Below are 54,237 nucleotides of genomic sequence, written 5' to 3' on the forward strand. Positions count from 1 at the left end.
GCCACGGCCCCGGCCTGGCGCCGGGCGGCGTCCTCGGCCTGGCCGCGGGCGCTCGCGTAGGCGAAGACCGCGCACCCCGCGACGACGACGGCGACCAGCAGCACCTGCATGGCGAAGAGCTGTCCGGCGAGGCTGCGGGGTGGTCGGGGGAGGCGGAACATGCCGTTCAGTGTGCACCCCGCCGTGAACTCAATGAACGCAACGGTGACCGGGGTCACAGGGTGGGCGATGGTCTCCCGGAACGCATTCACCACCAGGAGGCATCGTGGCCGCCAGGCGCGACAAGACCCACTATCTCTACATCGCGGTGATCGCCGCGGTGCTGCTCGGCATCGCCGTCGGCTTCGCCGCCCCCGGCGTGGCCGTCGAACTGAAGCCGTTGGGCACCGGCTTCGTGAACCTCATCAAGATGATGATCTCGCCCGTGATCTTCTGCACGATCGTGCTGGGCATCGGCTCGGTGCGCAAGGCCGCGAAGGTGGGCGCGGTCGGCGGTCTGGCCCTCGGCTACTTCATGGTGATGTCCACGGTGGCCCTGGCCATCGGATTGCTGGTGGGGAACCTGCTGGAGCCGGGCAGCGGACTGCACCTGACCGAGGCGGCGCGGCACGCCGGTGAGGCACAGGCGAAGGCGGGCGGGGCGCAGAGCACCCCGGAGTTCCTGCTGGGCATCGTCCCGACGACGCTGGTGTCCGCCTTCACCGGGGGCCAGGTGCTGCAGACCCTGCTGGTGGCGCTGCTCTGCGGGTTCGCGCTCCAGGCCATGGGAACGGCCGGGGAACCGCTGCTGCGCGGGATCGGGCACCTGCAGAAGTTGGTGTTCCGGGTGCTCGCCATGATCATGTGGGCGGCGCCGGTGGGCGCCTTCGGCGCCATCGCCGCGGTGGTCGGGGCGACGGGCGTCGACGCGCTGAAATCACTGGCCGTCATCATGATCGGCTTCTATGTCACCTGCCTGCTGTTCGTCTTCGTGGTCCTCGGGACGCTGCTGCGGCTGTGTACGGGGATCAGCGTGTTCGCCCTGCTGCGCTACCTCGGCCGGGAGTTCCTGCTGATCCTGTCCACCTCCTCGTCGGAGTCGGCGCTGCCGCGGCTGATCGCGAAGATGGAACACGTCGGCGTCTCCCGTCCGGTGGTCGGCATCACGGTGCCGACGGGCTACTCCTTCAACCTGGACGGGACCGCGATCTACCTGACGATGTCCTCGCTGTACGTCGCCGAGGCGATGGACAAACCCCTCGCGCTGGGTGAGCAGATCTCACTGCTGCTGTTCATGATCGTGGCCTCGAAGGGCGCGGCCGGGGTGACCGGCGCGGGCCTCGCCACGTTGGCCGGCGGCCTCCAGTCCCACCGGCCGGAACTGGTCGACGGAGTGGGCCTGATTGTGGGCATCGACCGCTTCATGAGCGAGGCGCGGGCGATGACGAACTTCGCGGGCAACGCGATCGCCACGGTGCTCATCGGGACGTGGACCAAGGAGTTCGACCACACCCGCGCGGCCGAAGTGCTTTCCGGACGGCTGCCGTTCGACGAGAACGCGCCGACCGAGGACGGGCACGCGCCGCTGCCGGGCGAGCCGCCCGCGCCCGTCCCAGTCCAGAGCGGGCTCGGCAAGGACGGCGTGCCTGCCTGAAACCGGGACCGGCCGGACGGGGTTCGCCCCCACGGTGCCCGGCCCGGCCGGCTCCCCTCCCTCCTCCGTAACCGTCGATTTTCAGCCATGCCCCTCGGAACGGTCGCGCGCCGAAAGGTACTTCCGCACAGGGGCACGTGTCTGACATCTTGCGTCCACCACTCGTTTCGTACGGCCCGGCCGGTGCCACCAGCACCGCCGGGCCGTCTTCGGAGGACGCATTGATACCCCACATATCCGGCCGACCTCGACGCACGCTGGTGCTGGCCGCCGCCCTCGGCGCCGCCCTCGCGTTCGGCGCTCCCGGCGCGCTCGCGGGCACGCTCCCCGTCGGCCCCTCCCCCACGCCGGCCGCCAAGGCCCACGCCCCGGCCGCCGCGCCGGCTTCCCAGAGTGCGACCTGGGTTGCCGGCACGCGCGCCTACCTCGTCATCACCGCTCCCGGTGACAGCTCGGCGGTCCGCTCGGCCATCACGGCCAACGGCGGCACCGTCTTCTCCGCCTTCGACTCCATCGGCGTGATCGTCGCCCACTCGGCGTCCGGCGGCTTCGCCGCCACGATGCGCGGCGTCGCGGGCGTGCAGCAGGTCGGCGCCACCCGTACCTCCGACGTCCCGGCCGACGCCTACAACCCGGCGCTGCCCGCCAACCCGACCCAGGTCTCGACCCCGGCCGGCGAGCCGGTCCGGGCCGACATGAGCCAGATCAAGGCCGACCAGGCGTGGGCCGTGAACCCGGGCTCCGCCTCCGTCAAGGTCGGCATCCTGGACACCGGCGTGGACGACCAGCACCAGGACCTCGCGCCCAACTTCAACGCCGCCGACTCGGTCTCCTGCGCCTACGGCAAGCCCGACACCCGTTCGGGCGCCTGGCGGGACGTGGACACCCACGGCACGCACGTCGCGGGCACCATCGCGGCGGCCAAGAACGGCAAGGGCGTCGTCGGCGTGGCCCCCGGTGTGAAGATCTCCGCGGTCCGGGTCGCCGAGCCGGGCAACTCGTTCTTCTTCGCCGAGAACACCATCTGCGGCTTCGTGTGGGCCGGTGACCACGGCTTCAAGGTCACCAACAACAGCTACTACACGGACCCGTGGCAGTTCAACTGCCCGGACAACATCGACCAGGCCGCCATCATCGAGGGCGTCAAGCGCGCACAGGAGTACGCCGAGGGCAAGGGCTCGCTCCAGATCGCCGCCGCGGGCAACGAGGACTACGACCTCGCCCACAAGACGACCGACTCCGCGAGCCCGAACGACTCGACGCCGGTCACCCGCACCATCACCAACGCCTGTCTGGACATCCCGACCGAGCTGCCGGGCGTGGTCACGGTCGCGGCCAACGGCACCGGCGTCACCAAGGCGTCGTTCTCCAACTACGGTCAGGGCGTCATCGACGTCGCGGCGCCGGGCAGCAACGTGTACTCCACGGTCCCGGGCGGGGGCTACGGCACCAAGAGCGGCACCTCGATGGCCACCCCGCACGTGGTCGGTGTGGCGGCGCTCATCGCCAGCGCCAACCCGGGCATCACCCCGGCGCAGATCCGCGCCAAGCTGGCCGCCCAGGCCAACGACACCGCCTGCCCCTCGGACAGCCGCTGCACGGGCACCACGGCCAACAACTCGTTCTTCGGCGAGGGACAGGTCGACGCTCTGAAGGCGGTCGGGACCACCCCGCCGCCCGGCAAGTACTTCGAGAACCTCGGGGACTTCGCCATCAACGACAACGCGACCGTGGAGAGCCCGATCACCGTCTCGGGCGTGACCGGCAACGCCCCGGCCACCCTCAAGGTGGGCGTGGACATCAAGCACACCTACATCGGTGACCTGAAGGTCGACCTGGTGGCGCCCGACGGCACGGTCTACACCCTGCACAACCACGCCGGCGGCAGCACCGACAACATCGCCCAGACCTACACCGTGGACGCCTCCTCGGAGGTCGCGAACGGCACCTGGAAGCTGCGCGTCAACGACAACGCCGCTTCCGACACGGGCAAGATCGACGCCTGGAACCTGACCTTCTAGGTCTCCCGGCCCCGGTAGCTCGGGGGTGCGGCGCCGCCGCACCCCCGAGCTCGCCACGTCATCTCGTCCGCAGGACGCAGTCCCCGCAGAGGCCGCCGCCGGGGACGCGGTAGTAGAGGCAGCAGCTACGGCGGACGAAGGCCACCCCGAGGCCCTCCTCGTGGACGAAGGTCCCCGTCCCGCCGAGCGGGCCGGCGTCGGCGAGCAGGGCCTCGGCGAGCCGTACCGCCGCGCCTCCCGGTACCCGGTCCATCAGTACGCGAAGGGCCCCCACCAGCGCCGACGCCGAGTTCCCGCGCAGCACCCGGGGCGATACCCCGAATCCCTCGCGCAGCCGCGCGTCCAGGACTTCGAGGTGGCCGGGCACGCTCTCGCCGAGGGCCTCGGCGGGCCGGGCGCCGGGGTCGGGACACGGCAGCCACAGCTCCAGGGAGCCCGCTTGGGGCAGCCGCCACCACACGCGGTCCGGGCCCAGGTCCGGCACGCGCCCCGACAGCGCCGCGCACCCCAGCCCGAGCGACCACAGCCGTGAGGCGATGCCGAACTGCGCGGTCGAGGCGGCCACCCGGCCCGGCCCGCCGCCGAGCCGCCTGCCGATCTCGGCGACGTAGGGCCCGAGCGGCTCGCCGTACAGCTCGGCCATCGGCCGGAAGCCCGGCCCGGGCGGCTCCTCGCCGTGCGGCACGCGGAAGAACGGCCCGACGGCGCCCAGCCGATCCAGCACGTCCTCCATACCGGCAGCGCCCGCGGTCTTCTCCATCCGGCGATGATCTCAGGCGGCCGTCTCCCGGAGGACCTCACCCCGGTACGACGGCCTCCCGGGGCCCGCTCCCCCGGCGGACCGTCCCGGCCCGGCGCACCGCGGGGCCCATGGCGTACGACGCGCCCAGCAGTACCGCGCCGAGCAGCAGCCAACCGGGTATCCCCCACAGCAGGAGCAGCGAGGTCAGCAACAGCGGTCCCAGGGTGCGGGCGACGGGCACCCCCGTACCGAAGAACCCCTGGTACTGGCCGATCCGCTCGGCGGGGGCCAGCGAGAAGCCGATCTGCCAGGACCCGGCGGACTGGCGCATCTCGGCGTCGACCTGGAGCACGGCGCCCGCCACGAGCAGCAGCGCCGCGGCCCACCCCGCCCCCGGCAGCGCGGAGAGGGCGAACACCGCGCACGAGGCGGCCGTCACCAGCCCGGAGCGGCGTACGGCCCGGCCCGCGCTGTCCAACCCCGTCACCGGACGGGCCACGCGCACCTGGAACAGCATCACCGCCGCGGTGTTGAGGACGAACAGTGCCGACACCAGCCAGCCGGGTGCGCTGGTGCGCTCCACGATCCACAGCGGGATCGCCAGGCTCAGCAGCGGCATCCGCAGCAGCAGTACCGCGTTCAGCAGGGTGACCAGGGCGTACGGCCGGTCGCGGAGCACCGCGAGCCGCGGTTCGCCCGCCGCCCGCCCCGGTACGGGTGCCACCGCGGGCAGCCGCAGCAGGAAGGCGGCGCACAACAGGAAACTCGCCGCGTCCAGCGTGAACACCGCGAGGTAGGCCCGCTCCGTGCCGGCGCCCAGCGCGAGACCGCCCAGGGCGGCGCCGACGGCGAGCCCGCCGTTGAGCACGGCCTGGAGGTGGGCCAGTACCCCGGTCCGCTCGCCGGGCGCGACCACTCCGGCGAGCAGCGCCTGACGGGCGGCGGCGAGCCCGCACTGGGCGGTGGCGTAGCAGACCACCGCGAGCAGGAACGCCCAGAAGGACCGGATGACCAGGAAGGAGGCGACCGAGGCGGCGGTGGCCAGGGCGAGGAGCACCGAGGTGCCGCGCGGACCCCGCCGGTCGGCGAAGGCCCCGAGCGGCACGCCGGCGACGGAGCCGACGGCCCAGGCCACGGTGAGACCGAGGCCGATCTGGGCGGGCGAGAGGCCCACGATCCGGGTGAAGTAGAGCGCCGAGCACACGTAGTAGGCGCCGTCTCCGACGGAATTGCCCAGCTGCGCGGCGGCCAGTCGGCGCGGCACTCCGGGCGGGGGCAGGAAGCGTAGGGTCACCTGATCATTGGACCAGCCCACTGGTCCGTTCCGGTGGGCCAGTCGAGCGGCGTTTCAGCGGGCCACTTGCCGTCCGTTCCGGCCGTCCGCGAGGAAGTCCAGCACCGCCCGGTTGAAAGCCTCCGGGCGCTCCACACCCGGCAGGTGTCCGGCGCGGTCGATCACCACGAGCCGGGAGTGCGGGACGAGGGCGTGCAGGGCCTCGGCGTCCGCCACAGGGGTGTAGACGTCGTCCGCGCCGACCAGGACCAGGCACGGCACGGAAGCGGGCAGTGCGGCGAGCGCGGGACGGTAGTCGGGCCGCTCGGCCCGGCCGCGCAGGGCGGCTGCCGCGCCCTCGGGGTCGGTGGCGCACATCATCGCCAGGACGGAGCCGGCCGTCTCGGGCATCGCGGTGACGTTGTAGGGCGCGAGCATCTTGTCGATGACCTCGTCGGCGTACGGCTTCATGCCCTCGGTGAGAAGCCGCTCGGCGAGCTCGCGTCGGAACCTCTTGCCGTCCTCCGTCTCCGGAACCGGGGAGGTGTCGGAGAGGACGAGGCCCCGCACCCGACCCGGGTGGCGCAACCGGAGTTCCATCGCGATCTGACCGCCCATGCTCACACCGCCGACGACCGCCTGTTCGATGTCCAGGTGGTCGAGGAGGGCGACGAGGTCGTCCGCGAACGCGGCGAACGGCGTGGTGCCCGGGCGTGCCGGATTTTCCCCGTATCCCCGCAGGTCAGGGGTGATCACCCGGTAGCCGGCGGCGGCCAGCGCGGTGGCCTGGGGAGCCCACATCGTGCGGTTGAAGGGGTGTCCGTGGACCAGGAGCACGACCTCCGCGCCCCGGGGACCGAAGTCGTCGAAAAACATCGTCGCGGCGTTGCCATTTTGGGGGTTCATGGGAGCACATTAAGGGGCTACATTGAGCCACTCGCGTTCACCTGACAGCCCGTTGCCTTTCACCCGCGTTTTGCGCGGGGGGTGACGTCAGGAGCGCAGACTGTGCAACCACCCCACCGCCCAGAAGGACCGAAGGCTCCGTGCCCGTACCCGTACTCCTCGCCGGCCGCTCCGTGCGGCTGGAGCCCCTCGCCCCCCACCACACCGAGGCCCTGGCCGTGGCCGGTGCCGAGGATCGTACGACGTACGCCTTCACTCCCGTGCCGCACGGGGTGCAGGCGTCCCACGAGTACATCGACCGCGCGCTCGCCGATCAGGCGGCCGGGCGATCCCTCCCGTTCGCGGTGGTCAGAGCCACCGACGGGCGGGTCGTCGGTTCGACCCGGTTCCTGGAACTCGATTACTGGCAGGGGCCGCTCGTGTGGCCGGCCGTGCCGGGGGTCCCGTTCGGCGATCCGGCGACGGCCGTCCCCGACGCCACCGAGATCGGCAATACCTGGCTGTCTCCGCAGGCCCAGGGCACCGGCATCAACACCGAGGCGAAGCTGCTCATGCTCCGCCACGCCTTCGAGACCTGGGGCGTGCGTCGTGTCTCGTTGCGTGCGGACGCCCGCAACGGACGCTCGCGGGCCGCGATGGAACGTCTCGGCTTCACCTGTGAAGGGGTGCGCCGCGCCCATTCCAGGGGGCTGGACGGCGCGGTGCGCAGCACGGCCTTCTACTCGATCCTCGACGAGGAGTGGCCGACGGTCCGCTCGATCATCGAGCTGCGGCTGGCGCCGGCGGCGCCGCGCAGGCGCCGGCGCAAGACGCTGGTCCCGGCGTAACGGTCCTGCGTTCGACGCGGCGCTCCCGTTCCGTCGGCCCTCGCCCCCGACCCTCCCGGCTATCCGCCGAGGAAGGCCGGTGCGAGGGCCGACGTCATCAGCGGGGCCGGGGCGCCCGTGCCGTCGGCGGGCAGGGCGTAGAGGTCGGCGCCGAAGTCGCCGGGCAGTGAGTAGACGACGGTCCGGTCGTCCTTCCACACCACCTGGTCGTCCACGCTGCGCTGCTCGGCGAGCGGGGTCTCCTTCATCGAGGCCAGGTCCAAGGCGTAGAGCCGCCACGGCGCGTCGGCGGACAGGCCCGGCACCCGCTTCTTGAACACCAGCCTCGTCCCGTCGGGTGACAGGGAGGGGCATTCGAGGTTCTCGCGGAGCGTGGTGACCGTGCGCGCGGTGAGGTCACCGCGGACCAGGTAGGTCCGGCCGCCGGTCGCGAGCGTCGCGTAGAAGGTCCGCTCGTCGGCGGCGAAGGTGACCCCCCAGAAATTGACGTCGGCGTTCCGGTAGGGCGCGCCGTCCTTGACGAGGGTGAAGTCCTCCAGCGAGGCGTCGTAGCGGCCGGTGCGCAGGTCGAGCAGCGAGGTCCGGGTGGAGAAGTTCGTACCGGCGTACGAGTCCCCGCCGACGAACACGGTCCAAGCGACGAGGTGCCCGCCGGGCGAGACGCGGGCCCGGGTGGGTATCCCGGCGAGCGGGCGCGCCGTGACCTCCTTCAGGTGGGCGTCCAGCACGACCGCTCGGTACTGCTCCTGGACCCCGCCCTTCTCGGCCTGGAGGCAGATCCCGGTGCCCGCCGCGGAGTGGAAGCGCAGGCAACTCACGCCGGAGGCGGCACGGGGGCCGCCGGGTGCGCCGTCCGGGACGGTGACGAGTTCGTCGCGGTGCGGGCCCCACGCCATGTTCCGGAAGACGATCCGCGGCCCGCCGTCCGCAGGGTTCAAAGAGACCTCGCCCCGGGTGACTTCGGGGCCTCCCGGCCGGGCCTGGTTCTTCTCATCCGCCCGCGAAGAGGCCCGTGCGAAGGCGAGCACCCCCACGGCGGCGAGCAGCACGACGGCGGTGACGAGGATCAGGATCCGGCGTTGGAGGGTCATGGGGGCCTTTCGGGCACACGGGGGGATTCGAGGCGGCGGGGTTCAGTCGGCGTCGGCGGCTGCTTCGGCTTCCGTTCCGGCGTCTGTTCCGGCGGGGTAGAGCCGCGCGCACCCGGCGAGCGCGACGGCCAGCAGGACGGCGGCCACGGCCAGCGCGGGGCGGGCGCCCCACACGGTCCAGGCGGCGCCGAACCCCAGGGAGGCGGCGAACCGGGCGAGTGCCTGCCCGGTCTGGACGAGGGCGAGACCGCCCCCGCGGTGCTCGCCCGGGACGACGGCGGCCGCCGCGGCCATCAGCACCCCGTCGGTGGCCGCGTAGAACGCGCCGTGCAGCAGGAGCACCGCGTACGGCAGCGCGGGGTGCGAGCCGCCGGTCAGCAGCAGGCCGTAGGCGACGAGCAGCGCGAGGTGACCGCCGAGGAAGACGCGGCGGCGCCCGACACGGTCGGCGAGCCGGCCCAAGGGCAGGGCGAGGAGGAAGAACGCGGCAGCGGTGCCCAGCGGCAGCAGCGCGAACCAGCGGTCGGGGATCTGCCCGGCCCGCTGGAGCAGCAGGAAGACGAAGGCGTCGCTGACGGTGCACAGGCCGAGGAGCAGCGCGGCGAGGGTGATGCGGCGCAGGCCGGGGCCGCGCAGCAGCCCGACGGACGCCGCCAGGGAGACGGGGGCCGCGTCGGCGGCCGGCGGAATCCTGCGGCCGGGTACGAAGAGCACCAGGACCAGCACGCCGAGGGCGGCCACGCAGGCGCTCACGGTGAAGACGGCGTCGTAGCCGTCGGCGGCGCCGCGCAGGATGAGGAACGCCAACAGGGGCCCGATGAGCGCGCCCGCCGTGTCCATGGCCCGGTGCACGCCGAAGGCCCGGCCGCGTTCGGCGGGAGCGGCGGCCAGCGAGATGAGGGCGTCGCGGGGCGCGGTGCGCAGCCCCTTGCCGGTGCGGTCGAGGGCGAGCACCGCCCCGATGGCGGGCAGGGTGTGTGCGAGCAGCAGCAGCGGCTTGCACAGGGCGGACAGCCCGTAGCCGATGCCCGCGAGGGCCTTGTGCCGGCCGAGGCGGTCGCCGAGATGGCCGCCGGCGAGCCGGACCAGGGCGCTGACGCCGTTGTAGAGGCCGTCGAGGAGCCCGAAGCCGAGGGGGGTGAGCCCCAGTCCGGCGACGAGGTAGAGCGGCAGCACGGCCGTGACCATCTCGGAGGAGACGTCGGTGATCAGGCTGACCGTGCCGAGGGCGAGGACCGTGGGCCCGAGCGCGGCGCGTCGCCCCGGGCTGATGCCCGGGGCGACGGCCTGCGGCTCGGGGGTCACGGCGGGCGCGGGGGTGCCGCGACTGTCCGCGACGTACATGGTCAGGAGGCCCAGATGCCCGTGATGTCCTTGGCGGTGGCGGCGTTCCCGGCGTGGGAGGTCAGCCCGGCCAGGCCCTCCAGGGTCCGCAGCATGTCGTAGTGGTTGTAGGTGGTGGCGGAGGTGCTGCCCGGGGTGACGGGCTGGCCGTAGAGCACGGTCGGGATCTTGTTGCCGGCGAGTCGGTTGTCCTCGTCGAAGGTGACGACGAGCAGGCTGTTGTGGGTCTTGGCCCAGTCCGCGTACGCCTTGAGGTTGTTCTTCAGCCAGGTGTCGCCGGTGCCCACGGAGCAGTCGTGCATGTCGTTGCAGAGGTTCGGGACGACGAAGGACACCTTGGGCAGGGCGGTGAAGTCCGTCGGGAACTGCGTCATCGTCTTGGCCGTGCTGGTGGGCACGTTGGAGAAGGCGAACCAGGGGTTGTGCTTGCGGGCGTAGTCGCCGCTGCTGCAGGTGGTCGAGCCCTGGCCGGGGAGGGTCTCGTTGTAGCTGGTCCAGCTCTTGCCGGCGGCTATCAGCTCGGAGGCCAGGTTGGGCGCGGAGCTGAACGCGGGGGTGTAACAGCTGTCGTCCGTGACGCCCTGGTTGGAGCCGGAGAAGAGCTGGAGGTAGTTGGGCTGGCTGGGGTGGGTGACGCCGAAGGAGTTGGTGAGGTTGGCGCCGCCGGTCTTGAGGGAGTTGATGTACGGGGCGCCGGCGCTGCCGATGACCTGGTTGTAGGCGTGGTTCTCGAAGACCGCGACGACGATGTGGTCGGGGGCCGGCAGGCCCGCGGCGTGGGCGGGCTGGGCGGTCGCTCCGACGCCGGCCCAGAGGGCGGCGCCGGCGGCGGTGACGCCGAAGGCGGTGGCGAGGGCCGTCTTACGGCGAGGGCGTGAAAGGGTCATGCCAAACACGGGATCTACCTCCGGGCGCGGGGGGTCTGAGGGCGGCGCGGAGGCAACATACCCAGGGGCATGTGCATGGGCCAGGGATAGTGGGCGAACAGAACGGGAACTCCGCCCTCCTTCTTGACTATGGGCAATCTCGCTCCCTGGGGAATGTCAAGAGACGGTAAAATGAGGAACCGACAGGTAGTTTCGTTCATCATTCGAACGGAAGCAGTCCCACCCGGCCCCGACGGGGCAGCACCAGCCGGAGAAGCCAGCGCACATGTCGTACTCACCCGACGGGCAGCCGTATCAGCCGCCGTACCGGCCGGAAGGACAGCAACCGCAGCCACCACAGCCGCCCTACGGGCAGCAGCAGGGCCGGCAGTACGGCAACCAGCAGGGCTACGACAGCCGGCAGGGTTACGGTCAGCCGGGCCCGCAGGGGTACGACCAGCAGAGCCAACAGGGGTACGACCAGCGCGGGTACGGGCAGCAGGGTTACGGCCGGCAGCCGCCCCCGCAGCGCGGGCCGTCCCCGTACGAGCAGCAGCCCCAGTACCGCCGCCCCGATCAGCACGGGCAGCAGTACGAGGAGCAGTACGAGCAGACCCGGGCGTACGAGACGTACGACGAGCCGCCGTACGACGAGCCGCCGCGCCGCAAGTCCCGGGTCAAGCGCTGGCTGATCGCCGGTGCCACCGTCCTGGCCCTCGCGGGTGTCGCCGCCCTGGTGATGAGCCACTTCGACATACCGCCTTTCAGCGACAAGGGCGCGGACGTCACCTTCGGCAAGCCCAAGGCGGGTGACCAGGGCGCCGTCGCCAAGCCGGCGCCGAACTCGAAGATGTCGATGCCGACGAACCCCACGGCCGTCTTCAAGAACGAGTCGACACTGTCCGACGGCACCCATGTCGCCGTCACCACGCTGGACGGCAAGAAGTCGGGCTTCAAGGGCAGGGTGTGGGTCTGGGCCCCGAAGGAGTACAACGACCCCAAGTTCGCCAAGAGCGGCTTCCCGGTCATGATCGCGCTGCCCGGTGGCTCCGGTTTCCCGGTCAACTACTGGATGGGCACCGACCTCAAGCTCGAGGCCAGCATCAGCAAGTGGTACAGCGAGGGCAAGAGCAAGCCCTTCATCCTGGCCATGCCGGTGCTCAACCCGGAGGGCGAGAAGTCGAACAAGTACTGGGACGCCTCGGACATCCCCGGCCAGCCCAAGATGGGCACCTGGCTGACCGACGACGTCCCGGACCTGATGCGGGAGAACTTCCGCACGATCAAGTCGCGCGACGGCTGGGCCTACATGGGCTCCTCCACCGGCGGCTTCGCGAGCCTCAAGGCCGTGCTCAAGTACCCGGAGAAGTTCAAGGCCGCCATCTGCTCCGGACCGGACATCGTGCCCGACTCCTTGCTGTGGACGGGCCACGAGAAGGAAAAGGCCGAGAACAACCCGGAGCTGCTCGCCAAGCAGCTCCTCGACAAGAAGGGCAGCCCGGACGTCTACCTCGCCTTCCAGGTCGGCGACAACGAGAGCAACAAGAGAACCCTCCCGGACGTGCAGAAGTTCATCGCCACCTACGGCAAGGGACCGATCCACACCAGCCTGAGGGTGATCCCGGGCGGCCAGCACAACGCCTTCACCTATGTACCGAACATGGGCGAGGGACCGATCCAGTTCATCAGCAAGGTCATGGAGGGTCCTGTCGAATGACCGGGCCGGGAGCCTGGCGGCCTACGGGGTGACCCCGACGGCCCGCTGAGCGTCCCGCTCCTCCCACGACGGGCCGCCGAACACCTTCGGCGGGCCGTCGCCGTCCCACGGCGCCCATCCCGGGTCCCCCTCGACGGCGAAGCGGACCCAGGCCGCGTGCATCTCGTCGGCCAGGGCCTGCGGCGCTTCCGGTCCCGCCAGCCACGCCGACTGCGGCTTGTGGAGGGTGTCGAAGACGAAGCCCAGCTCCAGCGCGTGACAGGCACCGAGGCCCGGCACACCGCTGGGCCAGCGGAACTCGTAGACGTGGCTCGGCGCGGCCCTGCGGGCTCCGGCGAGCCGGCGCAGCGGATCGCGCAGCAGCCGGTCGGTGAGCAGGTGCCCGGCGAGGTCGGCCGGACCGGCCCCGGGCAGGGCGGTGCGCAGCGCCCGTACGTCGGCGCGGTCCTTGCCGCTGCGGACGCGGGCCAGCTCCACCGCGAGCGGGCCGAGCCTGTCGAGCACTCGCATCGTCCCGGTGGGCGCGAGCCAGAGCCGGTGCTCCTCGGCGGTCCAGCCGAGCAGCAGCGGCACGCTGGAGGCCGCCGCGGCCGCCGTCGGGTCTCCCGGCAGCGAGTCCGGGTCGGCGATCAGGCCGAAGGCGGCGCCGCCGGTGACCGGGCCGGAGCGGCGCAGCACCGCCTCCTGGGCGGCGAGCAGTCCCGGCAGGGCGACGGCACCGAAGGCTTTCGCGGTGGCGGGCACCTTGAGCAGGGAGGCCATCCTTCGGACCAGCGGACGGGTCCGCTCGCGGGGCAGCACCTCGGGCGGGCCGCTCTGCATGACGGCCCCGGCGAACAGCCCGGCGGCGCCGGGCGCGGCGAGCAGGGCGCCGACGCTGATGGCCCCGGCCGACTCCCCGAAGACGGTCACCCGGTCGGGATCGCCGCCGAACGCCTCGATGTTGTCCCGGACCCAGGCGAGGGCGGCGATCTGGTCCAGCAGGCCGCGGTTGGCGGGCGCGTCGGGGAAGACGCCGTAGCCGAGGACGCCGAGCCGGTAGTTCAGCGAGACGAGGACCACCCCGTCGCGGGCGAAGGCGGCCCCGTCGTACACGGGCACCGCGGAGGACCCCCGGGTGAGGGCGCCCCCGTGGATCCACACCATGACCGGCAGCCGGGCCCGCCGTGAGGGCTCCGGGGTCCACACGTTGAGGTTCAGGCAGCCGTCGCCCGGGATCTCCGGGTCCGCGAGCAGCGCCGCGTAGGGGTCGCGGTAGGGCACCTTGGGCGCGGTGGGCCCGAACGCGCCCGCGTCACGCACCCCGTCCCAGGCGGCCGGCGGCCGGGGCGCGGCGAACCGGAGGGCTCCGACGGGCGGCGCGGCGTAGGGGATGCCGCGGAAGACGCTCACGCCGTCCTCCTCCACCCGACCTTCGACCACGCCGTACCGGGTGCCGGCCCGGGGCCGGGCGTCGCCCGCTGAACTCATCGTGTCCTCCTGGGGGCGTCTCCCCCGTCCGGGGGCCGCCGAATCCGGCGTTCCGGGCACGGTCGCACAGCCGCCCGAAGGGTGACAAGCCGTGACCCGGCCCGGTGGCGGCCGGGTTGGACCGGTCATGCGAGCCATGCGAGCCATGAGGATCGACCGCACCCTTCGAAGCGTCGCGCGGACCGGCGTGCTGCCCGTCCTGCTGGTGGCGGCCGCCGCGACCGCGGGCGGCACGGCGACGGCCGCGGGGCCCGACTTCCAGTACGTCGGCCAGGACGACAAGGTCCACGGCCTGAGCGCACCGCGGGGCTGTGTGGCGGTGGAGGGCGGTGGGGGCCGGGCCGTCACCAACCACGGCCGGGCCACCGCGACCCTGTATCGGGAGCCACACTGCGCCGGCGCCGCGGTGGCGGTGCTGCGGCCGGGGACGGTCACCCCGGTCAGGCCGTACTTCGCGTCCGTGCGTTTTTCCGTCACCGGGTAGGAGCAGCGGCCGTGACCCCTGGGCGGCCACGGCGTTGTATGCCATGTCAAATGCCGCAGCTCTGCGGCGATCCAATCTCACGAGGAGATCTTGATGTCGCGTATCGCGAAGGCATTCGCCATCACCGCTGTCGCCGGTACCGCCGTGGCGGCCGGTGCGGGTCTGGCCGTCGCCGATGCCGGAGCGCACGGTGCGGCGATCGGCTCCCCCGGTGTCCTGTCGGGCAACCTGGTCCAGGTCCCCGTGCACGTCCCGGTCAACGTCTGCGGCAACACCGTGAACGTGATCGCCCTGCTCAACCCGGCGTTCGGCAACACCTGCGTCAACGCGTCGGGTGAGAAGGACGAGCACCACACCGAGGGCTACGGCGAGTGATCACCCGTCGCCGGACCGTGTGACCGAGTGACGAGGGCCCCCGCCGCCGGCGGGGGCCCTCTCGGTGTGCGTGCGGTGCGTCATTCGTAGCGGTACAGGCCCTGGTGACCGAGCATCTCGCGCGGCGTGACGTTCCACGGGGGCATCGGCTCGTCGAGGGCGATCACCCGGCCGTGCTGGAGGTCGCCGACCGGCGGGGGCCGGTCGGGCTGGTAGCCGGAATCCGGGTGCTTCTGCTGCCAGCGGTCCCAGACCAGGTCCACGAAGGCGTGGTGCAGCCAGAACACCGGATCGTTGGGGGCCGTGCCGCCCGTCATGTGGCCGCCGATCCACTGGTGGACCTTGTTGTGGTTGCGCCAGCGCTCGCTCTTGGGCGCGGCCCAGCCCTCCAGCTTGTTGCGGAAGCCGCCGGCGCGCGCCGTGGAGTCCCAGGGGGCGGTGTCGTAGGCGGGGTCGTCGATCGCCCACTGGAGTTCGGCCTTGGTGGGCAGCTTGATCGGGTTCTGCGGGCGCCCCAGGTTGCGGGTGAGGTAGCGGGCCTCGGAGACGCCGACGGTCACCGTCCAGTTGCCCGTCGCGAAGGCGAAGGGGCCGGTCGTCACCTGGTGGTCGCCTTCGCGGCCGGTGCCGCCGAGGAAGTCCTCCGCCCACAGGGAGGAGGCGGGACTGTTGTCCGTGGTCCAGTCCCAGTACGGGATGGAGACGCCCCCGTCGACGGAACGCAGCTGCTTCTCGAACTCCAGCAGGTAGCGCCGGTGCCAGGGGAAGAAGGACGGGGACATGTGTCCGACGCGCAGCTTGCGGTCCCGGTCGGGGACGAAGTATTTGCCGTGGGTGCGGACGAACTCGTCGTAGGTGCCGTTGCGCTTGAGCTCCAGCACGGCCGCTGTGAACCGCTGCTTCTGGGCGCGGGTCAGGTCCTTCTGGTTCTGCCGGGTGTACAAGGCGGGGCTCCTGCCGTCAGCCGTGGTCGGGGGCGGCCATCGCCAGATTCGTGGTGCCCAGCTCGTCCACGGCGGCACGGGCCAGCTCCATCGGGGTCGCGAAGGACTCGAAGTGGTTGATCCCGCTCAGGTAACCGCCGTCGGCCCGGCGCATCAGGTGCAGCGGCCGCCCGTCGATGCGGACGGCGTCCGCGGCGAGGTCGACGCTGATGTGACGGCCGCGGTACGACTCCTCCACCAGGGGGGCCGGGGTCAGCGTCTGGCGCGGGCGCCGGGCCCGCAGTACGGGTCCCAGGGCCGCCGCCGTTCCGGCGAGCACCGCCGCGGTGAAGGCCGAACGGAGGACCGCGCGACGGGTGAGTGGCGCGGCGGATGCTGCGTACATGCGTTCTCCTCGCTCGATGGCCCGTGCTACGCGGTCTAACGCGGCCCGGCGGACGAGGTCACCCCCGGGGTACGACGACCCCGGGGGTGGGAGGCGGCTTACGGCGCCGGGAGTTCGGCGAAGTCGGCGACGAGGCCGCGGTGATGGCCCGCCGATCCGAGGGCGGCCGAGTCGGCCTTGGCCCGCTTGAGGTACAGGTGCGCGGGGTGCTCCCAGGTCATCCCGATCCCGCCGTGCAGTTGGACGCACTCCTCGGCGGCCCGCACCGCGACGCCGGAGCAGTACGCCTGGGCGACGGCGATCGTCAGCGGCGCGTCGGCGGTGCCCGTGGCGAGGGCGTCGGCGGCGGCGCGGGCGGCGGCCCGGGCGGAGGCGACGTCGAGCCAGAGCCGGGCCAGGCGGTGCTTGAGCGCCTGGAAGGACCCGATGGGCCGGTTGAACTGGTGACGGGTGCGGACGTGGGCCACCGTCTCGGTCAGGCACCACTCGGCGATGCCGACCTGCTCGGAGGCGAGCAGCCCGGCCCCCGCGAGCAGTGCCCCCGCGACGGCGGCGCGGGCGGTGGCGGGGTCGGCCAGCCGGGTCCCGGCGGCGCCGTCGAGGCGGACGTCGGCGAGCGGGCGGGTCAGGTCCAGCGGGACCAGCGGCGTGAGCGAGACCTCCGCCACCGGCACGGCGTACAGGCCGGTGTCGGCCAGGACGAGCAGCACGTCGGCGACGACCGCGTCGGCGACGAAGCCGACGGAGCCGCTGAGCAGCCCGCCTCCCGTGTCCCGTACGGGAGCGGGCAGCGGTGCGCCGGGGGCCAGGGTCAGCGGCACGGCGGGTACGCAGACCTGCCGGCCGGCGGCCACCTCGCGCAGCAGCGTGGTCACCTCGGCGCAGGCCGGGTCGCAGCCGAGCAGGACCTCCGTCGCCAGGACCCCGCTCGTGAGGTACGGGACGGGCGCCACGGCCCGGCCCAGCTCCTCCAGCACCACCGCCGCCTCGCGGTGGCTCGCGCCCTGCCCTCCGAGCTTCTCCGGGACGAGCAGCCCGGTGGCCCCGATCCCGGCGGCCAGGGTCTGCCACAGCTCGGGGTCGTGGGCCCGGCCGCCCTCGACCCGGGCGAGGATCGCCGCGGGCGGGCACCGGTCGGTGAGCAGGGCCCTTACGGCGGAGCGCAGTTCCTCCTCCGTCTCGGAGTAGAGCAGGTCGAAGGATGCGCTCATCGGGCCAGGTCCTTCCAGGCGAGGTCCTTGTCGTCGCGCGGCTCGGGGGGCAGGCCCAGGACGCGTTCGGCGACGATGTTGAGGAGGATTTCGCTGGTGCCGCCCTCGATGCTGTTGCCCTTGGCGCGCAGGTAGCGGTATCCGGCGTCCCGGCCGGTGAAGTCGACGATCTCGGGGCGGCGCATGGTCCAGTCCTCGTACAGGAGCCCCTCTTCCGCGAGGAGTTCCACCTCCAGGCCGCTGATCTCCTGGTTGAGACGGGCGAAGGTGAGTTTCATGCCGCTGCCCTCGGGGCCGGGCTGTCCCGCGGCGAGCTGCTGGCGCAGCCGTTCGCCGGTGAGCCGGGCCACCTCCGCCTCGACCCACAGTTCCAGCAGCCGCTGGTGCAGGGCGTGGGTGCGCAGTTCGGGACGCTCGCGCCAGGTCGCGGCGACGGGGGCGATCATGCCGCCTTCGCGGGGGATGCGCATGCCGCCGATGGAGACGCGTTCGTTCATGAGGGTGGTGCGGGCGACCGCCCACCCTTGGCCGACGGCCCCGAGCCGGTGGCTGTCGGGGACGCGGACGCCGGTGAGGAACACCTCGTTGAACTCGGCTTCGCCCGTGATCTGGCGCAGCGGGCGGACTTCCACGCCGGGGGCGTGCATGTCGCAGAGGAAGTAGGTGATGCCCTGGTGCTTGGGCAGCGTGGTGTCGGTGCGGGCGATGAGGATCGCCCACCGGGCGGTGTGGGCGCTGGAGGTCCACACCTTCTGGCCGTCGACGATCCACTCGTCGCTCGCCGCGTCGTGTACGGCGCGGGTGCCGAGGGCGGCGAGGTCCGAGCCGGCGCCGGGCTCGCTGAAGAGCTGGCACCAGACTTCCTCGCCGAGCCACAGGGGCCGCAGGAAGCGGAGCTTCTGTTCCTCGGTGCCGTAGGCGAGGATCGTGGGCGCGGCCATGCCGAGGCCGATGCCGATCCGCCGGGGGTCGTTGTCGGGGGCTCCGGCGGCTTCCAGTTCGGCGTCCACGACGGTTTGCAGGGAGCGGGGTGCGCCGAGGCCGCCGAGGCCCTCGGGGTAGTGCACCCAGGCGAGTCCGGCGTCGAAACGCGCGCGCAGGAAGGCGGCGCGGTCGCTGGTGGCGGGCGGGTGCGTGGCCAGCAGGTCGCGGACGCGGGTGAGCAGGTCGTCCCTGGTGATCACCGGGTGCCTCCGTCCAGGGAGGGTACGACGACCAGCCGTCCGGTGGTCGTGCCGTCGGCGACGCGCTGGACGGCGTCGGCGGCCGCGGCGAGCGGGACGCGTTCGCTGACGAGCGGTCTGACGGCGCCCTCGGAGGCGAGGCGGGTGAGTTCCCGGTGGCAGGCGAGGATCGCGGCCGGGTCCTTGGTGGCGTACAGGCCCCAGTGCAGGCCGAGGATGGCGTAGTTCTTGACCAGGGCGTGGTTGAGGGCGGGGGCGGGGACGGTCCCGCCGGCGAAGCCGACGATCACGATCCGGCCTTCGAAGGCCACGCACTTGGCGGAGGCGGTGTAGGCGTCGCCGCCGACCGGGTCGTAGATCACGTCGGCTCCGCGTCCGCCGGTGAACTCCTTGACGCGGGCGACGATGTCCTCGCCGGTGCGGTCGATGACGAGGTCGCAGCCGAGGTCCTCGGCGGTGCGGGCCTTGGCCTTGCCGCCGACGACGCCGATCACGGTGGCGCCGGCTGCCTTGCCGAGTTGGACGGCGGCGCTGCCGACCCCGCCTGCCGCGGCGTGCACGAGCAGCGTCTCGCCGGGCTGGATCCGGGCCCGGCGGTGCAGGCCGAACCATCCCGTCTGGTAGCCGATGTGGAGGGCGGCCGCCTCGGCGTCGTCGAGGGTGTCGGGGGCCGGCAGCAGGGCCCGCGCGGGCGCGGTGACGTACTCGGCGAAACCGCCGTGCGGCAGGCTGGGGTTGGCGATGACGCGGCGGCCGTCCTCGGTCTCGCCGCAGATCTCGACGCCGGGGGTGAAGGGCAGCGGCGGCCGGATCTGGTACTGGCCGCGCGCGAGCAGCGCGTCGGGGAAGTTGACGTTCGCCGCGAGTACCTTCAGCCGTACCTCGCCGTCACCCGGTACCGGTTCGGGAACCTCCTCCAGGCACATGGCCTCTCGGGGTTCGCCGGGGGTATGTACGCGCCATGCCTGCATCCGGGGCCTCCAGCCGCCGTCGAGGAACCACACTCCGAGCGCATACTAAGCGGTCGCTTGCCCGTATGGGAATGGTTACGTCTGCCGATCGACATGAGCCGCACGCGGCACGATTACGCGCACCGCCGTCCACCGGCACGCAGTCGTTCGACCGGGACGGCATCAACGGTCCGGTGCCGAAGGGGACATGACATGACACCGACCGCACATCACAGGGGGAGTTCAGCGATGGACAACGTTCGCATCAAGCGCGGTGCCGCCGCGGTCACAGCCGTCATGGCCGTGGCCGGGTTGATCAGCGTGGCCGGGCCGGACGCAACGGCGTCCGGCCCGGCCACGTGTACTCCGAAGATCCAGGTGCTCGCCTCGCTGGGGCCCGAGACGTACCGGCGCGACACCCAGCGCACCCAGGGCGTCATGGACCTCGGCGCGGGCAACCTCGCCGTCGGCGTCTCCGGCTACAAGCCCGTCTACTGGACCGGCACCACGATCCACCGGGTCCCGTTGAGCGACCCCGACAGCACCGGGCAGGTGCTCGCCGTCAACGCCCACGGCCTGATGGTGGGCGTCCTGCACACCTTCGCAGGCACCAGCCTGTTCACGTACCGGCACGGCGCCCCGGCGATCACCCTGCCGGACGACGGCGATGGGTCCGACGGGGAGGCGGACGTCAACGACGCGGGGTATGTCGTCTCCCGCTCCAGGGACTGGGCCGGGACGGTGTGGAAGGACGGCCGGAAGGTACGGGAGCTGCCCGTCCCGGCCCAGGCACCCGGATCAAGATGGTCACGGCCGTCAACCGCGCGGGGGATGTCCTCGGCCGGGCCGAGGAGGATTACAAGGTGCCGGAAACGGGTGAGCACCTGCAGGGGACCTACCCCGTGCTGTGGCCGGCGGACGGGACGGCCGCCCGGCTGCTGCCTGCCACCGGCGCCGGAAACCTGGAGGAGAGCTACGTCCAGGACCTGGACGAGCGCACCCGGATCGTCGGCTACGACTGGTCGGGGCCGTGGCACGAGTACACGCCGTGGGTCTGGACTCCCCCGCACACCGGCCCCGGCAGCTCCCCGGGCGTCCTGAGCAGCCACCCGTACGGCACGTTCGAGGCGATCAGCCCCACGACCGACGTGAGCGTCGGCACCGCCAAATTCCACCCCGAGCAGCTGACCCTGCCGGACCAGGCGCAACTGTGGCCGGGCTCCGGCCCGGTCAAGGCGCTCCCGCGGCTCTCGGCGGGCGGAGCGAGCATGGCCGACGCCGTGTCCGACGACGGCCGGGTGGGCGGCGCGGCCGTGAACGCGAGCGGAAAACTCAAGCCGGTCGTCTGGACCTGTGCGACCAAGCAGGCCTACAACCCAGGGAGTTGACCTTCGGATATCCGCCCCTGGACGTCGCGCCCCTGCGTGTTGACCCCTGCCCGGGGTGGCGATCTGGGGACCGACAGGCTATCGATGGGCGCATGGAGACCCCCACCCCCGCGTCCGGCCCGCACGAACTGGGCAAGGCCATCGCCCTGGAGTTCGCCCGGCCCGGCGCCGACGTGGTGATCGCGCGGCGCCGCCCCACCCCGCTGGAGGCGGCCTGCGCGGAGTTGGCGGCCGCCCCCGGAGCGGGTCGGGTGGTGGCCGCCCCTCCCGCAGCGACCGACGGGGCGTCAGTTCAGTGGTGCTCCGGTCACCGCGGGAAGAGTTCGAACGCGACCGCCGGACGTCCGCCGAACCGGGCCCCCGTCCGCCGGGCGCTGTCCGTGAGGAAGGAACGCACGTACTCCTCGGGGTCCTGGTCGGTCAGCACCTCGATGTAGGTCTTGTGCTTCAGCAACGACTCGACGGAACGTTCGAGTCCGGGGCCCGCGTCGGCGGCGTGTGTCGGCGTGGTGGTGCCCGACACGGCGACCCAGCGCACCCCGTCCCAGGGTTCCAGTCCCTGCTCCGTGATCAGTTCGGGGAAGATCCAGCGGTTCCCGGCGTCGCCCGCGGCGTCGAGCGCGGCCCGGCCGACGGCCTTGTGGTCGGGGGTGTTCCAGAAGCCGCCGCCGTCCGCCCCGCCCCAGGTGTCCCGGTGGTTGAGGGTGATGACGAGTTCGGGGCGGTGGCGGCGGATCGCCGCGGCGATGTCCCGGCGCAGGCCGAGCCCGTACTCGACGACGCCGTCCCGGTAGTCGAGGAACTCAACGTTCGCGACGCCGACGACCGCCGCGCTCGCCCGTTGCTCCGCCTCACGGACGGCGGCGCACTCGGCCGGTGCGAGGGTGTCGATGCCGGCCTCACCGCGCGTGGCCAGGAGGTAGGTGATCTCCCGTCCGCCGTCGGTCCAGTCGGCGATCGCGGCCGCGCATCCGTATTCCAGGTCGTCGGGGTGGGCGACGACCGCCAGGGCGCGTTGCCAGTCCGTGGGCATGGGCTGCAAGGGGGCCGCCTGCGGGTCCTGTTGTCCGGTCATGTCCCGCACCCTAGGCGACCGGCGCGCCCCGGCCCCACAGCCGGGCGACCGACCCGCGACCGCCGGTCGCGGGCCGGGTGATCCACCATTCGGTGTCAGAGCAGGACCACCGAGCGGAGCACCTCGCCCCGGTGCATCCGCTCGAAGGCCGCTTCGACCTCGTCCAGCGGGATCGTCTCGGAGACGAAGGCGTCCAGGTCGAGCCGGCCCTGGAGGTAGAGGTCGATGAGCATCGGGAAGTCGCGCTCCGGCAGGCAGTCCCCGTACCAGGAGGACTTGAGCGCCCCGCCGCGTCCGAAGACGTCGAGGAGGGGCAGTTCGAGTTGCATCTCCGGCGTCGGGACGCCGACCAGCACCACGGTTCCGGCGAGGTCGCGCGCGTAGAACGCCTGCCGGTACGTCTCGGGGCGGCCCACGGCCTCGATGACCACGTCCGCGCCGTTGCCGCCGGTCAGTCCCTGCACGGCCTTGACCACGTCCTCGGTGCGGCCGTTGACGGTGTGGGTGGCGCCCAGGCCCCGCGCCCACTCGAGCTTCCGGTCGTCGAGGTCGACGGCGATGATGCGGGACGCGCCGGCCAGCCGGGCGCCCGCCACCGCCGCGCTGCCCACTCCCCCGCAGCCGATGACGGCGACGGTGTCGCCCCTGCCGACGTTGCCGGTGTTCAGGGCGGCGCCCAGGCCCGCCATCACACCGCAGCCGAGCAGCCCCGCGGCGGCGGGTGAGGCGGCCGGGTCGACCTTGGTGCACTGCCCGGCCGCCACCAGCGTCTTCTCGGCGAAGGCGCCGATGCCGAGGGCCGGGGAGAGGGGCGTGCCGTCCTCCAGGGTCATGGGCTGCGTCGCGTTGTGCGTGGCGAAGCAGTACCAGGGGCGGCCGCGTCGGCACGCGCGGCAGTCGCCGCACACGGCGCGCCAGTTGAGGATGACGAAGTCGCCTGGTGCCACGGAGGTCACGTCCGGGCCGACCGCTTCCACGATTCCGGCCGCCTCGTGGCCCAGCAGGAACGGGAACTCGTCGTTGATGCCGCCCTCGCGGTAGTGCAGGTCGGTGTGGCAGACCCCGCACGCCCGCACGGCGACCAGTGCCTCGCCGGGACCCGGGTCCGGCACGAGGATCGTGGTCGTCTCCACCGGCGCGCCCTTGCTCCGCGCGATGACCCCTCGTACGCGATGAGTCACTTCGTACCCCGTTCTGGTCGGCTCTGTCCGGATCACCGAACGTACACGGACGGCGTCCGGTACGGGAGTTGTGTCACCCGGCGGCGCGGGATCCGGCCAGTTCCGGGGGTACGGCCTCCCGGAGGGCCGCCCCCAGCGCGGCGACGCCGGGGTGGCGGGCCGCTCCGCTGCGGAAGGCGAGCATGGTCCGGCGTTCCATGAGCAGGCGGGTGAGGACGACGCCGTCGTGGTCGGAGCCGGTGACGCCGAGCTGTGGGACGACGGCCACCCCCTGCCCGGCCGCGACGAGGGCGAGGACGGTGGCGAACTCGTCGACCTGGTGGCGGACCACCGGTTCGAAGCCCGCGGCCTGGCACGCCCGGACCGTCATGGTGTGGCAGAGGGTTCCGGAGACGGCGGTGATCCAGGGGGTTTCGGCGTGGCGGTGCAGGATGCCGCCCTGCCCGGCCCGGGTGTCCGCCGGGCCGTCGCCGGGTCCGGCGGAGGCGGGCGCGGCCAGGTACATGGCTTCCCCGAACAGCGGCTCGGTGTCCAGGCCCGGCTCCCGCGCCGCCGGGACGAAGTCGTACTCGTGGACCAGGGCCACGTCGAGGTCGCCGGCGCGCAGCGCGTGCGCGACCGCCGCCGGGTCGGTTTCGCGGACCATCGGCTCCAGCCCCGGATGACGGCGGGCCAGGACGGTCAGGGCGGCCGGGACGACGGCCCGCGTGGCGGTGGGGAACGATCCGATGCGCAGGGCTCCGGCCAGGCCGCGGCGTGCCTCCGCCAGTTCGGCGTCGGCCTGCTCCAGCCGCTCCAGGACGGCTTCGGCGTGCAGGACGAGGTTCTGACCGGCCGGGGTGAGCCGGACCCGGCGGCCGGTGCGCTCCAGCAGGGGCAGACCGGCTTCGCGTTCGAGGACACCGAGTTGCTGGGAGACCGCCGAAGGGCTGAAGGCGAGGGCTTCTGCCACGGCGGCGATGGTGCCCCGGCGGGCGAGTTCGCGCAGCAGGCGCAGGCGGCGTACATCGAGCATCGGCACAGCTTACGGTTCTGGTAAGAAATGCGAGCTGGATTTGGCGCTGGGGTGGGTCGAAGCTGCTCGGCATGACACAGGACACGGCAGGCCACACGGCGCGGGACATCACCCAGGGCGCCACTCGGGACACCACTCGGGACACGGCACACCAGCGACGGGGCCTTTCGCCGCGCGGGATCCACGTCCCCCTGATCACCCCCTTCACCTCGGGCGGGGACGTCGCCGCCGAGGCGCTGGAGATCCTCGCGCACGAGGTGCTCGACGCCGGCGCCGCCGGCATCGTGGCCCTCGGCACCACCGCGGAGGCCGCCGCCCTCGACGAGGCGGAACGGGATCTCGTCACCACCGTCTGCGCCCGGGTCTGCAGGGAGCGGGGCGCCCCGCTGACGGTGGGCACCGGGGCGAGCGGGACCCGGGCGGCCGAGGCCGCGCTCGCACGTCTGGGGCGGTGGCCGGAGGCGGGGGCGGCGCTGGTGACGGTGCCGCCGTTCGTGCGGCCCTCGGCGGCGGGGGTGGCGGCGCACTTCGCGCGACTGGCCGAGGTGAGTCCGGTACCGCTGGTCGTCTACCACGTCCCGTACCGGACGGGGCAGCCGCTGGGCGCCTCCGCGGTGCGGGCGCTCGGAGAGCTGCCCGGGGTGGTGGGGGTGAAGTACGCGGCCGGTGGGATCGACCAGGAGACTCTGGCGCTGCTCGGGGAGCTCCCCGCGGGTTTCGCGTTCCTCGCGGGTGACGACGTGTACCTGTCGCCGCTGCTGGCGCTCGGCGCGGCGGGCGGGATCCTCGCCTCGGCCCACGTGGCGACGGACCGGTACGTCGAGCTCGTTTCGGCCTGGCGGTCCGGCGACGTGCCATCGGCCCGGACCCTCGGCCACGCCCTTGCCCGACTGTCGGCGGCGTTGTTCGCCGAGCCCAACCCGGCCGTCGTCAAGGGGGTGTTGTACGCGCAGGGCCGGATCCCCTGCCCGGACGTACGCCTCCCGCTGCTGCCGGCGTCGCAGGCCGCGGTGACGGGAGCGCTGGCGGCGCTCTCGGCGGTCATGGAGCCGGGGTGCCACGGCCGCACCCTCGCCGAACCCGACGAACGGCATCGGTGATGAGCGGACCGGACAGCGAAGTGCCCGGAAAGAGTCCATGATGGGCGATTCGCCGGTAACGGGCGGGTCGCCCGAATCTGCTCCCGCGAAGGGCGAGTTGCCCGGTTTGGCGCACCGACCGTCCGCTCGTGATGTGAGTCACGCCGGGCGCACCAACATCAATTCCGACGAAGGCCCGATTCCCTTTCCCCGGAAAGAAAGTTGGCATTCCGCGGAACGCATTCCCAAGGTCATTTACCGGGCACTCTGCGGGAAGTCGATCACGCGGTGGAATTCACGCCTTGTTCCGGCCGCCCGGATTCGCCTACGGTCACGTCGTTCCCAGTGGCCGTCCCCTCGAAACCGGTCGCCGCCAGGACTCTCCCGTACCCCCACGTGAGGAATTGCGCCATGCCCCCAAAGGGTAAACACCGTCGGCCGAAGCAGAACCCCCTCGCCCGCAAGCTGGCCATCGCCGGCACGGGTGGAGCGGCCCTCGCCCTCCCGTTGGTCAGCGCGACCACGGCCGGTGCGGCGGAGACGACCGTCGCTCCGACCACGTACTCGGTGGTCGCCGGTGACACCCTTTCGAAGATCGCCGCCGAGCACTCGGTGGCCGGTGGCTGGCAGCAGCTCTACGCGGCGAACAAGAGTGTGGTCGGCGCGAATCCGTCGATCATCCAGCCCGGCATCAGGCTGACCCTGGGCAAGGCGCCCAAGGCGGCGGCGACCACGGCGACGGCGGTACAGGCCGTGGCGCGGCCCGTCACCTCCTACGCCAACAACCTCGACGGCTGGATCCGCCAGTCGCTGGACATCATGGCCCAGCACGGCATTCCCGGCAGCTACAACGGAATTCTGCGCAATGTGATGCGCGAGTCCTCGGGCAATCCGCTGGCGATCAACAACTGGGACTCCAACGCCGCGGCCGGTATCCCTTCCAAGGGGCTGCTCCAGGTCATCGACCCGACCTTCCGCGCCTATCACGTACCGGGAACTCCGCTGAACTCCTACGACCCGGTCGCGAACATCACCGCCGCGTGCAATTACGCGGCCGCCCGCTACGGCTCGATCGACAACGTCAACGGCCCGTACTAAAGAGGCCTTTCGACCGCCCGGGAACCCGATGTACGGGTACCCGGGCGGTTTTGTGTCAGCAGCGGCGGCGGTCCTGCGTGAGGACGCCCTGCGCGGTGGTGACCGTACGGTCGTAGCAGCCGGCCGCGGACCCGGACAGCCGGTAGCGCACGGTCGTGGTGCCCACGGCGTGCCGCTGCTCACGCGGCACGTTCGCGGTGTAACTCGCGTCGCCCGCGTACGTGTTCTCCAGCCGCGACCACCCGACCTGGCGGCCGCCGCGCAGGGTCGTGGTGTCGGCCCGGTCGCCGAGGGACAGGACGGTGCGCAGCCGGTCCCCCGTGCCGAGGGTGGTCTCGCCGTCCATCGTGTAGGTGCGGCGGGTGGTGGTGGCGCTCCCGCCATGGGACACGGTCTCCTCGTCGGTCCACCGCGCGGTGAGCCCGTCGAGGTTCTCGCCCTCGGTCCAACGGTGGACGGACGTGTTGCGCACGGCGCGGGTGACGGTGGTCGTGACCAGGCCGTGGGAGGTGTCGAGGTGGCCGGCGACGGTCAGGGTGTGGCCACCGTCGGTGTCCAGCCGGTGCTCGGTGCCGGGCGTCCAGTGTACCGAGTTGGCCGGATCGCTCTCCTCGTGCCGGGTGAGGGCGCCGGTGACCACCTCGCGTCCCGCGTCCTGCCACAGCAGCAGGTTGGCCGCGGTGCTCCAGCCGCCCTGTCCGGCCGGGACCCCGGAGACGGACACCTCGATCCGGTGCGGGCGACCGTCGTTGAGGAGAGCCGCGTACGGCGTGAGGTCATAGCGCAGCGGTTGGACGTCGAAGGCGCGCGGGGCGGGGGTGACGTACCAGAGGAACGGGTTGGACCAGCCGCCGGTCCAGACGGTGGGGAACGGCGCGGCCAGTCCGGCGAGCCGGCCGTCGACCAGTACGCGGACCTCACGGTAGGGGCCGTCCGTCGCCTTGCAGGAGTAGGGGGCGGCGTCGGGCGTGGTCAGGTACCAGAACTCCTCGCAGCCGCCGCCCGAGCCGGTGGCGTACACCTCGGCGAGGAGCCGCTCGGTGTTGCGCGGCGTGGTCACGGACGGGGTGGTGAGCGGGAGGACGCGGTCGGGGGCGTCGGCCGGCCGGGTGCGGCCTTCGGCGGCGTAGAAGGTGAGGGTGACCTTGACGTCGATGACGCCGGTGTAGGTGTCGTCGACGACGTTGCCGACCAGCATCTCGACGGGCTGCGGGCGGCTGAGGGTGTCCCGGTAGGGGGTGACGTCCTTCTCCACGGACCAGGTGATGCCGTCCGGGGAGGGCTCGGGGGTGGAGGTGCGCAGGATTTCGACGCCGCCGACGGTCAGGTTGCCGAGGCGGTCGTACTGGCGGCCCTTGACCTTGCCGTCGAGCCGGAGCACCACTTCGGCCCAGTCGCCCCGACCGCAGCCGGTGGGGGGCGCGTAACTGCCCCGGTACGGGGTGAAGTCTCGGAACTGCGCCTCGGCCAGGGTGACTTGGCAGGAGCGGGTGTCGGGTCGGGCCACGGGTGGGGCGGCGGTGAGCGGGTCGTGCCAGTCGGTCCCGAACTCGGCGGGCGGGTCGCCCCCGGGCCGGGCGTCGGAAGGTGCGGCGGCGATGGCCGCGATGGGGGCAGTGGACGCGCTCGCGGGTCCCGCGGCGGCCAGGGTGCCCGCGGCGAGCGCGAGCGCGCCGAGCAGGCCCATGATCCTGTGTCGTCTCATGGGCCCGCAGTGAAACCCGGCCGGAGCCGGGGACGCCAGGGTGCGCGGTGCGGTACTGGCCGGATACCGCCCCTCGGGGGGTGCCAGGTGGGTCAGGCAGTGGCCGAGCCCGCCGGGAGGACCGCCACCCCGTCGTCGTCGGCATACACGGTGTCACCGGGACGGAAGGTGACCTCGCCGAAGGTGACGGGCTCGTCGACGGTGCCGGCGCCCGTCTTGCCGCTCTTGCGCGGGATCGTGCCGAGGGCCTTGATGCCCAGGTCGAGTTCGCCGAGCGCGACACTGTCGCGGACCGAGCCGTTGATGATCAGTCCGACCCGGCCGTTGCGCCGCGCCGCGCCCGCGATGAGGTCGCCCACGAGGGCGGTGCGCGGGGAGCCGCCGCCGTCCACGACGAGCACGGCACCCTCGCCCGGCGTGTTGACGAGTTCCCGGAGCAGGGCGTTGTCCTCGTGGGAGGAGAGGGTGCGCACGGGTCCCGCGAACACCGCGCGGCCGCCGGTCCGGCGCAGCGGCGCCGTGCACAGGTCGAGGGCCTCTCGGTGCCGGTCGTACAGGTCGGCGGTGGGTATCGGCGTGACGGTTATCTCGTTCCGGCTCCTCGTAGTTCCGTGTCGCGCGCTGCCGGCGTAGACGGAGGCGTGGACGTGGGCCGGGGCGCGCCGTCAGCGCCGGGAGTTGCCGAACAGGAGACGGTAGCCGATCAGCAGGGCGAGCGAGCCGGCGATGGCCGAGCCCCAGGTGGCGGCGTCGAAGAACTGGTTCTGGATGGGGCGGTCGAGGAACTTCGCCGACAGCCATCCACCGATGAAGGCCCCGGCGATGCCGATGAGGGTGGTCCCGATCAGTCCGCCCGGGTCCCGGCCGGGCAGCAGCAGCTTGGCTATGCCGCCCGCCAACAGTCCCAGGATGATCCAACCGATGATGCCCATGCCGCTCACTCCGCTTCGTTCGCGCCCACTACTCAGGGAGGAGGACGCCGGCCGGGCGTGATCGGTTCTCCGGCGGAGGTCAGCCCCTTCGGGCGCGGACCGGCAGCGCGGCGGAGGCGGAGGCGGAGGCGGAGGCGGAGGCGGAGGCGGAGGCGGAGGACGACCGGTCAACCGCGCGGTCATGCCGACACCCGGCCCGCGGGTGCGGCGGCGGTCACGCGAACCGGCTCGGTCACCCGCTCGACCACCCGGTCGCCGGGGCTCGTCCGGGTCAGCAGGAGCACCCCGCGGGCCGCGGCGAGGGCGCCGGCGGCGGCCAGCAGGATGCCGACGGCGCCGCCCTGGAGCCGTTCTCCGAGCAGGACCATGCCGATGGCCGCGGCCGCGAGCGGGTTGGACAGGTTCACCACGGCGAGCGGGGCCCCCAGGCCGCCCCGGTAGGCCCGCTGCGACAGGAGCATGCCGCCGACGGCGAAGACCACGACGAGCAGGGCCACCGTGACCACCCGCCCGCTGAGCAGCGCCCCTCCCCTGCCGCCCGCCACCGCCACGGTCTGGGTCAGCGCGGAGGCCGCGGCGGAGGCCAGGCCGGACGCCGTGGCGTGCCGCAGGCCGGAACGGACATCGCCCCGCGTCAGCAGCGTGATCACGGCGGCGGTCGCGCCGGAGACGGCGAGGGCCTCGGCGAGGGTGAGGGTGTCGTCGGGGGCCGGCCCGGACGCCGGCAGGAGCAGCAGGCCGAGCCCGGCGACGGTGGCCAGGGTGCCCCGCCACTCGGTGGGAGCGACCCGGCGCCCCGCGCCGCGCGCCCCGAGGGGGACGGCTGCCACGAGGGTGAGTGCGCCCAGCGGCTGGACCAGGGTGAGCGGCCCGTAGCGCAGGGCGGCCGCGTGCAGCAGCGCCGCGGCGGCGTTCAACCCGGCCGACCACCACCAGGCACCGCTGCCGAGCAGCGCGGCGGCGCTGCGGGCGACGGCGCGGCGGGCGAGGCGCTCTTGGGCGACGGCGGCCGCCGCGTAGGCCACGGCGGAGGCGAGGCAGAGCGCGACCGCGAGGGCGGTGGCGTTCATCGCGGGCTCCCGGCGGCCGCGGCGGCGGGCTCGCTCCGGCGCGGCCCCGGCAGGGCCCCGCTGTCGGGGGATCCACCGTCGAGGGACCCGCCCTTGGAGGGCCCACCCACGGAAGGCCCACCGTCCGCGACGGCGGCCACGGGCGGCTCGACCTCCGGGTACCCGGCCCCGGCAGGCGCGGCCCCGGCAGGCCCGGCCCCGGCAGGCCCGGCGATGGCAGGCGCACCGGCCGGGGACCCGGCGGCGACCCGGGACACGCCCGCGACCGGCCGCGGGACGAGCAGCAGCGCCACCCCGAGCAGGACGGTGGCGACGATCGCGTCGAGCCAGTAGTGGTTGGCCGTGCCCACGACCACGAGCAGCGTCACCAGCGGGTGCAGCAGCCACAGGCACCGCCACCGGGACCGGGTGGCCGCGATCATGCCGAGGGCCAGCATCAGTGCCCACCCGAAGTGCAGCGAGGGCATCGCGGCGAACTGGTTGGCCAGGGTGTCGGTGGCCGGCGCGGCCCGGTACACGGTGGGCCCGTAGACCTGACCGGTGTCGACCAGCCCCGCCACGTCGAGCATGCGCGGCGGCGCCAACGGGAACGCCAGGTGGAGGGCGAGGGCGGCTCCGGTGAGGACCGCGAGCACGCGGCGGGTCCACAGGTAGTGGCCGGGGCGGCGGAGGTAGAGCCAGACGAGGAAAAGGACGGTCGCGGGGAAGTGGACGGCCGCGTAGTAGCCGTTCGCCGTCTGTATGAGGGTGTCGCCGTGCAGCAGCAGCCGCTGTACCGCCCCCTCGCCGGGCAGGCGGAGCGTGCGTTCGGCGTCCCAGATCCGGGCGGCGTTGCGGAACGCCTCGTCGGTGCGGCCGGTCGAGAGCATTCGGCCCGCCTTGTAGACGGTGAAAAGCCCCGCGACGAGCAGCAGCTCGCGCAGGAGCCGGCGCCGCTCCCGCCCGCGTCCGGGTGGACCGGTGGGGGGCTCCGCGGGGGTGGTCTCGGTGGTCATCCCACGGTCTCGCTTCCTCTACTCGGCGGGCGGTCGGCCGGAGCCCGTCCGGTCGGGCCGCCACACATCGACACGCCAGTGTATCGATACATTGGCGTATCGATACGCCGGTGTACCGATACGCTGACGTAGCCGTACACTCGATCCCAGGACCACGCCGCCGAGGAGGGCCGCACCCATGACGCAGACAGCGCCGGCCTCCGCGCGCCGCTCCAAGATCAGCCCGGAGCGGGTGCAGGAGTTCTACGACGCCGTCCTGGACCAGCTGCGCGAGCACGGCTACGAGGCCCTGACCATGGAGGGCATCGCCGCCCGCGCCTGTTGCGGCAAGTCCACGCTGTACCGGCAGTGGAAGACCAAGCCCCGGCTGGTGGCCGCCGCCCTACGGGCGAACCGGCAGGGGACCCTCGCCGCCGTGGACACCGGCACCCTCGCGGGGGACCTGCGCGAGGCGGCCCGGATCGCGGCGGGCACCTCGGGCCGCGACACCCGACTGAGCCAGGCCCTCGGGCATGCCGTGCTCGGCGACGAGGAGCTCCAGGCGGCGCTGCGCGAGGCGCTCGTCGAGCCCGAGCTGGCCGGGTTCGACGCGATGGTGGCGCGGGCCGTGGCGCGCGGCGAGATCACGGCGGACCACCCGGCGGTGGAGTTCCTGCCCGCGCAGCTGATGGGCGTCATGCGGATCAGGCCGGTTCTGGAGGGGCGGTACGCCGACTCCGACTACCTGGTGCGTTTCGTGGACGCGGCCCTGTTGCCCTCGCTCGGCATCACCCTGGACACCACCGCGGAGTCCACCCCCTAGACCGGCGGGCCACCGTCCCCGATGACCGGACGGAGACCTGCCCGCGCTGCCTCGTGGGGACGGCGGCAGCGCGCCACCCGGACCGGGCGGCGGTCACTCGCGCGACGAGTGGCCGCCGCCCGATCTGAGCGGATCCGGCCCCCACGCGTCAGGGTCGGGGCGCCGCCATCAGCCGGGTGTACTGCTCGGGATCGGCGTCGAAGCCGCGCGGCCGGGCGTCCAGGGACCAGCCGCCCGAGGGATCCCGGAGGAACTCGGCGACGGTGGCGGCACTGAACCCCCCGACCTCCGCGAGATCGGACGCGGCCAGGTCGTGGTACCCCTCCCGTACGCGGACTCCGGTACCGGCCACGCCGGCGAAGGTCTTCGTACGGGCGCCCTCGGGCCCGGGGTCCTGGATCACCACGCCCACGACCACCCGGCCCAGCTCGGGGGCCAGTCGGTTCAGTTCGAGCGTCATCACCTCGTCGAAGCCGAGCCCCTGCCCGGTCCCACTCTCCCGGTCGAGGGTGATCGTGCCGTCGGGGGCGCGGCTCCCGAAGTGCACGAGGTAGACGGGATCCCCGTAGAGGGCCGCCGAGCCGTACACGGCGGCCAGTATGTCCAGGTCGTGCGCCGGCGTGCCGGCCGGGCTGGGATCCCAGCGCAGGGCTATCTCCACCTTGGCCAGGCTCTTGCGTACTCCGCTCACAGAACTCCCCCTCCGCTCACCGGATGTGCCCCGGCCATGCTGTCACGTACCGGTGATCACGGCGGCGGAACGCACGATACCGGCCGAAGAGGCGGCAGACCTCCCCATCGCCCGGTCATGAGGCATTTGCCTAAATCCTGCCGGATCGTTCCGATATCGCCTGAAATGACCATCTGCCTTCGCGCGCCCCACCCCTGACGGACCGCAGGATCTTCGGCCGAGCCGGATCGTTATCCTCAAATTTCCCTCAGATCTAGTGACGCTGCGCCCGTCGCCTTCCTAGCTTCCTCATACACGTGCCCTCCGGACCGTGTGGTTCCGCACGTGCCCGGCACTGCGCACCGACCCCGTACCCGTGTCGCACCCGGCACCCGGTACGCCCCCGCTCCCCGCGTGATCCGCGGACCCCAGGAAAGAGTGCAGCATGAAGGTTCCCAAGGCCGGTGCGGTCCTCGCAGTGATCGCCCTCGCCGCCACCGCCTCGGGGTGCACGGGGGACAACCCCAAGGAGCCGCTGGCGATCGGCATCAAGTTCGACCAGCCCGGAGTCGGGATGCGCGAGGACGACGGCACCTTCACCGGGTTCGACGTCGACGTGGCCACGTATGTGGCGAAGGAACTGGGCTACAAGCCGAACGAGATCGAGTTCAAGCAGGTCTACAGCTCCGACCGGGAGCTGCTGATCCAGTACAACGAGGTCAAGTTCGTGGTCGCCAGCTACTCGATCAGCGACAAGCGCAAGGAGAAGGTCGACTTCGCCGGCCCCTACTTCGTCGCCCACCAGGACGTGCTCGTACGGTCCGACGACACGACGATCACCAAGGCCGAGGACCTCAACACCAAGAGGCTCTGCGCGGTGACCGGTTCCACCTCCGCCGACAACGTGCGCAAGACCCTGGCGCCCAAGGCCGGCATCCTGGAGCTCGGCAGCCACTCGGACTGCGTCGTCGCGCTACAGGACAACCAGGCGGACGCGATGACGACGGACAACTCGATCCTGGCCGGGTACGCGGCCATGAAGGGCAACGAGGGCAAGTTCAAGCTGCTCGGACTGAACCTGAGCAACGAGAACTACGGCATCGGCCTCAAGAAGGGCGACACCGCCCTCCAGCGGAAGATCAACACCGCGCTGACGAAGATGGTGTCGGACGGATCCTGGGCCGCGGCGGTCAAGAAGAACTTCGGTCCGGCCAACTACAAGTACGAGCCGGCGCCGCAGGTCACCTCGGGCAGCTGACGTTGGGGCCGTCCCGCGGCCGTCGACCCCGGCGCCGGGGTCGACGCCGGTCGAACGCCGCGGGCGGCCACTCCCTCCCGACACATGGTCTTCATCTGTTGGATACATGACAATGTGAGCCTCGCTCTGCCACCTGACACCCCGCCAACTGCACCGGCGGGGACGGTGCGTGTGGAGAGGTACCCCCACGTCATGAGATTGTCCCGCCTCACCCCCTGGGCGGCCGGCGTCGCAGCCGCCGCCCTCGCCCTCATACCGGCCACCGCCTCGGCCGGACAGCAGCGGACGGCGGCGGCTCCCCACGCCGTCGCGTCCGCCACCACCGCGGACTACTACGCCGCGGCCCAGGGCAAGACCGGCGCCGCGTTGAAGAGCGCGCTCCACGGGATCATCAAGAACCAGACCACGGTGACCTACGACGGCGTGTGGAACGCCCTGAAGGTCACCGACCAGGACCCGGCCAACCCGAACAACGTCATCCTGGTCTACTCGGGCCGCTCCCAGCCCAAGAACACCAACGGCGGTAACCCCGACGACTGGAACCGCGAGCACGTCTGGGCCAAGAGCCACGGCGACTTCGGCACCGCGACCGGTCCCGGCACCGACTTGCACCACCTGAAGCCCGAGGACGTCACGGTCAACAGCACCCGGGGCAACAAGGACTTCGACACGGGTGGCAGCCCGGTAGCCGAGGCCCCCGGCAGCTACACCGACTCCGACTCCTTCGAGCCGCGGGACGCGGTCAAGGGGGACGTGGCGCGGATGCTCCTCTACATGGCCGTCCGCTACGACGGCGGGGACGGCTTCCCCGACCTGGAGCCGAACGACAAGGTCAACAACGGCACGGCGCCCGCGATCGGCCGGATCAGCGTGCTCAAGCAGTGGAACCAGATGGATCCGCCCGACGCCTTCGAGCAGCGCCGCAACCAGGTCATCTTCGACACCTACCAGCACAACCGGAACCCCTTCATCGACCACCCGGAGTGGGTCGACTCCATTTGGTGACCGACGCCGGCAACCACGGCGCCCTCCTCGGGATTGCCCCGCGTCAGGCCGGGTATTCGCAGGTCAGAGACTGCGGCCGCGCCCGACGGCGGCAGCCCGCGGAGGTACGTCGTGATGGACGGAGCCGGACTTTCCGACCGCGAGAGGCGAGCCCTCTCGGCGATCGAGTCCCAACTCAAGGGTGACCGTTCCCTGGACCGCCGGCTGCGCTCCGTGCACCGCCGGCATCAGACCGTGGCGGCCTGCCTCCTCGGGGCGCTGACCATCGCCCTGCTGGTGGCCGCCTCGGTGACCGTGTCGCAACCGCTGATCTGGGCGTTCGCCGCCACCTGGATCGTGACGGTGTTCACGACCCTGCCGCTGCTGGGCCAGTGGATCAGGCGGCGCTGGCAGTTGCGGGACCGCACGGTCCGGCGCGATACCCCCTAGCGGTGTGTCTGAACGCGAAGTCGCGTGCCCGCGGCCGGCGGCTACGCGAGCTTGTCCGCGAGGGCCCGGAAGGCGGTCCAGGTGAGCTGCGGGGTCCGGGCGTCCCAGACCTTCTGGGCGAGGGCGGCCAGCGGCATCCGTATCCCGTCGGCCACCTGGGCCTGGGTCTGGGCGCCTGACAGGTCGCACCAGACGGCGAGCCGGGCCCCAAGGATCTGCGTGCCGTACCGCGCGGGCACCGCCGTGGTGCCGCGCAGGACGAGCGGGGTCCACTCCTCGTAGATACGGCGGCCGGTCGGGTACGTGAACTGGTTCGGTTCCCCGAGCACGTAGTACAGGTACTCGTCGTTGAGGTTGACCACCTTGCGGCCGGCCCCCAGGTAGTCGAGCGGCGGCCGGGCGCCGATTTCCTTGCCCGTCCAGTATTCGACCTGGAGGTCGGGGGCGGCCGCGACCACTCCGCCGGCGAAGAAGCCGTCGTTCCACGCCTTGAGCGCCTTGCCCGAGGGCCGCACGACCGCGGCCCGGTCGTTCAGCCAGCCCGTCGCCAGGTCCTGTACGCGGGCCGTGGGACCGTACCGCTGCCGCGCCGCACGGGCGAGCTGCGGGAAGGACGCCTGCGGGTCGCGGACGACCAGCGCCTGGTACTCGTCGGCGCCCAGGTGCCAGGCCCCGCCGGGGAACAGCGGCAGGTACTCGCGCAGCAGCTCGTCCACCAGTTTCGCCGAGGCGGGATTGGATATGTCGACGGCGCCCTTGACGGCCCGGCCCTGTACGTCGCGCAATTGCAGCGACGGGTGGGCGCGCAGCACCGCCCCGAGGTGGCCGGGCGAGTCGATCTCCGGGACCACGGTGATGTGCAGGCGGCCGGCGAGCGCCGTGATGTGGCGTACCTCGGCCTTGGTCAGGTGGGGGGTGGAGACGATCTCCGGGTGGGTGTCCGACTCGATCCGGAACGCCTGGTCGTCGGAGAAGTGCAGGCCGAGCTGGTTGAGCTTGAGGTCGCCCATCTCGCGGAGCCTGGCCTCGATCCAGTCGGGGGTGAAGTTCTTGCGGGCGATGTCGAGGTTGAGACCGCGCTGGGGCCGGTCGGGGGCGTCGCGAACGGTGCCCTCGGGGGCAGAACCGGCGGTGCGTATCTCCTGTTTGAGGGTGCGGGTCCCGTAGAACACGCCCGCCTCGTCGTGGCCGCTGATCCGGACCCGGCCGCCCTGGACCGTGAGGGTGTACGACTCCGGTTTCCCGGACGGGGTGGCGTCCAGGGCGAGTTGCACGTCGCCGGGGTGCGGATCGGTGGACTCCGCGAAGCCGAGGCCGAGTTCGCCGGCGATCAGGCGTGCCTCGTCGGTCAGGGCCGCCCGGTCGGTGGGGGCGATGGTCACGCGGGCGCCGGAGGCGGGTTTCCAGCCGGGTCCGCGGGCCGGTGCGTGCTCCCGTACGGCGGGAATGGTGTGCGGGGCCGTGGAGAGGGGGTACGAGGACGAGGGCGCCGTGGGTGAGGGGGCGGGCGCCGTCGTGGTCGTCCCGGAGGCGGTGGCGGCGGACGGGTAGGCGGCGCGGGCCTCGCCCCGGCCACCGCCCGCGCATCCGGGAACGGCGAGGGTGACCAGCGCGGCGACCGTTGCCGTCGCGATGGCGTGGACCCTCCTGTGCTGCCCGGTCTCTCGCATGATGCACCGTTTTTTCCCCGTACCAACGTGGCACGGGGAACGGTGTGGCGCGACCGGGCGCCCGGTCGCGGGGCGGGTCAGGCGAGCGCGGCGAGGGCGGCGGCGGCGAATTCGTGGTCCTGGGCGGGGGCGCCGCCGCCGACCCCGATGGCGCCGACGAGACGGCCCGCGCGGTGGACGGGCAGTCCGCCGGCGATGAACAGCAACGGCCGGTCCAGGGCGGTGGGCAGGGTGTGGAGGGGGAGGCCGGCCAGGACGGCGTCGGCCTCGGCCGTGGGCGCGTTCAGTTGGAGGGCGGTGAACGCCTTGCGGGTGCTGGTCTCTCCGGAGACCAGGACGGCCCGGTCGTCGCGGCGGAAGGCGAGGAGGTGGCCGCCCGCGTCGAGGACGGTGACGCTGACCGTGGTTCCGGCGGCTTCGGCGGCTCCACGGGCGGCGTCGAGGAGGGTTTCGGCGTCCTCGGTGGTCAGGGGGACGGTGGCGGCGGGGGCGGTGGGGGTGGCGGGGGTGGTGGGGGTGGCGGACACGGGGATCTCCCGGTGGACCGGTACGTCGGGGCGGTCGAGGACGGGCTCAGTGGTGTGCGGGGACGGCTTCGCCCCGGGAGGCGGCGCCCGTCACGACGCGGCTGGCGGCGGCGCGTGCGCCCGTACGCCGTTCCAGCGCGCCCGAGACCAGGGCGAGGACGAGCGCCGAGGCGGCCAGCGCGGCGCCGACCCGGTTCGGGGCGGTCAGGCCGAGTCCGGCGGCGATGACCAGGCCGCCGAGCCAGGCGGCCAGGGCGTTGCCGAGGTTGAAGGCGCCGATGTTGACGGCGGAGGCGAGGGTGGGGGCGCCCGCCGCCTGGTCCAGGACCCGCTTCTGCAGCGGCGGTACGGTCGCGAAACCGAGGGCGCCGATGAGGACGATGGTGACGGCGGCGCCGATCTTGCTGTGCGCGGTGAAGGTGAAGACCGCCAGGACCACGGCCAGCGCCCCCAGTGACACGTACAGCAGCGGCATCAGCGCGCGGTCGGCGAACCGGCCGCCGATGAGGTTGCCGCCGACCATGCCGAGCCCGAACAGGACCAGCAGCCAGGTGACGGACGTGTCGGCGAAGCCGGCGACGTCGGTCATCATCGGGGTGATGTAGGTGACGGCGGCGAAGACCCCGCCGAAGCCGAGGACGGTCATCGCCATGGCGAGCAGGACCTGTACGTCGCGGAACGCGGCCAGTTCGTGGCGGATGCGGACGCCTTCGGGCCGGGGCAGTTCGGGGACCAGCTTGGCGATGCCCAGCAGGCCGAGCACTCCGAGCGCTGCGACGGTCAGGAAGGTGACGCGCCAGCCGAGGGTCTGGCCGACGAGGGTGCCGAGGGGGACGCCCACCACGTTGGCCACGGTCAGGCCGGTGAACATCATGGCGATGGCGCCGGCCTTCTTGTGCGGGGCGACGAGTTCGGCCGCGACGACCGAGCCGATCCCGAAGAAGGCGCCGTGGGCCAGCGAGGCGACGACGCGCCCCGCGAGCATGACGCCGAAGGCGGGGGCGAGCGCCGAGAGCACGTTGCCCGCGATGAACAGGCCCATGAGCAGCATCAGCATCCGCTTGCGCGGGACCCGGGTGCCGAGGACGGTCATGAGCGGGGCGCCGAGGACGACCCCGAGGGCGTAGCCGGTGACGAGGAAACCGGCGGTGGGGATGGTGACTCCGTAGTCGGCGGCGACCTCGGGGAGGAGGCCCATGATCACGAATTCGGTGGTGCCGATCCCGAAGGCCCCGATGGCGAGGGCGAGGAGTGCGAGAGGCATGAGGGGTGCTTGCCTTCCGGGGAGGGGGTGGTGCGGTGGCGGCGCCCGACCGCCGGAGCGGGGCACGCGCTGCCGGCGCCGCTAACGTGCGCCCACATTAATTGCAGACGCGGGATATTTGCAAGCGCGGGCTATTGCGCTCGTCGCCTATCCTGGAGGGGCAGCCGGACGACGCACCCGAGGAGGGGCCCATGACGGCCACCGACAGCGCACTCACCGCCCTCGCCCAGGGATGGTGCGCCCTGTCCCTCCTGCACGGTCGGATCGAGACGCACATCGAGCGGACGCTCCAGGCGGCGCACGGACTCAGCGTGCGCGAGTACTCGCTGCTGGACGTGCTCAGCCGCCAGGACAGCGGACCGGGCGGGCACCTGCGCATGCACCAGGTGGCCGACTCGGTGGTGCTCAGCCAGAGCGCGACGACCCGGCTGGTCAGCAGGCTGGAGGACCGCGGGCTGCTGAACCGCTACATCTGCGACACCGACCGGCGGGGCATCTACACCGACGTCAGCGAGGCGGGTCTGGCCCTGCTGGCCGAGGCCCGTCCGACGAACGACGCCGCCCTGCGCGAGGCGCTGGACGCGGCGGCCGGGATTCCCGAGCTCGCCCCGCTGGTGGCGGCCGTGCGGAACACCCGCACGGCCGCCGTCGGCTGAGCGGGCGGGGTTACGGCTTCCCGCCGTCCCCCGTGGAGGGCTGTCCGACACCGGGCGTCGACGAAGGCTGTCCGATTCCCGTGGCCGGCGGGATCGAGGGCGAACCCGGTGTGGTGGGCGGCGCGGGCCGCGAGGGCGACGCCGAGGGGACGCCCTTGCCGGTCGGGGCGGGCCCGGCCGTGGTCGGTGTCGTCCCCCCGGTCGGCAGCCCCGTCCGGGTCGGCGTGGGAGCCGGCGAAGGCACCGCGCCGCGCTCCGGCGAGGGGGACTGCGCGCTCGGCGTCGGCGAGGAGATCTCGGCGGGCGCCGCGGGCGGCACCGGCCGGACCGGCCGTTGCTCGGGCCCCAGAGCGAGGTACCCGGCCAGCGCGGCCGCGGCGCCGGCCAGTCCGGCGGCCGACCACGTCAGGCGCCGCAGCCAGACCCCCGCCACCGGCCCGCGCCTCGAGGCCCCCGGCGGATCGGCCGGCCGCAGGTCGCGGACGGTCACCGCGGCCGCCCGTGCGCCCAGGGCCTGACGCAGCCGCTGTTCGACCGGGCGTTCGCCGTCGTGCGTCATATCCGTCCCTCCAGGATCCGTTCCAACGCGTCCAGCGCCCGGCTCGCGTTCGACTTGACCGCGCCCCGGCTGATCCCGAGGGTGGCGGCTATCTCCGCCTCGCTCAGCTCCGCCCAGTACCGCAGCACCAGCACCTGGCGGCGCCGTGGCGTCAGCCGGCCCAGCGCCGCGAGCACTTCCCGGTGTGCCTCGTCGAGCACGACGGACGCCTCCGCGGAGGGTACGTCGGCCGTCACGGGCGGGATCCAGGCGCGCGCCGTCCGCCTGCGGCGCAACACGGAGCGCGAGGTGTTCACCACCGCGGTGCGCAGGTAGCCGAGCGCGTTGTCGACGCCCTTGATCTGCTCCCCGTGGCGTCGGTAGAGCGCGGTGAAGGCGTCCTGGACCACGTCCTCCGCCGTGGCCGGGTCGTCCACGAGCAGCACCGCGAGCCGGACCATGCCGAGCCGGTGCGCGTGGTACAGGTCGGTGAGGGTGGGCGCGGGCGACGGGCCGCCGCCGGACCCCTGGCGTTCGTACGGCAACGGATACGGGTGCGGCTGCGCGGAGGTGGCCGGCGCGGGCACGTCGCGGCGCAGCAGGAACGACCACAAGCCCCTGCGCGCACGGCCGAAGCCGGGCGCGCAGGGGCTCACCGCCAGAGCGAGTGGGAACACGTACGTCCTCAGTTGCCGGTGCGGCGCCGCACCGCGTACAGGGCGCCCGCGCCGCCGGCTATCAGCGCGGCGGCCCCGGCGCCCAGGGCCACGGTGGTGGACGAGGAGCCGGTGTGCGCCAACTCCGAGCCGGCGGTCACCCCCGACGGCTGGGCGGACGGCGCGGCGCTCGGGGTCCCGCTCCCGACGGCCGGCGCGGCCGTCGGGGTCGCGGAGCCCGCGGGCGCGCTCGGGACCGCGGTGGGCCCGCCACCGGCCGGTGACGTCGGGATGCCACTGGCGCTCACGCTCGGGACCGCGGTGGGCTTGCCGCTGCCCGTCGGCGGGAGGCTGGTGGCGGGGGCCGGGGCGCTGCTCGGGGCGACCGTCGGGGAGGCGGACGGCGCCGCCTGGGCGAGGGCCGGGCCGCCGAGCGCGACGGCCACCCCGGCGGCGGCTGCGGTGACGAGCGCCGCCCGGCCGGCGGACAGGGTGGCGCGCTTCAAGTTCATCACGGTTGTTCTCCACGTCGTGCGGTCGGGACGAGGGCGCGGAACCACGCCCTACACCCCGCACGACGCGCGAGGGTCCGCGAGGTTGCCGATGTCGCGGAAAAACTTTTCACCCGGTGGCCGGGGGGATGCGGCGGACCACTGCACGGCGACGCCGTGATGGACGCCCTGGCGCGCGACGCACTGCTGCCGATCTCCGTCGCCGAGCACGCCGCGCGGCTCGGGATACCGCTGCCGGAGCTGCGCGGGGCGGTGCGGCGCAGCACGGGCGAGGGCGTCAAGGAGTACCTCCTCTGGATCAGACTGAGCCGGGCCAAGGAGCTGCCGGCCCGGACCGACCTGCCGGTCGCCGGGGTCGCCCGCCGGGTCGGGTACGACGATCCCGGTTACTTCAGCCGGCTGTTCAGCCGCCGGGTCGGCATGGCACCGGGCCGTTTCCGCGCCCAGCAGTCGGTCGGCGACGCGGGACGCTAATCGGTGGTGGGGGCGGGGCGTCGCGCGTAGCAGAAGAGGTGTTCCTCCGGGTCGGCGAGGCCGCCGTCGGGGTGGAACAGGGTCGTGCCGAGGTGCAGTAGCTCCAGGCCGGCCGACTCGATCCGGGTCGCGTACTCCTGCGCGGACAGGCTGCTGACGGTGACCTGGTGGCCCATCCACTCGATGGCGAGGCCGTCGATGTCACCGGGCACGGTGGCGAGGACGAGGTACCCGCCCGGGGCCACCCAGGAGGCCATCCGTTCCAACGAGGCCGCCACCTCCCGCTGTTCCATCATCAGCAGCGGGAAGAAGGCGCACACCGCGTCGAAGCCGTCCTCCCCGGGCGTGAACGTGCGCACGTCCGCCTGCTCGAAGCGGGCGTCCGGGACCCGCTCGCGCGCGAGGGTGACCATCGCGGCCGAGACGTCGATACCGGTCACCGCGCAGCCCGCCGCCGCGAGCCGCTCGGCGGTGGGTCGGCCCGTGCCGCTGCCCACGTCGAGGACGCGGGCCCCGGCGGGCAGCCGGCCGGTGAGCCAGTCGAGCGCCTCCAGTTGGGCGGGTACCCGGCCGAACGCCTCCTCGTAGCGCCCCGCGAGCGCGTCGAACACTTCTGCCGCCGACTCATGTGCACTCATCCCGATGCCCCGTCCTTCTCGTCCCTACGGCAGATAGCCGACGTTGAGTTCGGCCATCGAGGTCCACGGGTTGCCGTTCACCTCGCTCGTGGCCTTGAGTCTGACGTACCGGGCCGCGCGGGGCGAGAAGGCGACGTCCTGCTGTAGGGCGCTGTCCGCGAACCGCCCGGAGGCCGCCGCGGGGCCCCGGTCGACGCCGTCGGCGGAGAGGTCGTGCGGCATCGGGGCGGTGGCCGCGTACCACTGGGTGTGCCAGATGGTGGCGCCGCTGCCGTCCAGGACGTTGCCGGCGCTGCCGTTCTCGCCCGCCGTCTCCTGACTGTCGACGGCCTTGACGCTCATCGCACTCCGGGCGACGAGGAGTTCACCGCCTCCGCCGGTACCGAGGTCGTCCACGGCAAGGTCGTCGAGGACGAGGTCGGCCTCGTCGTGGGAGTCCTCACCGGTGACCTTCCGCACGCCGGTCCAGGCGTCCGCCCCGGCGGTGAACGTCTTGGTCGAGGTGGTGGGGGTGCGGGCCCGGCCGAGGGCCGTCGCCGTCTCCGTCAGGGGCCCGGCCGCCGGGGCCGCGGCCACGGGTCCGGGTACGGACACGACGAGGGTGGCGATGAGACCGGCGACCGCGGCTGCGGCCGGCCAGAGGGGGGTGCGCATCGGGCCTCCGGGAGTCGGCGCTTCCTTGCACGGAAGACCGCACGGCTCCGGAGCCCCGCGGTCCGCTCACTGACCTGACAGCTCGCGGACCGGGGACGGGGCGGCCCCATGGACAAAGCGGAGCGCCGTCATGGACTTACGGAGGAACGGAAAGGGGGCGGTGGACCCGGGCGCCTCGGGCGCGGGGCTCAGGCGCCCGTCTCGGGCGCGAGCACCACGGCCGTGCCGTACGCGCACACCTCGGTCCCGATGTCGGCGGCCTCGGTCACGTCGAACCGCATGGCCAGGACCGCGTTGGCGCCGCGTGCCCGGGCCTGTTCGATGAGCCGCTCCATGGCCTGGTTGCGGGTCTGCACGAGGGTCTTGGTCAACCCTCTGAGCTCTCCGCCGATCATGGACTTGAGGCCCGCGCCGATCTGACTGCCGAGGTGGCGCGAGCGCACGGTGAGCCCGAAGACCTCTCCGACGACCCGCTCGACCCGGTAGCCGGGAGCGTCGTTGGTCGTCACCACCATGACCCCGGTCTGTTCCGCCCCGGGACCTCCGCCGTAGTCGTCGATACCCATGGCACCCACTGTCGCGCCGGGGGCCGGTGTCCGCATCCCGAGGGGGCCCGCGACGGCGTGGCCGACCCCGGCGCGGGAGTGGCTGGCGCGCGCCCCCCGCGACTCTCTACGATGGGCCACCCCGACGCCGGGGGCCCTGGAGGGGCCATCAAGGAGGGCACATGGAGTTAGGGCCGAATCCGTCCCAACCGCCGTTCATCGACATGCACACCCCGAGCGTCGCACGGATGTACGACTGGCTCCTGGGCGGTGTCGAGAACTACGCCAGCGACCGCGAGGCATGCGCCCGGCTGCTGGAGATCGCACCCAGCACCCAACTGCTGGCCCGCAACAACCGGGCGTTCCTGAGCCGCGTGGTACGCATCCTCGTCGAGGACTACGGGATCCGGCAGTTCCTCGACCACGGTTCGGGCCTTCCCACGCAGGACAACGTCCACGAGGTGGCGCAGCGCATCGACAAGGACTGCAAGGTCGCCTACATCGACAACGACCCGATGGTCCTGGCGCACGCCCAGACCACGCTGCACGACAACTCCGGCACCGTGGTGCTGCCCATGGACATGCGGGACACCGAGCGCATCCACGAGGCGACCAGCGGGTTCCTCGACTGGGACCGGCCCATCGCGGCGCTGTTCGTGTCCGTCCTGCACTGCATCCCGGATTCGGACGACGACCGCTCCCCGTCCGCCGTCGTACGCAAGACGGCGGCCCTGCTGCCGCCGGGGAGCTTCATGGTGATCTGCCAACTCGTCAGCGACGACCCGGTGGTGCGGGACGACGTGACCCGACTGATGGACGTCACCACGCACGGGCACTGGGGGCGCGTGCGCGAGACCCACGAGGTGCGTCACTACTTCGACGGTCTGGAGATCCTCGAACCGGACCTCGTCGACGTGGTCGACTGGCGCCCCGACGCCTCCCCGCCACCGCGCGGACTCCGGCCCAAGGACTGGGTCGAGTGGGGCGGCGTGGGCCGCCTCCTCCCGCCGGGCCGATGACCGTCGTCGTCACCACGCCGACCGGGCACGTGGGGTCGCGGGTGGTGCGGCTGCTGCTCCAGGCCGGCGCCCGCCCCCGTGTCCTGGTGCGGGAACCGGCCCGTCTGGACGAGGAGACCCGCGCGCGGGTCGACGTGCGCCGGGGCGACCTGACGGACGCCGCCTTCGTCCGTGCGGCGGTGTCGGGGGCGCGGACCGTCTTCTGGGTGGATCCCACTCCCCACACCGCGCCGGATCCGATCGACGCCTCGCTGACGACCGCGGCGCCGTTGGTGGAGGCCGCCCGGGCCGGTGCTGTCGAGCGGGTGGTGCTGCTGAGCAGCATCGGGGCGGAGAAGCGGCACGGCGTCGGGCACATCGACGCCTTGGCCGGGATCGAGGAGCGGCTCGACGCCACCGGAGCGGACGTGCTGCACCTGCGGTGCGCGTACTTCTTCACCAACCTGCTACTCGACCTCGAAGGACTCGCCCGAAACGTCCTGACCACGGCGTTCGAACCCGACCGGCCGATGCCGTGGGTCGATCCGCGCGACGTCGGCGACATCGTCGCGGCCCGGTTGCTGGGCGACACCTGGCGGGGTCGGGTGGTGCAGGCCGTGCACGGGCCGGAGGACCTCACCTTCCACCAGGTCGCGCGGATCCTCTCCGAGGCGCTCGGGCGCACGATCCGGCTGGATCCCGTCGGTGTCGACGCGGCACGCGACGCGCTGCGCACGACCGGGCTGTCACCGTCGGCGGTGGAGGGCATCGTCGGGATGACCACCGGATCACGCGATCTGATGCCCGAGCAGCCCCGCGACCTGCTCACCACCACCCCTACCCGGCTGGGCGGGTGGGCTCACGCCGTGCTGCGTCCGCTGCTGGAAGGTGCCCGGCCTTTCCGACCCTGATCCGTCAGGCACCCCCTAGGCGTCCAGGTACTGCCGCAGCGCCTCTTCGATGAGTTCCCGGCTGCGCTCGCGGGACGCCGCCACCTTGCGCAGGTTGCTGAGGGCGTTGCGGTGGTCGTCCAGGGCGCGGGGGCGGGTCACGTAGTTGGCGCCGTTGATGTGCTCGACGTACGCCAGCTCGCCCGGTCCGCCGTCGGCGAACTTGAGGTGGGTGATGGGGTAGGGAGGGGCCGCGGAGTAGCCCCAGGACATTTCCAAGATCCGGATGTTGACCTTGGCGACGTCCCCGGCGCGGAGCAGGTGCCGCAGTTGTTCGCGCATCACCTCTGCGTTGCCGCAGCGGCGTTGGAGGACGCCTTGGTCGAGCAGGACCGTAAGGCGTGGGACCTCGCCTTCCATCAGGCGCAGTTGGCGCTGGGTGCGCAGTTGCACCACGCGTTCCATCTCCTCCTGGGAGGCGCTGGGCATCACGGCCCTGACCATGTGCCCGGCGTACGCCGGGGTCTGCAGGATACCGGGGACCACGAGGTTCTCGTAGACGCAGATCTCCTGGGCCTCGCCTTCCAGTTGGATCAGGCGCTTGAGGAAAGTGGGGGTCACGTCACTGTACTGCTCGTACCACTCGCAGTCCTGGGCATGTTCCAGGAGACGTTCGACCGTGCGCATCTCCGCGTCGTCCAGCCGGTAGTGGCGGGCCAGGTCGAGGACGTCACGCGCCTTCGGCGGGCTCTCGCCGCGCTCCAACCGGCTGACCTTCGAAACCGATCCGCGGATGACGGGGGCGACCTCCTTCAGGGTGAGCCCGCGGGCCTCGCGCCACCCTCTGAGTTCCTGTCCCAGCACCCGCGCGGCGGCCGCCCGCCCTTGCTCCCGTTCTAACGGCAGCACCGGGGCGAGCGGGTCGGGCAGGGCGTTGCCCGACGGATCGGACAGGGGGTCGGACATCTGATCGGGCAGGGGTTCGGGCAGCGCGGGCATGCGGAACTCCAATGTGACCGGGGCGGATCTCAGTCGTCAGAATGGGGCGTGGACGCCCGCCCGTCCAAGCTTTGGCCTACGGCTTGGACATCATCCGGTCAGTCGATCGAATTCGGCACGCTTGACACCGTCGAGGAACGCCTCGATCTCCCCCGCCGTGAAGATGAGGGCCGGACCGTCCGGGAAGCGCGAGTTGCGCATCGCCACGGCACCGTCGGCCAATGCCGCGACCTCGACGCAGTTGCCGTTGCCGACGCTGGCACTGCTCTTGACCCAGACCACACCGGGAATCTCGCTCGCCACGACACCATTGCGTAACTGCATGAGAGGACCTTTCCTCGCTGGGACGCGCATGATCGGGCAATCGCATATGCGATTGCCCGACAAGCAGTTGTGAGAATGCTAGCCGGCACGAGCGGCCGTGGAAGTCCCCCGAAAGGGTTCCTCCTGGAGTCCGCTCCCCCGCACATCACCCCATGAGACAACCATCCATACCAAACCGGCCTCATTGGGCAAATCGGGCTAAACGGCGGTGCGCCGCCGGGGTGTCGAGGCGTCTGCTCGCCATAGTCGTCCGTGGCGACCGCCTGGTTGCCGGCCCGAGCCGCGTGGCGCGGTCGGGCGATTGTCTTCGTAGAGGAGTCGGCTCATGCTGAAGCCCACCAGGACCGTCCTCGCACTTACCGCCGGAAGCCTGGTGCTCGGCCTCGTCAGCGCGGGCGCCGCCATCGCCGACGAGGACCCGATGGCCGAGGTCCCGGTACACCAGCCGCAGGCCAAAGTCAACCGGCACATCTGGGGCAAGGTCGTCTCGTCCGGTCGCCTCACGATCCGCAGCAAGCCGAGCACCCGCTCCTACTCCCTGGGCAAGATCGAGTCGGGCACGCGGATCGCGCTCGAATGCAAGCAGCGCGGGGAGACCGTCAACGGCAACGACCTCTGGTACTTCCTGGACAACCGCAAGGACCGGGACGAGTGGAACGACGGCGACAACAACGGAAGCGACACCTGGAACGGCGGTCGTGAAGACGGCCGTGAAGACGGCCGGAACGACTTCAACGACGGTCGCGACGGGGACGGCGCGTCCCTGAAGAAGAAGACCTCGAAGATGTCGAAGAAGGACCCGGACTACGGCTGGGTGGCCGCCCGCTACGTCAAGAACCTCGACACGGTGCCGTGGTGCCGCTGACCCGCACCCCGGGTCGTCGCTGATCGCCGAGCCGTTCGCCGGGAGGCCGGCTCCTCTCGGAGGAGCCGGCCTCCCGGCCGTCGTCAGTCGGCCGGGCGGACGGTGCGCGGCCCGACGCACCGCGCCCCGTAGGACCCCACCCGCTCGCGCAACGCACGGTCCGCCGTGACCACGACCACGCCGCCGCCCCCGCCGCGCTCGGCGTAGGCCGCCACCAGCTCCACGATCCGGTCGTCGCCGCTCCCGGGCGCCGCGTCCACCCGCACGCCGGGCACGGATTCGACGCCCTTGGCGGCGCCTTCCACCACGAGGACGATCTCCTCGCCCGTCCCGCGCGCCGCCAGCCGGTCGCGCAGCCGCTCGGCCGCGCCGCGCCGGTCGCGCCACCAGCCGTCCGGCACGGACCCGACGACGTTCGCGGCATCCACGATCAGTACGTCCACGCTGTGTTCGTCCACGGGTACGAGTGTCCCCGACCGGCTCAGAAGTCGCCGTAATCGACCTGCCAGGTCGGCAGGCCCATCCGGCGCCAGACGGCCACGACGCGGTCGCGGTCGTCGAGGGAGACGCGGACCGCGTAGCGGTGGCGCACGTGCGCGTCGAAGAGTTCGGCCTTCACCACGTCGTCGCGGCGCTGGTCGCCGGCCGCCCGCATCCACAGCTCGTCGTACGGGACCCCGTGCCGCTCCAGCCACTCCTCGGTCTGCGGCCGGTGTTCCTCGCTCCGCCCGGACAGGAGCACGATGGCGTCCCCGTCGGCGCGCCGGAAGGCGTCGAGGGCGCGCCGCACCGGCTCGTTCAACAGGTCCAGCCCGCAGCGGGAGAAGTCGTACGGGCCGCGGTCCCCGGTGAGCGCCAGCGTCCCGTCGATGTCGCACATCACGGCGGCGGGCAAGGCGGGGTCGGCGACGTACGGCTCGACCGGAGGCTGGTCGTTCAGCCACTCGGCGGTCAGCTTCCAGCCCCCCTTGCGGGACTTGGCGTGCTTGGCGGCCAGGATCCGGATGATCTCCTCGCCCACCTGACGCTCGCGGGCGGCGTCGCGGCGCACGCACTCCTCGACCGGCACGTCCGTGAAGTCGTGGACGACGAAGGTGGCGAGGCCGGCGACGGCGGCCTTGAGGCGCTTGGGGATGTTCGGGGTCAGGTGGGTGTTGTCGACGACCACGTCGAAGCCGCCCTCGACGGCCGCCCGCAACGCCGCGTCCTGGACGGCCAGCGCGGTCTGCTCGTGCGCGTACGAGAGGCCGCGTCCGTGGTCGGCGCCGTCCAGCATGACCCGGAGGTCATCCAGGTTCACCCGGCGCATCCGGCCGCCGGATTCCGCCTGGAGGGCGCGGGCGGCGGTGGTCTTGCCCGAGGCGGGCAGCCCCGTCATGACGTGCACGACGGGTCGGGTGGGGGCTGCGGGGGCCGTCGCGACCGGCGCCGGGACGGCGTCGGGGACAGCCGGGGCAGCGGGGACAGCCGGGCTCGCGGGGGCCGCCGGTTCTGCGGACACGGGCTCAGTTCTCCTCGTCGGTGGTGAAGGGGTCGGCCGATTCCGGCCGTACGGCCCGCCAGGTGACGAGCTCGGTCTGCTTGCCGTCCAGGCGCAGGAACAGCGCCGCGCGCAACCGGCTGTCGGGCAGCGCTTTCGCGGCCCTGGCGAAGGCCCCGCGGTCGGCGGCCAAGTGGGCCAGCGCCCCGAACGCCTCGTCGATGGCGTGTTCGCGCTGCGCGGCGGCGTCCTCCAGGCGGGCGATGACCGCGCGGACCCACGCGTCGAACTCGTCGGGCACTTGGTCCAGCAGCGCGTCGAGCGGTTTGCCGCCCCATGCCTCGATATCGGCGACGGCGCAGCCCAAGGCCTGCGCGAGCTGCTTGGCGGGCAGGCCGGCGAAGCGCTGGACGCCGTGGCCACGCCAGATGTCGCGCTCGGTGACGCCGGTGAGCACCTTGTGCAGACGTACGTATTCGGCGATCTTGGCCTTGGCGCGGAGGCCGGAGGCGAAGCGCAACACGAAGCCCTCGGCGTCGGTGCCGGTGGCCGGGGCGCCGCCGGGCAGGGTGTTGGAGTCGGTCAGCGTGAGGAGTTCGGCGAGCGGCATGGCCGGCCAGACGGTGACGACCGAGCCGATGTCCCCCCAGTGCCGGGCGGCTTCGGCGAGGGGCACCTCGGTGCCGTCCTGGTCGAACGCGGCCAAGAGGACCAGGTCGCGGCGGTCGCCGTAGTCCACGACGATCCGGTTCTGCGGGTAGAGGATCTCCGCGAGGTAGGTGACGCCGGCCACGAGGTGCGTGGTGTCGCGGCCGTCGAGCCGGCGCTGCGCCCAGGTCGCCTGCTCGCTGATGAAGGAGCCCTTGGAGGCGACCCGCCACGCGCCCGCGTAGTGGAACACCACACCGAGGCTGCCGTCGACCTTGTCGTAGACCTCGAACGGCTCGTCGGGCAGGGCCGGCGCGTAGGGCAGGTCCGACTCGTGCTCGCCCACGTTGAAGAACTTCGGCAGCGGCAGGGCGACGATCCGCCCGGTGGTGTCGTCGGCGACGAGACCCCGGCAGCGCGTGGTGACCCGGTTCCACACCCGCTCGTACTGGGCCGTGCGGGTGTAGGTGTAGATCGACAGCGGCAGTTCGGGGTGCGCCTTTCGGCTCACGTGGCCGGCGTCGATCGCCGCCTTGAGCTCCTGCGCGGGCAGCAGGTCATGCAGAGTCAGGAACGCCTGGCTCATGGGGTCCTCCCGGTTCGAGATGGTTCATTCTCGCGGGCGGGAGAGTGGCCCGGTACTCAATTATGACTGGTCGGACGGCATACCGTTGCCGATCGGGGTGGTCCGTCACGGCCCCCGGGTCGTCATGCGGCGGATGAACTCCTCGCCGGCGGGACCGACTTGCCGACCGGGGGCGTGGGCCAGGCAACCGGGCGTCCCCGCCACGTGGTTCGCGGGTCGCCGAGGCGGGCGCCGAGGAACGCCGCGAAGGTCAGGACCCAGGCCGCCACGGCGACCCACAGCAGGACCTCACCCACGGGCCCGAGCCAGCCGGCGCCGGTGGGCGCGGCGGCGGAGAGGCAGGCGGTGGCCGTCATGCCGAGGGGGAACACGGTGGACCAGCGGCGGATGTCGTAGCGCGGGCGGGGGCTGCGCAGCTCGGCCGCCAGGAGCACGACGTACCAGGCGAGCGAGGAGCAGAGCAGGACCAGGGTGAGGGTCCGCAGGACGGTGTGCCCGGCGCCCGTCCAGACGGGTGACTCGGTGAGCTTCGATCCGGCGAGGGCGCTGATGGACAGGGCCCCACCGGCCACCCAGTGGTCGCCGGCGCCCCCGGTCACCTCGCGGAGGTCGAAGCGGGCGAGGGCCACCCCGTACAGCAGCAGTCCGAGGCCGAAGAATGCCAGGGCCGCACTGCCGAGCCAGTCCTGGTGACAGGCGGCGGACAGCACCGCCGCCAGCAGGGCGAGCCCCTGGGTGGCCACGCAGACGAGGAAGACGGCGCCGGGCAGCCGACTCCGCGGCCAGTGCCGCAGGACGGCGTACAGCAGCCCGGGCCAGAGCGCCGCGGCCAGGGCCAACAGGACGACGGCGGCGCCCTGCCGGCCGAGCAGCGACAGGCGGGCGCCCAGCACGCTGGTGGCGGCCACGGCGGTGAGGGCGGACGGGCTGTCCGCTTCGGCGCGGAACCGGTCCCGGTCCACGATCAGCCGGGTCGCGAAGACGGCGGCGAGGACGAGCCACAGCGCCGCTGCGACGGCCAGCGCGGCGAGGGAGAGCAGGTCGTTGCCGGTCAGGGCGAGCCCGACGGAGATGATGCCGGAGGCCATCACGGCGGCGCCGGCGGCGGGCGGCGGTCCGGTCCGCCGGCGGCGGCGGCCGAGCAGGGCTCTCACCCCTCCAGCGGACACCATTGGCCGGCGGGCCGCCGGCCGAACGCCCCCGGCTCGGGGGCGGTCGTCAGCCGACGCCCTGCGTACGGAACTGGATGCTGATGCGGGGTCCGACGGCGCGCGTCGACTTGGGTACCGCGTGCTCCATGGTGCGTTGGCAGGAGCCGCCCATCACCACGAGGTCGCCATGACCCAGGGGCAGCCGGAGCAGGGTGGGGCCGCCGTCGCGGGGGCGGATCGCCAGGTCGCGCGGGTCTCCCACGGAGAGGATGGCGACCATGGTGTCCTCGGTGGCGGAGCGGCCGGTGCGGTCGCCGTGCCAGGCGACGCTGTCCCGGCCGTCGCGGTACAGGCACAGCCCGGCGGTGACGAAGGGCTCGCCCAGTTCGGCGGCGTAGTGCCGACTCAGTGCCGCGCGGGCTTCGGTCAGGACGGGGTGCGGCAGCGCCTCCCCGGCCCGGTAGAAGGACAGCAGCCGGGGGACGGCGACCTCGCGTTCGTACATCCGGCGCCGCTCGGCGTGCCAGGGCACGTCGGCGGCGAGCCGTTCGAACAGCGCGTCGGAGCCGGTGAGCCAGCCGGGCAGGTGGTCCACCCAGGCACCGGCCCCCAGGTCGGTCCGACGCAGCCCGGAGAGCGGGCCGAGCCGGATCTCGTCGGTCTGGTCGAACAGTGACCCCTGGAGCGCGTGCATGGGTCCAGCCTACTCCTGCAGACCGAACACCTGCTCGATTTGTCAGCGGCCCCGGCGGGGCTTGCCGCGACCGGTGCTCTTGGCGCCCTTGGTGCCGCCCGACCCGCCGCGCGCGCCCTTTCCGGGGGCGGGCTTGGCGGCCTTGCGGGCCGCGCCGGCCGCCTTTTCGGGGCGCTTGCCCTTCGGCTGGGCGGAAGCCGGGGCCGGGTCCTGCTTGCGGCCCCGCGTGCTGTTGACCGTCCGGCCGCGGACGATCCCGATGAACTCCTCCACCAGGTCGGGGGTGGTCTCGGCCTCGGGCCACGACAGCGCGACGCGCGATTCGGGCGCGCCCGTGACCGGCCGGTAGGTGAGGTCCCTGCGGTGGTGCAGTCGGGCGAGCGACTGCGGGACGACGAGGACGCCCACCCCGGCCGCGACCAGCTCGATGGCGTCCGCCGTCGTCGCGGGGCGCTCGATGGCGGGCCGCCCCGGCAGGCTCTCCCAGCCCAGGGTGTCGTCCAGGGGGTGCAGGACGATCTCGTCGGCGAGGTCCCCGGTGGAGATCTCCTCGACCGCCGCGACGATGTGGTCCTTCGGGACCACGACGACGGTGGTTTCGGTATACAGGGGGATCGCGCTGAGTTCCGTACGGTCGACCGGGAGGCGGACGAAGCCCGCGTCGGCGCCGCCGGCCCGCAGTACGCCGGGCGCCTCGGCCGGGGACACCGGGACGAGGGTCAGCGGGACGTCGGGCAGCCGCTCGTTCCAGATCCGCACCCATTTGGTGGGCGTCACCCCTGGAACGTAGGCGAGCCGGAACTGGGGAGGTACTTCCGAGCCTGTCACCCGGCCAGATTACCGGCCGTGGTCAGAGGTAGCGCACATGCTCGATACCCTGGGGACATGACGTCGCACAAGACCACCCAGACCATGAAGCCCGCGACCGCGGCGAAGAAGCTGGGTGTGTACCTCGAGGCCACACCCGCCGAGTTCCAGGAGGGTGTCGTCTCGCGCACCGAGCTGAACGCGCTCCAGGCCGACCCGCCCGCCTGGCTCCAGGAGCTGCGACGCAACGGCCCGCACCCGCGCCCGGTGGTCGCGGCGAAGCTCGGCATCTCGATCGCCGGTCTCGCCCGCGGCGGGATCACCGAGGCACTCACCACCGAGCAGATCGACGCGCTCAAGGACGAGGCGCCGGAGTGGCTCGTCAAGGAGCGCGCCACCCAGGCGGAGGTCCGCAAGGAAGCGGTGCGGATCAAGGAGAAGCAGGCGGAGCGCGCGGCCCGCGAGAGCTGACCGCCGGCAAGAGCGGAGTGCCCGCACGGGCGCACACGCGAGGGGCCCCGGACCGTTGTCCGGGGCCCCTCGCGTATGTGTGGACAGGGCCGTCAGCGGTCGGGGACCGAGGCCGTGATCAGGTCGGCCAGGGCGGCCATGCCGCCCTCGGCGAGCGCGCGGCGCTGGCGGTCCGCCGGGGTGCCCTCGCGCAGCAGCCGGTGCGTGAGCGCGCTGACCTCCCGGAGGTCGCCGGACTCCTCCAGGGCGGGGGCGATGTACCCGGTGAGCCGGCACAGCACGTCGCCGGCGCTGTGCCGCTGCCCCGACGGGTCCACGAGGCTGCCGTTCAGCCCGTGCCGGGCGGCGTGCCAGTTCGCGGCCTGCAGGAGTTCGTGCGGGCAGGCGGGCGGCGGGGCGCCCGCTTCCTCCTCGGCGATCGCGGTGGCGACGAGCGCCCGTATGATGCCGGCGAACAGGACGGCGTCGTCCGCCTCGAGCTGGACGTCCAGGCAGCGCACCTCGATCGTCGGGTAGCGGTCCGAGAGCCGGGCCTGCCAGTACAGCTGTCCCCGGTCGGCGATGACCCCCGACTCCAGGAGCGCCCCGATGCGCTTCTCGTAGTCGGCGAGATCGGTGAAGGAGGGCGGTGGTCCGCTGACGGGCCAGCGACCGAAGACGATGGTGCGCCAACTGGCGAAGCCGGTGTCCCGCCCGTCCCACAGCGGAGAGTTCCCCGACATGGCCAGCAGGGTCGGGAGCCAGACGCGGATCCGGTTGAGCACGGCCACGCCCATCTCCCGGCCCGGGACCGCGACGTGGACGTGCATGCCGCAGATGAGCTGCTCGTCGACCAGCCGCCGGGCTTCCTCCCGCATCCGCAGGTAGCGCGGCTTCGGGGTGACCGCGGGGGGAGTGCCGTCCTTGAGCGGCGCGGTGGCGGTCATCGCGACCCTGCATCCCTTGTCCTCGGCCGCGGACGCCACCGCGTGCCGCAGGCGCAGCAGGTGGCCGCCCACCTCGCCGAGGTCCGTGCAGACGGGCGTGGCGACCTCGATCTGGGCTTGGAGGAGCTCGTCCTGCACC

General features: G+C 72.7%; 58 protein-coding genes and 1 pseudogene (2 of these 59 cut by a window edge). 20 read left to right on the top strand and 39 right to left on the bottom strand.

Annotation, left to right across the window (positions count from 1 at the left end; all coding sequences use genetic code 11):
* A protein-coding gene (locus ABZ934_RS01355) for a sensor histidine kinase (protein ID WP_361307270.1) crosses the window boundary here: on the bottom strand, positions 1-161 show its 5' end (the start). Its footprint begins 1,546 nt before the window's first position; the window shows 161 of its 1,707 coding nt (coding positions 1-161); it begins with the start codon at positions 159-161; the stop codon falls past the left edge of the window.
* Positions 162-265: 104 nt separating this feature from the next.
* On the opposite strand from ABZ934_RS01355, the gene ABZ934_RS01360 reads away from it, so the two are divergent.
* The gene (locus tag ABZ934_RS01360) at positions 266-1,633 is read left to right on the top strand and encodes a cation:dicarboxylase symporter family transporter (RefSeq protein WP_361307272.1); all 1,368 of its coding nucleotides are present in this window, start codon (positions 266-268) and stop codon (positions 1,631-1,633) included.
* A gap of 260 nt (positions 1,634-1,893) precedes the next feature.
* A complete protein-coding gene (locus tag ABZ934_RS01365) occupies positions 1,894-3,654 on the top strand; it encodes a S8 family serine peptidase (protein WP_361308655.1) in 1,761 nt (586 codons plus the stop codon).
* A 58-nt stretch (positions 3,655-3,712) separates the two neighbouring features.
* Here the strand turns inward: ABZ934_RS01365 and ABZ934_RS01370 are convergent, their stop codons facing one another.
* The 3 genes from ABZ934_RS01370 to ABZ934_RS01380 are packed head-to-tail and all read right to left on the bottom strand — an operon-like array spanning position 3,713 to position 6,575.
* Positions 3,713-4,414, bottom strand: a complete 702-nt coding sequence (locus tag ABZ934_RS01370) for a (2Fe-2S)-binding protein (protein WP_361307274.1) — start codon at positions 4,412-4,414, stop codon at positions 3,713-3,715.
* 37 nt (positions 4,415-4,451) lie between these two features.
* On the bottom strand, positions 4,452-5,690 hold the full coding sequence (locus ABZ934_RS01375; RefSeq protein ID WP_361307276.1) for an MFS transporter: 1,239 nt from the start codon (positions 5,688-5,690) through the stop codon (positions 4,452-4,454).
* 54 nt (positions 5,691-5,744) lie between these two features.
* Complete coding sequence (locus ABZ934_RS01380; RefSeq protein ID WP_361307278.1) at positions 5,745-6,575, bottom strand: alpha/beta fold hydrolase; 831 nt, start codon at positions 6,573-6,575, stop codon at positions 5,745-5,747.
* A 140-nt stretch (positions 6,576-6,715) separates the two neighbouring features.
* Here ABZ934_RS01380 and ABZ934_RS01385 point away from each other — a divergent pair, with 140 nt between their 5' ends.
* A complete protein-coding gene (locus tag ABZ934_RS01385; RefSeq protein WP_361307280.1) occupies positions 6,716-7,402 on the top strand; it encodes a GNAT family protein in 687 nt (228 codons plus the stop codon).
* Between the two features lie 59 nt (positions 7,403-7,461).
* Here ABZ934_RS01385 and ABZ934_RS01390 read toward each other — a convergent pair whose 3' ends face one another.
* The 3 genes from ABZ934_RS01390 to ABZ934_RS01400 are packed head-to-tail and all read right to left on the bottom strand — an operon-like array spanning position 7,462 to position 10,724.
* Positions 7,462-8,493, bottom strand: coding sequence for a hypothetical protein (locus ABZ934_RS01390; protein ID WP_361307282.1), 1,032 nt, complete (start codon positions 8,491-8,493; stop codon positions 7,462-7,464).
* A gap of 42 nt (positions 8,494-8,535) precedes the next feature.
* Positions 8,536-9,837, bottom strand: coding sequence for an MFS transporter (locus ABZ934_RS01395; protein ID WP_361307284.1), 1,302 nt, complete (start codon positions 9,835-9,837; stop codon positions 8,536-8,538).
* 2 nt (positions 9,838-9,839) lie between these two features.
* Positions 9,840-10,724 carry an alkaline phosphatase family protein gene (locus tag ABZ934_RS01400; protein WP_361307286.1) on the bottom strand — a complete coding sequence of 295 codons (885 nt, stop codon included), beginning with the start codon at positions 10,722-10,724 and terminating at the stop codon, positions 9,840-9,842.
* A 265-nt stretch (positions 10,725-10,989) separates the two neighbouring features.
* Here ABZ934_RS01400 and ABZ934_RS01405 point away from each other — a divergent pair, with 265 nt between their 5' ends.
* The gene (locus ABZ934_RS01405; RefSeq protein ID WP_361307288.1) at positions 10,990-12,420 is read left to right on the top strand and encodes an alpha/beta hydrolase-fold protein; all 1,431 of its coding nucleotides are present in this window, start codon (positions 10,990-10,992) and stop codon (positions 12,418-12,420) included.
* A 21-nt stretch (positions 12,421-12,441) separates the two neighbouring features.
* Here the strand turns inward: ABZ934_RS01405 and ABZ934_RS01410 are convergent, their stop codons facing one another.
* Entirely contained in the window at positions 12,442-13,890 is a 1,449-nt protein-coding gene (locus ABZ934_RS01410; RefSeq protein WP_361307290.1) for a carboxylesterase family protein, read from the bottom strand.
* A 127-nt stretch (positions 13,891-14,017) separates the two neighbouring features.
* Between ABZ934_RS01410 and ABZ934_RS01415 the strand changes: the two genes are divergently transcribed.
* Positions 14,018-14,374, top strand: a complete 357-nt coding sequence (locus ABZ934_RS01415; protein ID WP_361307292.1) for a hypothetical protein — start codon at positions 14,018-14,020, stop codon at positions 14,372-14,374.
* 93 nt (positions 14,375-14,467) lie between these two features.
* Positions 14,468-14,749: a chaplin gene (locus ABZ934_RS01420; RefSeq protein WP_361307294.1), complete on the top strand. Its 282-nt coding sequence runs from the start codon at positions 14,468-14,470 to the stop codon at positions 14,747-14,749.
* Between the two features lie 80 nt (positions 14,750-14,829).
* Here the strand turns inward: ABZ934_RS01420 and ABZ934_RS01425 are convergent, their stop codons facing one another.
* From ABZ934_RS01425 to ABZ934_RS01445, 5 genes are all read right to left on the bottom strand, one after another.
* Positions 14,830-15,693, bottom strand: a complete 864-nt coding sequence (locus tag ABZ934_RS01425) for a tyrosinase family protein (protein ID WP_361307296.1) — start codon at positions 15,691-15,693, stop codon at positions 14,830-14,832.
* 16 nt (positions 15,694-15,709) lie between these two features.
* Positions 15,710-16,078 carry a tyrosinase family oxidase copper chaperone gene (locus tag ABZ934_RS01430; protein WP_361307298.1) on the bottom strand — a complete coding sequence of 123 codons (369 nt, stop codon included), beginning with the start codon at positions 16,076-16,078 and terminating at the stop codon, positions 15,710-15,712.
* A 98-nt stretch (positions 16,079-16,176) separates the two neighbouring features.
* The gene (locus ABZ934_RS01435) at positions 16,177-17,289 is read right to left on the bottom strand and encodes an acyl-CoA dehydrogenase family protein (protein WP_361307300.1); all 1,113 of its coding nucleotides are present in this window, start codon (positions 17,287-17,289) and stop codon (positions 16,177-16,179) included.
* The gene (locus ABZ934_RS01440) at positions 17,286-18,473 is read right to left on the bottom strand and encodes an acyl-CoA dehydrogenase family protein (protein ID WP_361307302.1); all 1,188 of its coding nucleotides are present in this window, start codon (positions 18,471-18,473) and stop codon (positions 17,286-17,288) included. The genes ABZ934_RS01435 and ABZ934_RS01440 overlap by 4 nt, the downstream gene beginning before the upstream one ends.
* On the bottom strand, positions 18,470-19,444 hold the full coding sequence (locus tag ABZ934_RS01445) for an NADPH:quinone oxidoreductase family protein (protein ID WP_361307304.1): 975 nt from the start codon (positions 19,442-19,444) through the stop codon (positions 18,470-18,472). The genes ABZ934_RS01440 and ABZ934_RS01445 overlap by 4 nt, the downstream gene beginning before the upstream one ends.
* Before the next feature lie 782 nt (positions 19,445-20,226).
* On the opposite strand from ABZ934_RS01445, the gene ABZ934_RS01450 reads away from it, so the two are divergent.
* Complete coding sequence (locus ABZ934_RS01450) at positions 20,227-20,811, top strand: hypothetical protein (RefSeq protein ID WP_361307306.1); 585 nt, start codon at positions 20,227-20,229, stop codon at positions 20,809-20,811.
* Between the two features lie 307 nt (positions 20,812-21,118).
* Here ABZ934_RS01450 and ABZ934_RS01455 read toward each other — a convergent pair whose 3' ends face one another.
* The 3 genes from ABZ934_RS01455 to ABZ934_RS01465 form a co-directional block, all read right to left on the bottom strand.
* The gene (locus tag ABZ934_RS01455) at positions 21,119-21,886 is read right to left on the bottom strand and encodes a PIG-L family deacetylase (protein ID WP_361307308.1); all 768 of its coding nucleotides are present in this window, start codon (positions 21,884-21,886) and stop codon (positions 21,119-21,121) included.
* 95 nt (positions 21,887-21,981) lie between these two features.
* Positions 21,982-23,067, bottom strand: coding sequence for an S-(hydroxymethyl)mycothiol dehydrogenase (locus ABZ934_RS01460; protein WP_361307310.1), 1,086 nt, complete (start codon positions 23,065-23,067; stop codon positions 21,982-21,984).
* Positions 23,068-23,140: 73 nt separating this feature from the next.
* Positions 23,141-24,082, bottom strand: a complete 942-nt coding sequence (locus ABZ934_RS01465) for a LysR family transcriptional regulator (RefSeq protein ID WP_361307312.1) — start codon at positions 24,080-24,082, stop codon at positions 23,141-23,143.
* 71 nt (positions 24,083-24,153) lie between these two features.
* Here ABZ934_RS01465 and ABZ934_RS01470 point away from each other — a divergent pair, with 71 nt between their 5' ends.
* Positions 24,154-25,182: a dihydrodipicolinate synthase family protein gene (locus tag ABZ934_RS01470; RefSeq protein ID WP_361307314.1), complete on the top strand. Its 1,029-nt coding sequence runs from the start codon at positions 24,154-24,156 to the stop codon at positions 25,180-25,182.
* Between the two features lie 390 nt (positions 25,183-25,572).
* Entirely contained in the window at positions 25,573-26,259 is a 687-nt protein-coding gene (locus tag ABZ934_RS01475) for a LysM peptidoglycan-binding domain-containing protein (protein ID WP_361307316.1), read from the top strand.
* Positions 26,260-26,314: 55 nt separating this feature from the next.
* Here ABZ934_RS01475 and ABZ934_RS01480 read toward each other — a convergent pair whose 3' ends face one another.
* From ABZ934_RS01480 to ABZ934_RS01500, 5 genes are all read right to left on the bottom strand, one after another.
* Complete coding sequence (locus ABZ934_RS01480) at positions 26,315-27,964, bottom strand: peptide-N4-asparagine amidase (protein ID WP_361307318.1); 1,650 nt, start codon at positions 27,962-27,964, stop codon at positions 26,315-26,317.
* Between the two features lie 92 nt (positions 27,965-28,056).
* Positions 28,057-28,551, bottom strand: coding sequence for a ribonuclease E activity regulator RraA (gene rraA, locus ABZ934_RS01485; RefSeq protein ID WP_361308657.1), 495 nt, complete (start codon positions 28,549-28,551; stop codon positions 28,057-28,059).
* Between the two features lie 78 nt (positions 28,552-28,629).
* The gene (locus ABZ934_RS01490; protein WP_361307320.1) at positions 28,630-28,896 is read right to left on the bottom strand and encodes a GlsB/YeaQ/YmgE family stress response membrane protein; all 267 of its coding nucleotides are present in this window, start codon (positions 28,894-28,896) and stop codon (positions 28,630-28,632) included.
* Between the two features lie 179 nt (positions 28,897-29,075).
* Positions 29,076-29,966, bottom strand: a complete 891-nt coding sequence (locus ABZ934_RS01495) for a hypothetical protein (protein WP_361307322.1) — start codon at positions 29,964-29,966, stop codon at positions 29,076-29,078.
* Positions 29,963-30,961, bottom strand: coding sequence for a phosphatase PAP2 family protein (locus tag ABZ934_RS01500; RefSeq protein WP_361307324.1), 999 nt, complete (start codon positions 30,959-30,961; stop codon positions 29,963-29,965). Before ABZ934_RS01500 ends, ABZ934_RS01495 begins: the two co-directional genes overlap by 4 nt.
* 178 nt (positions 30,962-31,139) lie before the next feature.
* Between ABZ934_RS01500 and ABZ934_RS01505 the strand changes: the two genes are divergently transcribed.
* The gene (locus tag ABZ934_RS01505; protein ID WP_361307326.1) at positions 31,140-31,763 is read left to right on the top strand and encodes a TetR/AcrR family transcriptional regulator; all 624 of its coding nucleotides are present in this window, start codon (positions 31,140-31,142) and stop codon (positions 31,761-31,763) included.
* A 148-nt stretch (positions 31,764-31,911) separates the two neighbouring features.
* Here ABZ934_RS01505 and ABZ934_RS01510 read toward each other — a convergent pair whose 3' ends face one another.
* Positions 31,912-32,454: a TerD family protein gene (locus tag ABZ934_RS01510; protein WP_361307328.1), complete on the bottom strand. Its 543-nt coding sequence runs from the start codon at positions 32,452-32,454 to the stop codon at positions 31,912-31,914.
* A gap of 424 nt (positions 32,455-32,878) precedes the next feature.
* On the opposite strand from ABZ934_RS01510, the gene ABZ934_RS01515 reads away from it, so the two are divergent.
* From ABZ934_RS01515 to ABZ934_RS01525, 3 genes are all read left to right on the top strand, one after another.
* Positions 32,879-33,691: a glutamate ABC transporter substrate-binding protein gene (locus tag ABZ934_RS01515; protein ID WP_361307330.1), complete on the top strand. Its 813-nt coding sequence runs from the start codon at positions 32,879-32,881 to the stop codon at positions 33,689-33,691.
* 192 nt (positions 33,692-33,883) lie between these two features.
* Entirely contained in the window at positions 33,884-34,696 is an 813-nt protein-coding gene (locus ABZ934_RS01520) for an endonuclease (protein ID WP_361307332.1), read from the top strand.
* A gap of 114 nt (positions 34,697-34,810) precedes the next feature.
* Positions 34,811-35,125, top strand: a complete 315-nt coding sequence (locus tag ABZ934_RS01525; RefSeq protein WP_361307334.1) for a DUF3040 domain-containing protein — start codon at positions 34,811-34,813, stop codon at positions 35,123-35,125.
* Between the two features lie 41 nt (positions 35,126-35,166).
* Here the strand turns inward: ABZ934_RS01525 and ABZ934_RS01530 are convergent, their stop codons facing one another.
* The 3 genes from ABZ934_RS01530 to ABZ934_RS01540 all read right to left on the bottom strand — a co-directional run bounded on the left by ABZ934_RS01530 (position 35,167) and on the right by ABZ934_RS01540 (position 38,586).
* Positions 35,167-36,795, bottom strand: a complete 1,629-nt coding sequence (locus ABZ934_RS01530) for a glycoside hydrolase family 20 protein (protein WP_361307336.1) — start codon at positions 36,793-36,795, stop codon at positions 35,167-35,169.
* A gap of 77 nt (positions 36,796-36,872) precedes the next feature.
* Entirely contained in the window at positions 36,873-37,322 is a 450-nt protein-coding gene (locus ABZ934_RS01535) for a heme-binding protein (protein ID WP_361307338.1), read from the bottom strand.
* Between the two features lie 46 nt (positions 37,323-37,368).
* Entirely contained in the window at positions 37,369-38,586 is a 1,218-nt protein-coding gene (locus ABZ934_RS01540; protein WP_361307340.1) for an MFS transporter, read from the bottom strand.
* A 191-nt stretch (positions 38,587-38,777) separates the two neighbouring features.
* Between ABZ934_RS01540 and ABZ934_RS01545 the strand changes: the two genes are divergently transcribed.
* On the top strand, positions 38,778-39,242 hold the full coding sequence (locus tag ABZ934_RS01545; protein ID WP_361307342.1) for a MarR family transcriptional regulator: 465 nt from the start codon (positions 38,778-38,780) through the stop codon (positions 39,240-39,242).
* An 80-nt stretch (positions 39,243-39,322) separates the two neighbouring features.
* Positions 39,323-39,760, top strand: coding sequence for a hypothetical protein (locus ABZ934_RS01550; protein ID WP_361307344.1), 438 nt, complete (start codon positions 39,323-39,325; stop codon positions 39,758-39,760).
* Positions 39,761-39,797: 37 nt separating this feature from the next.
* Here the strand turns inward: ABZ934_RS01550 and ABZ934_RS01555 are convergent, their stop codons facing one another.
* Both ABZ934_RS01555 and ABZ934_RS01560 read right to left on the bottom strand, forming a co-directional pair.
* Positions 39,798-40,457, bottom strand: coding sequence for a SigE family RNA polymerase sigma factor (locus ABZ934_RS01555; protein ID WP_361307346.1), 660 nt, complete (start codon positions 40,455-40,457; stop codon positions 39,798-39,800).
* A gap of 8 nt (positions 40,458-40,465) precedes the next feature.
* Entirely contained in the window at positions 40,466-40,948 is a 483-nt protein-coding gene (locus ABZ934_RS01560) for an LAETG motif-containing sortase-dependent surface protein (protein WP_361308659.1), read from the bottom strand.
* A gap of 147 nt (positions 40,949-41,095) precedes the next feature.
* Between ABZ934_RS01560 and ABZ934_RS01565 the strand changes: the two are divergent.
* Positions 41,096-41,422: pseudogene (locus tag ABZ934_RS01565) on the top strand (helix-turn-helix transcriptional regulator); the annotation flags it as partial.
* Here the strand turns inward: ABZ934_RS01565 and ABZ934_RS01570 are convergent.
* From ABZ934_RS01570 to ABZ934_RS01580, 3 genes are all read right to left on the bottom strand, one after another.
* Positions 41,419-42,060 (bottom strand): class I SAM-dependent methyltransferase, encoded by a 642-nt coding sequence (locus ABZ934_RS01570; RefSeq protein WP_361307348.1) that lies wholly within the window; start codon positions 42,058-42,060, stop codon positions 41,419-41,421. The pseudogene ABZ934_RS01565 and the gene ABZ934_RS01570 overlap by 4 nt on opposite strands.
* A 24-nt stretch (positions 42,061-42,084) precedes the next feature.
* On the bottom strand, positions 42,085-42,714 hold the full coding sequence (locus tag ABZ934_RS01575) for a hypothetical protein (RefSeq protein WP_361307350.1): 630 nt from the start codon (positions 42,712-42,714) through the stop codon (positions 42,085-42,087).
* Between the two features lie 188 nt (positions 42,715-42,902).
* Positions 42,903-43,280: a YbjQ family protein gene (locus ABZ934_RS01580; RefSeq protein ID WP_361307352.1), complete on the bottom strand. Its 378-nt coding sequence runs from the start codon at positions 43,278-43,280 to the stop codon at positions 42,903-42,905.
* Positions 43,281-43,441: 161 nt separating this feature from the next.
* On the opposite strand from ABZ934_RS01580, the gene ABZ934_RS01585 reads away from it, so the two are divergent.
* Together ABZ934_RS01585 and ABZ934_RS01590 are read left to right on the top strand one after the other, a co-directional pair.
* A complete protein-coding gene (locus ABZ934_RS01585) occupies positions 43,442-44,278 on the top strand; it encodes an SAM-dependent methyltransferase (RefSeq protein ID WP_361307354.1) in 837 nt (278 codons plus the stop codon).
* Positions 44,275-45,168, top strand: a complete 894-nt coding sequence (locus tag ABZ934_RS01590; RefSeq protein WP_361307356.1) for an NAD(P)H-binding protein — start codon at positions 44,275-44,277, stop codon at positions 45,166-45,168. The genes ABZ934_RS01585 and ABZ934_RS01590 overlap by 4 nt, the downstream gene beginning before the upstream one ends.
* Positions 45,169-45,183: 15 nt before the next feature.
* On the opposite strand, the gene ABZ934_RS01595 is transcribed toward ABZ934_RS01590, so the two are convergent.
* Positions 45,184-46,146 carry a helix-turn-helix transcriptional regulator gene (locus ABZ934_RS01595; RefSeq protein ID WP_361307358.1) on the bottom strand — a complete coding sequence of 321 codons (963 nt, stop codon included), beginning with the start codon at positions 46,144-46,146 and terminating at the stop codon, positions 45,184-45,186.
* 90 nt (positions 46,147-46,236) lie between these two features.
* Positions 46,237-46,470 (bottom strand): DUF397 domain-containing protein, encoded by a 234-nt coding sequence (locus ABZ934_RS01600; protein WP_361307360.1) that lies wholly within the window; start codon positions 46,468-46,470, stop codon positions 46,237-46,239.
* Between the two features lie 325 nt (positions 46,471-46,795).
* Here ABZ934_RS01600 and ABZ934_RS01605 point away from each other — a divergent pair, with 325 nt between their 5' ends.
* On the top strand, positions 46,796-47,335 hold the full coding sequence (locus tag ABZ934_RS01605) for a hypothetical protein (protein ID WP_361307362.1): 540 nt from the start codon (positions 46,796-46,798) through the stop codon (positions 47,333-47,335).
* An 83-nt stretch (positions 47,336-47,418) separates the two neighbouring features.
* Here the strand turns inward: ABZ934_RS01605 and ABZ934_RS01610 are convergent, their stop codons facing one another.
* The 6 genes from ABZ934_RS01610 to ABZ934_RS01635 all read right to left on the bottom strand — a co-directional run bounded on the left by ABZ934_RS01610 (position 47,419) and on the right by ABZ934_RS01635 (position 52,722).
* Positions 47,419-47,793: an NTP pyrophosphohydrolase gene (locus ABZ934_RS01610; protein WP_361307364.1), complete on the bottom strand. Its 375-nt coding sequence runs from the start codon at positions 47,791-47,793 to the stop codon at positions 47,419-47,421.
* A gap of 23 nt (positions 47,794-47,816) precedes the next feature.
* Positions 47,817-48,836, bottom strand: a complete 1,020-nt coding sequence (locus ABZ934_RS01615; RefSeq protein ID WP_361307366.1) for an AAA family ATPase — start codon at positions 48,834-48,836, stop codon at positions 47,817-47,819.
* A 4-nt stretch (positions 48,837-48,840) separates the two neighbouring features.
* Positions 48,841-50,049, bottom strand: coding sequence for a T4 RnlA family RNA ligase (locus ABZ934_RS01620; protein WP_361307368.1), 1,209 nt, complete (start codon positions 50,047-50,049; stop codon positions 48,841-48,843).
* A 122-nt stretch (positions 50,050-50,171) separates the two neighbouring features.
* A complete protein-coding gene (locus tag ABZ934_RS01625; protein WP_361307370.1) occupies positions 50,172-51,203 on the bottom strand; it encodes a tellurite resistance/C4-dicarboxylate transporter family protein in 1,032 nt (343 codons plus the stop codon).
* Between the two features lie 64 nt (positions 51,204-51,267).
* On the bottom strand, positions 51,268-51,894 hold the full coding sequence (locus ABZ934_RS01630; RefSeq protein WP_361307372.1) for an alpha-ketoglutarate-dependent dioxygenase AlkB: 627 nt from the start codon (positions 51,892-51,894) through the stop codon (positions 51,268-51,270).
* Between the two features lie 42 nt (positions 51,895-51,936).
* Complete coding sequence (locus ABZ934_RS01635; RefSeq protein ID WP_361307374.1) at positions 51,937-52,722, bottom strand: LysR substrate-binding domain-containing protein; 786 nt, start codon at positions 52,720-52,722, stop codon at positions 51,937-51,939.
* Positions 52,723-52,779: 57 nt separating this feature from the next.
* Here ABZ934_RS01635 and ABZ934_RS01640 point away from each other — a divergent pair, with 57 nt between their 5' ends.
* Positions 52,780-53,172 carry a DUF5997 family protein gene (locus ABZ934_RS01640; RefSeq protein ID WP_361307376.1) on the top strand — a complete coding sequence of 131 codons (393 nt, stop codon included), beginning with the start codon at positions 52,780-52,782 and terminating at the stop codon, positions 53,170-53,172.
* Positions 53,173-53,264: 92 nt separating this feature from the next.
* Here ABZ934_RS01640 and ABZ934_RS01645 read toward each other — a convergent pair whose 3' ends face one another.
* Positions 53,265-54,237: the 3' portion of a glutamate--cysteine ligase gene (locus ABZ934_RS01645; RefSeq protein WP_361307378.1), read on the bottom strand. Its footprint extends 122 nt past the window's final position; only the last 973 of its 1,095 coding nucleotides appear in the window; the start codon falls outside the window, past its right edge; the stop codon is at positions 53,265-53,267.

Source organism: Streptomyces sp. NPDC046557, from assembly GCF_040645975.1.
Classification (GTDB): domain Bacteria; phylum Actinomycetota; class Actinomycetes; order Streptomycetales; family Streptomycetaceae; genus Streptomyces.

Bases quoted from the DNA above. Each gene is read 5' to 3' on its own strand.
- ABZ934_RS01370 (WP_361307274.1), bottom strand. From the start codon at position 4,414: ATGGAGAAGACCGCGGGCGCTGCCGGTATGGAGGACGTGCTGGATCGG.
- ABZ934_RS01380 (WP_361307278.1), bottom strand. From the start codon at position 6,575: ATGAACCCCCAAAATGGCAACGCCGCGACGATGTTTTTCGACGACTTC.
- ABZ934_RS01390 (WP_361307282.1), bottom strand. From the start codon at position 8,493: ATGACCCTCCAACGCCGGATCCTGATCCTCGTCACCGCCGTCGTGCTG.
- ABZ934_RS01395 (WP_361307284.1), bottom strand. From the start codon at position 9,837: ATGTACGTCGCGGACAGTCGCGGCACCCCCGCGCCCGCCGTGACCCCC.
- ABZ934_RS01400 (WP_361307286.1), bottom strand. From the start codon at position 10,724: ATGACCCTTTCACGCCCTCGCCGTAAGACGGCCCTCGCCACCGCCTTC.
- ABZ934_RS01405 (WP_361307288.1), top strand. From the start codon at position 10,990: ATGTCGTACTCACCCGACGGGCAGCCGTATCAGCCGCCGTACCGGCCG.
- ABZ934_RS01410 (WP_361307290.1), bottom strand. From the start codon at position 13,890: ATGAGTTCAGCGGGCGACGCCCGGCCCCGGGCCGGCACCCGGTACGGC.
- ABZ934_RS01415 (WP_361307292.1), top strand. From the start codon at position 14,018: ATGCGAGCCATGCGAGCCATGAGGATCGACCGCACCCTTCGAAGCGTC.
- ABZ934_RS01420 (WP_361307294.1), top strand. From the start codon at position 14,468: ATGTCGCGTATCGCGAAGGCATTCGCCATCACCGCTGTCGCCGGTACC.
- ABZ934_RS01430 (WP_361307298.1), bottom strand. From the start codon at position 16,078: ATGTACGCAGCATCCGCCGCGCCACTCACCCGTCGCGCGGTCCTCCGT.
- ABZ934_RS01435 (WP_361307300.1), bottom strand. From the start codon at position 17,289: ATGAGCGCATCCTTCGACCTGCTCTACTCCGAGACGGAGGAGGAACTG.
- ABZ934_RS01445 (WP_361307304.1), bottom strand. From the start codon at position 19,444: ATGCAGGCATGGCGCGTACATACCCCCGGCGAACCCCGAGAGGCCATG.
- ABZ934_RS01450 (WP_361307306.1), top strand. From the start codon at position 20,227: ATGGTCACGGCCGTCAACCGCGCGGGGGATGTCCTCGGCCGGGCCGAG.
- ABZ934_RS01455 (WP_361307308.1), bottom strand. From the start codon at position 21,886: ATGACCGGACAACAGGACCCGCAGGCGGCCCCCTTGCAGCCCATGCCC.
- ABZ934_RS01465 (WP_361307312.1), bottom strand. From the start codon at position 24,082: ATGCTCGATGTACGCCGCCTGCGCCTGCTGCGCGAACTCGCCCGCCGG.
- ABZ934_RS01470 (WP_361307314.1), top strand. From the start codon at position 24,154: ATGACACAGGACACGGCAGGCCACACGGCGCGGGACATCACCCAGGGC.
- ABZ934_RS01475 (WP_361307316.1), top strand. From the start codon at position 25,573: ATGCCCCCAAAGGGTAAACACCGTCGGCCGAAGCAGAACCCCCTCGCC.
- ABZ934_RS01480 (WP_361307318.1), bottom strand. From the start codon at position 27,964: ATGAGACGACACAGGATCATGGGCCTGCTCGGCGCGCTCGCGCTCGCC.
- ABZ934_RS01490 (WP_361307320.1), bottom strand. From the start codon at position 28,896: ATGGGCATCATCGGTTGGATCATCCTGGGACTGTTGGCGGGCGGCATA.
- ABZ934_RS01495 (WP_361307322.1), bottom strand. From the start codon at position 29,966: ATGAACGCCACCGCCCTCGCGGTCGCGCTCTGCCTCGCCTCCGCCGTG.
- ABZ934_RS01500 (WP_361307324.1), bottom strand. From the start codon at position 30,961: ATGACCACCGAGACCACCCCCGCGGAGCCCCCCACCGGTCCACCCGGA.
- ABZ934_RS01505 (WP_361307326.1), top strand. From the start codon at position 31,140: ATGACGCAGACAGCGCCGGCCTCCGCGCGCCGCTCCAAGATCAGCCCG.
- ABZ934_RS01515 (WP_361307330.1), top strand. From the start codon at position 32,879: ATGAAGGTTCCCAAGGCCGGTGCGGTCCTCGCAGTGATCGCCCTCGCC.
- ABZ934_RS01520 (WP_361307332.1), top strand. From the start codon at position 33,884: ATGAGATTGTCCCGCCTCACCCCCTGGGCGGCCGGCGTCGCAGCCGCC.
- ABZ934_RS01525 (WP_361307334.1), top strand. From the start codon at position 34,811: ATGGACGGAGCCGGACTTTCCGACCGCGAGAGGCGAGCCCTCTCGGCG.
- ABZ934_RS01530 (WP_361307336.1), bottom strand. From the start codon at position 36,795: ATGCGAGAGACCGGGCAGCACAGGAGGGTCCACGCCATCGCGACGGCA.
- ABZ934_RS01540 (WP_361307340.1), bottom strand. From the start codon at position 38,586: ATGCCTCTCGCACTCCTCGCCCTCGCCATCGGGGCCTTCGGGATCGGC.
- ABZ934_RS01545 (WP_361307342.1), top strand. From the start codon at position 38,778: ATGACGGCCACCGACAGCGCACTCACCGCCCTCGCCCAGGGATGGTGC.
- ABZ934_RS01560 (WP_361308659.1), bottom strand. From the start codon at position 40,948: ATGAACTTGAAGCGCGCCACCCTGTCCGCCGGCCGGGCGGCGCTCGTC.
- ABZ934_RS01570 (WP_361307348.1), bottom strand. From the start codon at position 42,060: ATGAGTGCACATGAGTCGGCGGCAGAAGTGTTCGACGCGCTCGCGGGG.
- ABZ934_RS01575 (WP_361307350.1), bottom strand. From the start codon at position 42,714: ATGCGCACCCCCCTCTGGCCGGCCGCAGCCGCGGTCGCCGGTCTCATC.
- ABZ934_RS01580 (WP_361307352.1), bottom strand. From the start codon at position 43,280: ATGGGTATCGACGACTACGGCGGAGGTCCCGGGGCGGAACAGACCGGG.
- ABZ934_RS01585 (WP_361307354.1), top strand. From the start codon at position 43,442: ATGGAGTTAGGGCCGAATCCGTCCCAACCGCCGTTCATCGACATGCAC.
- ABZ934_RS01590 (WP_361307356.1), top strand. From the start codon at position 44,275: ATGACCGTCGTCGTCACCACGCCGACCGGGCACGTGGGGTCGCGGGTG.
- ABZ934_RS01595 (WP_361307358.1), bottom strand. From the start codon at position 46,146: ATGCCCGCGCTGCCCGAACCCCTGCCCGATCAGATGTCCGACCCCCTG.
- ABZ934_RS01600 (WP_361307360.1), bottom strand. From the start codon at position 46,470: ATGCAGTTACGCAATGGTGTCGTGGCGAGCGAGATTCCCGGTGTGGTC.
- ABZ934_RS01605 (WP_361307362.1), top strand. From the start codon at position 46,796: ATGCTGAAGCCCACCAGGACCGTCCTCGCACTTACCGCCGGAAGCCTG.
- ABZ934_RS01620 (WP_361307368.1), bottom strand. From the start codon at position 50,049: ATGAGCCAGGCGTTCCTGACTCTGCATGACCTGCTGCCCGCGCAGGAG.
- ABZ934_RS01630 (WP_361307372.1), bottom strand. From the start codon at position 51,894: ATGCACGCGCTCCAGGGGTCACTGTTCGACCAGACCGACGAGATCCGG.
- ABZ934_RS01640 (WP_361307376.1), top strand. From the start codon at position 52,780: ATGACGTCGCACAAGACCACCCAGACCATGAAGCCCGCGACCGCGGCG.